The organism is Arthrobacter sp. SRS-W-1-2016 (assembly GCF_002009585.1).
Lineage (GTDB): Bacteria > Actinomycetota > Actinomycetes > Actinomycetales > Micrococcaceae > Arthrobacter > Arthrobacter bambusae_A.
In genome coordinates, this window is sequence record NZ_MTPV01000075.1 from 1 (window position 1) to 42,520 (window position 42,520).

The 42,520-nt window shown below is 64.7% G+C and carries 41 protein-coding genes and 1 pseudogene; 21 read left to right on the forward strand and 21 right to left on the reverse strand.

Features of this window, described 5'->3' with window-relative positions; genetic code table 11:
- The first annotated feature begins 187 nt into the window (after positions 1-187).
- Together BMF89_RS20200 and BMF89_RS20205 are read left to right on the forward strand one after the other, a co-directional pair.
- Positions 188-1,594 (forward strand): AMP-binding protein, encoded by a 1,407-nt coding sequence (locus BMF89_RS20200; RefSeq protein ID WP_078108866.1) that lies wholly within the window; start codon positions 188-190, stop codon positions 1,592-1,594.
- Positions 1,595-1,634: 40 nt separating this feature from the next.
- Positions 1,635-2,804 (forward strand): thiolase family protein, encoded by a 1,170-nt coding sequence (locus BMF89_RS20205; RefSeq protein ID WP_078108833.1) that lies wholly within the window; start codon positions 1,635-1,637, stop codon positions 2,802-2,804.
- Here BMF89_RS20205 and BMF89_RS20210 read toward each other — a convergent pair.
- The 4 genes from BMF89_RS20210 to BMF89_RS20225 all read right to left on the reverse strand — a co-directional run bounded on the left by BMF89_RS20210 (position 2,801) and on the right by BMF89_RS20225 (position 5,701).
- The gene (locus BMF89_RS20210; RefSeq protein ID WP_078108834.1) at positions 2,801-3,424 is read right to left on the reverse strand and encodes an energy-coupling factor transporter transmembrane component T; all 624 of its coding nucleotides are present in this window, start codon (positions 3,422-3,424) and stop codon (positions 2,801-2,803) included. The genes BMF89_RS20205 and BMF89_RS20210 overlap by 4 nt on opposite strands.
- Positions 3,421-4,152, reverse strand: a complete 732-nt coding sequence (locus BMF89_RS20215) for an ABC transporter ATP-binding protein (protein WP_078108835.1) — start codon at positions 4,150-4,152, stop codon at positions 3,421-3,423. The genes BMF89_RS20210 and BMF89_RS20215 overlap by 4 nt, the downstream gene beginning before the upstream one ends.
- An 18-nt stretch (positions 4,153-4,170) precedes the next feature.
- Complete coding sequence (locus tag BMF89_RS20220; protein ID WP_078108836.1) at positions 4,171-4,785, reverse strand: biotin transporter BioY; 615 nt, start codon at positions 4,783-4,785, stop codon at positions 4,171-4,173.
- A 154-nt stretch (positions 4,786-4,939) separates the two neighbouring features.
- The gene (locus BMF89_RS20225; RefSeq protein ID WP_216353860.1) at positions 4,940-5,701 is read right to left on the reverse strand and encodes a hypothetical protein; all 762 of its coding nucleotides are present in this window, start codon (positions 5,699-5,701) and stop codon (positions 4,940-4,942) included.
- A gap of 224 nt (positions 5,702-5,925) precedes the next feature.
- On the opposite strand from BMF89_RS20225, the gene abc-f reads away from it, so the two are divergent.
- Positions 5,926-7,524, forward strand: coding sequence for a ribosomal protection-like ABC-F family protein (abc-f, locus tag BMF89_RS20230; RefSeq protein WP_078108837.1), 1,599 nt, complete (start codon positions 5,926-5,928; stop codon positions 7,522-7,524).
- A gap of 9 nt (positions 7,525-7,533) precedes the next feature.
- On the opposite strand, the gene BMF89_RS20235 is transcribed toward abc-f, so the two are convergent.
- From BMF89_RS20235 to BMF89_RS20255, 5 genes are read right to left on the reverse strand one after another with little or no spacing between them, the layout of a single operon-like run.
- A complete protein-coding gene (locus tag BMF89_RS20235; protein WP_078108838.1) occupies positions 7,534-7,977 on the reverse strand; it encodes an SRPBCC domain-containing protein in 444 nt (147 codons plus the stop codon).
- Between the two features lie 39 nt (positions 7,978-8,016).
- The gene (locus BMF89_RS20240; protein WP_078108839.1) at positions 8,017-8,502 is read right to left on the reverse strand and encodes a YbaK/EbsC family protein; all 486 of its coding nucleotides are present in this window, start codon (positions 8,500-8,502) and stop codon (positions 8,017-8,019) included.
- Entirely contained in the window at positions 8,486-9,349 is an 864-nt protein-coding gene (locus tag BMF89_RS20245; RefSeq protein WP_078108840.1) for an SURF1 family protein, read from the reverse strand. Before BMF89_RS20245 ends, BMF89_RS20240 begins: the two co-directional genes overlap by 17 nt.
- On the reverse strand, positions 9,350-9,628 hold the full coding sequence (locus BMF89_RS20250; RefSeq protein ID WP_078108841.1) for a hypothetical protein: 279 nt from the start codon (positions 9,626-9,628) through the stop codon (positions 9,350-9,352).
- Positions 9,625-10,140: a DUF3099 domain-containing protein gene (locus BMF89_RS20255; protein ID WP_078108842.1), complete on the reverse strand. Its 516-nt coding sequence runs from the start codon at positions 10,138-10,140 to the stop codon at positions 9,625-9,627. The genes BMF89_RS20250 and BMF89_RS20255 overlap by 4 nt, the downstream gene beginning before the upstream one ends.
- A gap of 153 nt (positions 10,141-10,293) precedes the next feature.
- Here BMF89_RS20255 and BMF89_RS20260 point away from each other — a divergent pair, with 153 nt between their 5' ends.
- Complete coding sequence (locus BMF89_RS20260; RefSeq protein ID WP_078108843.1) at positions 10,294-11,019, forward strand: beta-ketoacyl-ACP reductase; 726 nt, start codon at positions 10,294-10,296, stop codon at positions 11,017-11,019.
- 106 nt (positions 11,020-11,125) lie between these two features.
- A complete protein-coding gene (locus tag BMF89_RS20265; protein ID WP_078108844.1) occupies positions 11,126-11,878 on the forward strand; it encodes an SDR family oxidoreductase in 753 nt (250 codons plus the stop codon).
- 81 nt (positions 11,879-11,959) lie between these two features.
- On the opposite strand, the gene serB is transcribed toward BMF89_RS20265, so the two are convergent.
- Complete coding sequence (gene serB, locus BMF89_RS20270; RefSeq protein ID WP_078108845.1) at positions 11,960-12,853, reverse strand: phosphoserine phosphatase SerB; 894 nt, start codon at positions 12,851-12,853, stop codon at positions 11,960-11,962.
- A gap of 125 nt (positions 12,854-12,978) precedes the next feature.
- On the opposite strand from serB, the gene BMF89_RS20275 reads away from it, so the two are divergent.
- The 5 genes from BMF89_RS20275 to BMF89_RS20295 all read left to right on the forward strand — a co-directional run bounded on the left by BMF89_RS20275 (position 12,979) and on the right by BMF89_RS20295 (position 16,961).
- Positions 12,979-13,764, forward strand: a complete 786-nt coding sequence (locus BMF89_RS20275) for an ABC transporter ATP-binding protein (protein ID WP_059389255.1) — start codon at positions 12,979-12,981, stop codon at positions 13,762-13,764.
- Between the two features lie 18 nt (positions 13,765-13,782).
- Positions 13,783-14,568 (forward strand): sulfite exporter TauE/SafE family protein, encoded by a 786-nt coding sequence (locus BMF89_RS20280; protein WP_078108846.1) that lies wholly within the window; start codon positions 13,783-13,785, stop codon positions 14,566-14,568.
- A 6-nt stretch (positions 14,569-14,574) separates the two neighbouring features.
- Positions 14,575-15,384 carry an RNA methyltransferase gene (locus BMF89_RS20285; protein ID WP_078108847.1) on the forward strand — a complete coding sequence of 270 codons (810 nt, stop codon included), beginning with the start codon at positions 14,575-14,577 and terminating at the stop codon, positions 15,382-15,384.
- A gap of 140 nt (positions 15,385-15,524) precedes the next feature.
- Positions 15,525-15,782 (forward strand): type B 50S ribosomal protein L31, encoded by a 258-nt coding sequence (locus BMF89_RS20290; protein WP_009358283.1) that lies wholly within the window; start codon positions 15,525-15,527, stop codon positions 15,780-15,782.
- A gap of 90 nt (positions 15,783-15,872) precedes the next feature.
- A complete protein-coding gene (locus BMF89_RS20295; protein WP_171983570.1) occupies positions 15,873-16,961 on the forward strand; it encodes a biotin/lipoate A/B protein ligase family protein in 1,089 nt (362 codons plus the stop codon).
- A gap of 195 nt (positions 16,962-17,156) precedes the next feature.
- Here the strand turns inward: BMF89_RS20295 and BMF89_RS22215 are convergent, their stop codons facing one another.
- The 3 genes and pseudogenes from BMF89_RS22215 to BMF89_RS20305 form a co-directional block, all read right to left on the reverse strand.
- A complete protein-coding gene (locus tag BMF89_RS22215; RefSeq protein ID WP_216353861.1) occupies positions 17,157-17,495 on the reverse strand; it encodes a hypothetical protein in 339 nt (112 codons plus the stop codon).
- A 108-nt stretch (positions 17,496-17,603) separates the two neighbouring features.
- On the reverse strand, positions 17,604-20,243 hold the full coding sequence (pepN, locus tag BMF89_RS20300) for an aminopeptidase N (RefSeq protein ID WP_078108849.1): 2,640 nt from the start codon (positions 20,241-20,243) through the stop codon (positions 17,604-17,606).
- A gap of 4 nt (positions 20,244-20,247) precedes the next feature.
- Positions 20,248-20,900: pseudogene (locus BMF89_RS20305) on the reverse strand (putative sulfate exporter family transporter).
- Between the two features lie 167 nt (positions 20,901-21,067).
- On the opposite strand from BMF89_RS20305, the gene BMF89_RS20310 reads away from it, so the two are divergent.
- The 3 genes from BMF89_RS20310 (at position 21,068) to BMF89_RS20320 (ending at position 24,471) form a co-directional block, all read left to right on the forward strand.
- On the forward strand, positions 21,068-22,624 hold the full coding sequence (locus BMF89_RS20310) for a circularly permuted type 2 ATP-grasp protein (RefSeq protein ID WP_078108850.1): 1,557 nt from the start codon (positions 21,068-21,070) through the stop codon (positions 22,622-22,624).
- Positions 22,625-22,696: 72 nt separating this feature from the next.
- Positions 22,697-23,623, forward strand: coding sequence for an alpha-E domain-containing protein (locus tag BMF89_RS20315; RefSeq protein WP_078108851.1), 927 nt, complete (start codon positions 22,697-22,699; stop codon positions 23,621-23,623).
- On the forward strand, positions 23,620-24,471 hold the full coding sequence (locus BMF89_RS20320; RefSeq protein ID WP_078108852.1) for a transglutaminase family protein: 852 nt from the start codon (positions 23,620-23,622) through the stop codon (positions 24,469-24,471). Before BMF89_RS20315 ends, BMF89_RS20320 begins: the two co-directional genes overlap by 4 nt.
- A 25-nt stretch (positions 24,472-24,496) precedes the next feature.
- Here the strand turns inward: BMF89_RS20320 and BMF89_RS20325 are convergent, their stop codons facing one another.
- Positions 24,497-25,948 carry an SDR family oxidoreductase gene (locus BMF89_RS20325; protein ID WP_078108853.1) on the reverse strand — a complete coding sequence of 484 codons (1,452 nt, stop codon included), beginning with the start codon at positions 25,946-25,948 and terminating at the stop codon, positions 24,497-24,499.
- Between the two features lie 108 nt (positions 25,949-26,056).
- Entirely contained in the window at positions 26,057-27,439 is a 1,383-nt protein-coding gene (gene glgC, locus BMF89_RS20330) for a glucose-1-phosphate adenylyltransferase (RefSeq protein ID WP_078108854.1), read from the reverse strand.
- 104 nt (positions 27,440-27,543) lie between these two features.
- On the opposite strand from glgC, the gene glgA reads away from it, so the two are divergent.
- Positions 27,544-28,743 carry a glycogen synthase gene (glgA, locus tag BMF89_RS20335; RefSeq protein WP_078108855.1) on the forward strand — a complete coding sequence of 400 codons (1,200 nt, stop codon included), beginning with the start codon at positions 27,544-27,546 and terminating at the stop codon, positions 28,741-28,743.
- Between the two features lie 173 nt (positions 28,744-28,916).
- Here the strand turns inward: glgA and BMF89_RS20340 are convergent, their stop codons facing one another.
- Both BMF89_RS20340 and BMF89_RS20345 read right to left on the reverse strand, forming a co-directional pair.
- Complete coding sequence (locus BMF89_RS20340; RefSeq protein ID WP_078108868.1) at positions 28,917-31,022, reverse strand: acyl-CoA dehydrogenase; 2,106 nt, start codon at positions 31,020-31,022, stop codon at positions 28,917-28,919.
- Between the two features lie 34 nt (positions 31,023-31,056).
- Positions 31,057-31,779 carry a TetR/AcrR family transcriptional regulator gene (locus BMF89_RS20345; RefSeq protein WP_078108869.1) on the reverse strand — a complete coding sequence of 241 codons (723 nt, stop codon included), beginning with the start codon at positions 31,777-31,779 and terminating at the stop codon, positions 31,057-31,059.
- 68 nt (positions 31,780-31,847) lie between these two features.
- On the opposite strand from BMF89_RS20345, the gene BMF89_RS20350 reads away from it, so the two are divergent.
- The 7 genes from BMF89_RS20350 (at position 31,848) to BMF89_RS22050 (ending at position 38,579) form a co-directional block, all read left to right on the forward strand.
- Entirely contained in the window at positions 31,848-33,218 is a 1,371-nt protein-coding gene (locus BMF89_RS20350) for an acetyl-CoA C-acetyltransferase (protein WP_078108856.1), read from the forward strand.
- A gap of 5 nt (positions 33,219-33,223) precedes the next feature.
- A complete protein-coding gene (locus BMF89_RS20355; RefSeq protein ID WP_078108857.1) occupies positions 33,224-34,576 on the forward strand; it encodes a 3-oxoacyl-ACP reductase in 1,353 nt (450 codons plus the stop codon).
- On the forward strand, positions 34,573-35,484 hold the full coding sequence (locus BMF89_RS20360) for a MaoC/PaaZ C-terminal domain-containing protein (RefSeq protein WP_078108858.1): 912 nt from the start codon (positions 34,573-34,575) through the stop codon (positions 35,482-35,484). The genes BMF89_RS20355 and BMF89_RS20360 overlap by 4 nt, the downstream gene beginning before the upstream one ends.
- Positions 35,485-36,021: 537 nt before the next feature.
- Entirely contained in the window at positions 36,022-36,264 is a 243-nt protein-coding gene (locus BMF89_RS20365) for a hypothetical protein (RefSeq protein ID WP_139359759.1), read from the forward strand.
- 439 nt (positions 36,265-36,703) lie between these two features.
- Positions 36,704-37,651 carry an HNH endonuclease gene (locus BMF89_RS20370; protein ID WP_253190923.1) on the forward strand — a complete coding sequence of 316 codons (948 nt, stop codon included), beginning with the start codon at positions 36,704-36,706 and terminating at the stop codon, positions 37,649-37,651.
- 373 nt (positions 37,652-38,024) lie between these two features.
- The gene (locus tag BMF89_RS21765; RefSeq protein ID WP_139359760.1) at positions 38,025-38,384 is read left to right on the forward strand and encodes a hypothetical protein; all 360 of its coding nucleotides are present in this window, start codon (positions 38,025-38,027) and stop codon (positions 38,382-38,384) included.
- 39 nt (positions 38,385-38,423) lie between these two features.
- The gene (locus BMF89_RS22050; protein ID WP_171983571.1) at positions 38,424-38,579 is read left to right on the forward strand and encodes a hypothetical protein; all 156 of its coding nucleotides are present in this window, start codon (positions 38,424-38,426) and stop codon (positions 38,577-38,579) included.
- A 36-nt stretch (positions 38,580-38,615) separates the two neighbouring features.
- Here the strand turns inward: BMF89_RS22050 and BMF89_RS20380 are convergent, their stop codons facing one another.
- From BMF89_RS20380 to BMF89_RS20395, 4 genes are all read right to left on the reverse strand, one after another.
- Positions 38,616-39,245 (reverse strand): RES family NAD+ phosphorylase, encoded by a 630-nt coding sequence (locus BMF89_RS20380; protein WP_078108862.1) that lies wholly within the window; start codon positions 39,243-39,245, stop codon positions 38,616-38,618.
- Positions 39,245-39,856, reverse strand: a complete 612-nt coding sequence (locus BMF89_RS20385; protein WP_078108863.1) for a hypothetical protein — start codon at positions 39,854-39,856, stop codon at positions 39,245-39,247. The genes BMF89_RS20380 and BMF89_RS20385 overlap by 1 nt, the downstream gene beginning before the upstream one ends.
- A gap of 977 nt (positions 39,857-40,833) precedes the next feature.
- The gene (locus BMF89_RS20390; RefSeq protein ID WP_139359761.1) at positions 40,834-41,319 is read right to left on the reverse strand and encodes a hypothetical protein; all 486 of its coding nucleotides are present in this window, start codon (positions 41,317-41,319) and stop codon (positions 40,834-40,836) included.
- Between the two features lie 402 nt (positions 41,320-41,721).
- Positions 41,722-41,901, reverse strand: coding sequence for a hypothetical protein (locus tag BMF89_RS20395; protein ID WP_078108865.1), 180 nt, complete (start codon positions 41,899-41,901; stop codon positions 41,722-41,724).
- Between the last annotated feature and the right edge of the window lie 619 nt (positions 41,902-42,520).

Here is a 42,520-nt window from a genome sequence, read left to right on the forward strand (position 1 = left end):
CCGCGCCCCGGGTGGCCCCGCGGCTTCCCCGCCGGCCCCACCCCCCCGCGGGGGCCCGGGGCGCCCCCCCCCCACCCCCCCCAACCCCCCCGGGGCGCCCCCCCCCGGGGCGGGGGCCCCGCCCGTCGTCGTTCCCGCACAGCGTCATAGAACGGCGCGTACCCGCGGCAGGGGCTAAAATTCGATGATGCCTTTCCTGGACAAACTTCAGCTCTGGGCCGGTGAGCGCCCCGACGACACCGCCGTCGTCGTCGGCGGCAAGCGGCTCAGCTGGGCTGACCTTCGGGACGCCGCAGCCTTGCGCCTGGGCGGGACGCCCGCGACGGCGGTACTCGCCGAAGCGAATTCGCTGGACTTCGTGGTGTCCTACACGGCCGCGGTCGCCGGCGAGCGTTGCTGCGCCGTGCTGGACCCGTTGTGGCCGCGCGCCATGATCGATGAGGTCACCGAGAGGATCGGACAAGGCAGGCCCGCCACCGGCCCGACCGCCACAGGCGACAAGCTGTCAGACGGCGGTCCGGACTCCACGTTCCTGATCGGCCTGACGTCCGGAACGACGTCCGTTCCCAAAGCCTTCACCCGTTCACGGCGATCATGGCAGGTCTCGTTTGACGCCTCCATCGAGTTCTTCGGGCTGACCCCCGAGGACAGGACGCTCGCGCCGGGGCCGCTGTCCGCGAGCTTGAACCTGTATGCTCTGTCGGAATGCCTTTATGCCGGGGCGCCTTTCTACACCTTGGAGACCTTCGACGTCGGCGATGCCCATGCAGCCATCGGCTACGACGGCGTCACCCGACTGGTCCTCGTGCCTACGATGCTGCGCCTCCTGAGCGAACGCGGCCTGGCTGGAGGAGTGGACGCATCCGGCGTGCGCAGCATTATCTGCGCGGGCTCAAAGCTGGACGCCCGCACCCTGGATGCGGCGAGGCGGTGGGCACCGAACGCGGCAATCTTCGAGTACTACGGTGCGTCAGAGCTCAGCTTCGTTTCCGGAACGCGGCTTGCTGCCGGGGAGCCGCTCGACGCCGGTGGCACCGGAATCGGCGGACCGTTTCCCGGCGTCGAACTCAGAATCATGGACGACGGCGGCGCGGAGCTGCCCGACGGGACCGACGGGAACATCTGCGTCCGCTCCGGCATGGTCAGCAACGGGTATTTGTGGGGCGACGACGGCCAGGCGCTGCGCTGCCTTGACGGTTGGTACACGGTGGGGGACCAAGGCTACGTGGACTCCGGTGTCTTGCATATCCTCGGCCGCCGGTCCGACATGATCATCACCTCCGGGAGGAACGTCTATCCCCACGAGGTGGAACTTGCCTTGGCATCGGTCCCGGGAGTCTCGGCGGCCGTCGCGGCCGGAATGCTCGATGATGTCCGTGGCCAGAAAGTCGTGGCCGGAATCGTTCCAGCGTACGGTTCGGTAACGGCAACACAGGTCAAGACAGGCCTGGACGGCCTGCTCGCCCGGGACAAGCGGCCCCAGCGGTATTTCGCGCTGTCGGAATTGCCGGTGACGGACCGCGGGAAGGTCAGCCGCCGGATGTTGCTCGACTGGATTGAGAACAACGATCCGCGGGCGAAGCCCCTTGCCTAGCCGTGATCCGCTCACAGGGCCGGACCCTTCGCGCCAACCCGTGATCATCGCTGCCCTGCGTACACCCGTTTGCCGGGCCAACGGACAACTGAAGGCGCTGCGCGCCGAAGAACTCCTCTCCCCGGTCCTGCGCTCACTGCTGACAGCAACGGGTATTGCCGGCTCGGACGTGAACGACGTCGTGATCGGCAATGCTGTGGGTGGCGGCGGAAACCTGGCCCGGTATGCCGCCTTGGACGCCGGACTGCCGGTGGAAGTTCCCGGACTGACCGTGGACCGACAGTGCGGCTCTGGACTCGACGCCATCGCGCTGGCGTCCCGTCTCGTGGTCGCCGGCGGTAATGGCGTCTTCCTCGCCGGGGGAGTGGAGAGCATCAGTACCGCTCCCTTACGTGCCAGGCGGAACCAAGACCCCGACGGCGAGCCGGACTTCTACACCCGCGCCACCTTCGTGCCGCCCGGGTTCGGGGACCCGGACATGGGGGTGGCCGCTGAAAACGTAGCGCGGGAGTGTGGCGTCAGCCGCGGACAACAAGACGAGTTCGCGTTGCGGAGTCACCAGCGCGCCGTCGCTGCCGGTGCCGCCGGCGCATTTGCCCCCGAAATTGTCCCCGTGCAAGCAGGAGACGCCGTGGTGCAAGCGGATGACGGACCGCGGGCTTCACTCAAGGCCGTACTCATGGCCCGCTTCCCGCCGGCATTCGTACCGGGCGGCACTGTGACGGCCGGAAACTCGTGCTTCGACGCCGACGCGGCCTCCGCCGTCGTGATCACCTCACTGGAGCGGGCACGTCAACTGGGCGCCGCCGACGGACTGCTGGTCCTGGGCTGTGACACCGCGGGCGTGGACCCGGAACTGCTGGGCATCGGGGCGTCAGTGGCGGCCAAGCGCTTGCTGGCGGAGCTTGGTCTTGAACCCGGGGAACTGGACCTCGTGGAATTCAACGAGGCTTTTGCTTCGCAGACCCTCGCGTGCCTTGGCGCGCTGGGAGTGGAACCGGCACGGGCGAACCTCGACGGCGGCGCGTTGGCCCTGGGACACGCTTACGGTGCGTCCGGGGCTGTACTGGTGACGCGGCTGCTGGCCCAGGCGCGCAGGATGGCCGGAGCGCAACCGGGCCGGGAGAGCCTGGCGCTGGCGATGATCAGCATCGCAGGCGGAATGGGCACCGCGGCGATGTTCCGCTACGCGCAGTTGCAGGGCGATTAGTCTTCGGCGTCGCCAAGGCCGCGCGCGGCCAGGGCATCGCCGGTCTGCCGGGCATAGGCAACCGTGGTGATGAATACCGGCAACACCAGGGCGCGGGGATTGCGTTCAAGGCCGCGCGCCCGGGCTGAGTCGCGGACATCGGAAAATGCGCCGGCGATGAATGGAAGGCTGCGCAGCATGATAGCGATGGTCAGCGCGAAGCGCTCAGGGTCCGCTCCGAAACGCTTGAACGGCTTGGACAGGGCCACCACTCCGTCCAGCAATGCTTGCACGGGAGTCGTGACCGTCAGTACCGACGCCGCCACGACGCAGACAAGCACATTGAGCACAATCCGCGCGGCGACAGGGCCGCCCAGTTGCCACCACTGGAAAGCGCCGATCGCAAGGAGGATGGGCGTTACGAGCCACACGGAGCGCCCGAGCCGTTTGAAGCCCGCCCCGCTCAGCAGGAAAAGCCCGCACATCACTGCGAGGACCACTGCCGAGACAAGCCAATCGACAATGAGGAACGACGCGAGGCCGCAGCCGGCAACCAGCAGGAACTTGAGCCATAGGGGAGTGCGGTGCACGATCGAGTCGCCCCGCACATAGTTGGGGATCAGGACCCCGTGGCCCCTCACGTCGCCTCCACCTTGTCCTGCGGGGATTCAGCCGCGCACAGCGCGCGGTAGTGTTCGACGGCGGCGGTTGCTCCGCCGTCGAACACTATCCGTCCGCAATCCACCACGAGGGCGCGATCCGCTTCGAGGGCAAGGTCGAGATCGTGGGTGGACATGATGATCTGTTGCTCCAGGCCCGCAAGGGTCCGCCTGAGCAGCTCCCGGTTGCGCAAGTCCAGCAGGGTCGAAGGTTCGTCGAGGACCAGCACGGCAGGGTCCACCGCGAGGACGGCCGCGAGGGCGAGCAGTTGGCGTTCTCCGCCGGAGAGCTCATAAATACTCTGATCGGCGAGGTCCAGGATCCCGAACCGTTCCAGCACGGCTTCCGCACGGGCAGCACGTTCTGTCGAGTTCTTGATGGAGCGCCGCAGGGAGAGTTCCACGTCTTCCCGGCCGGTCGGCATGACCAACTGCGACAAGGGATCGGTGAAGACGAAGCCCACCTGGCTGCGGACCTGGCGAACGTCCCGAACGCTGTCTGCGCCGTTGACGCTGACGGTGCCTTCGCTGGGAGCCACCAGGCCGTTGAGCAAGCGCAGCAAGGTGGATTTTCCCGAGCCGTTGGCCCCGATGACCGCGATGCGTTGCTCGGTGAGTTCCAAGGAGACGTCCCGCAGCAAAGTCTTGGGCGCCGGACTGCCATCAACGGCTACATGCACAGAGACTTCGCTGAGAATGATGGTGTTCATCTACTGATTGTGCCCGCTCTATTTGACGCGGCGGACCAGGATGTCCGGGAACGCCTTGTGTAGCGAGACCGCAATGATCGCCGCCAGGACGTTCTTGATGATGTCCCCGGGGTAGTAAGGCAGGTCGGCCAGGAACGCCTTGGCGAAGTCGAACTTGCCGTTGACCATGAAGCCAAGCACTCCGAGGCCGTGGATGAGGACGATGGTGCTGGCCATCGCCGCGGCAAACAGGAAAACGGTGCGGTACTTGACGGTCTTGCGGATCACGATGGCCGCCAACCAGCCGGTTGCGGCCGCCGCCAGCGGAAACGCAATGATGTATCCGGCCGACGGTGTCGCCAGGATACCAAGCCCGCTGCGACCCCCGCTGAAGATCGGCAGTCCCGCGAAACCGAGCAGGGTGTAAAGGCCGACGGCGGCAAAACCGCGCCCGCCGCCGAGCACGAGGCCGGTCAGGATGACGGTGAGGGTCTGCAGGGTGATCGGCACGCCGAGTGCGCCGACCGGAATACCCGGAATCAGCGTTGAGGCGGCCACGAGGGCCGCGAATACCGCGATGAGGCCGATGTCCGTGGACGTCCAGCGGGTGCGGGGGGAGGTTCGTCGCGTGGATGCGGTTTCGGTGCTGCTCATGGTGTGTCCTGTCTCTGCCTTGGGGGCGGGTGAATCCCTGAAACCGACACTACAGAGCAGCCTGACACGGAATTTTGTAGGGTGTCCACGAGCAGCACCACAAGGCCTTGGGCCCTAGGTACAAAGGCGGTGCTGCTCGCGGGCGGAGTCCTGGCTAAGCTTCGACATCCTCGGCAGCCGGGGTGAAGCCCGCGCGGTCCACCTTGCGGTGGTAATGCATACCGGCGAGTCCTCCCAATGCCGCGGCGATGAGGGTCACTGCTGCCACCACGATGGCGGCGACGATGCCGATGGTGCTGAGCTGTCCCTCATTCACCGGAATCCTCGGGAAGCTGTTCACGCTGGCGAGGATATTGAACCGCGGTCCGGCGAACAAGCCCAGCAAGGCCACCAGCACGGCGACGATAACCGCCCAAAACCAGACCATGAATCCTTGCCTGACGCCGTTGAACCGGGCCATGCGTCCGGCAACGTAGCCGCCGCAATAATAGGAGAGGAACAGGATCACCAAGAGCGCGATGATCCCCGCGATGCCCACGGGCTGCGATGACGCGAGGTTCGCCGCATCACTGACGTTCGCGTTGTTGGCGAGTCCGACGGCGATCCCCGCGGCTGCGAGGAGGGCGACCAAAAGCACTGCCATTCCGGTGGCGGTCAGCCAGCCGAAAAAGGCGGAGCCGATCTTGATTCCGCCGAACTGCTCCTTTTCGCGGGCGATGACGGTCTCGCGGGTGGCTGCGGCGGGGTCGGTAGCGGCTGGAACTACCGGATAGCTGCTCGTTTCGTCCACGTAACCGGAGCCGCTTCCACGCACATCACCTACCCGCTCGTTCCGTGGTTCAGCGGCGTATGGGACTTCATCGTGGGCGCGCTCGGCCCGGACGTGCTTGCCATCGGATCCTGCTGTACTGCTCATCGAGAGCCTCCCTCGCAATTGTCCTACCTTCACCTAACCACGCGCCGAAAATAGTAGCAAGGGTACTTACTATTTCCTGATCGTCCGCGCCCGCCCTCGCCGCTGGCGAGTGTGGGACCTTGCGGGCGGTAGAATCGTAAAGGCCGTTTGTTCGGCCCTTCCACTTCAGCCGCGCCGTGACCTCCGGTGCTGCGGGTGTTCCCCATTGAAAGGCATCCCCCGAATTGATTACCGTCCAGGAACTCGAACTGCGCGCCGGCGCCCGCCTGCTCATGGACCAGGTGAGCTTCCGCGTGGACAAGGGGGACAAAATCGGTCTGGTGGGACGGAACGGTGCGGGCAAAACGACCCTCACCCGAGTCCTTGCCGGCGAGGGACTGCCCGCTGCGGGCAAAGTCGCCCGCAGCGGTGAAATCGGCTACTTGCCCCAGGATCCGAGGACTCCGGACATGGAGCAGCTGGCGCGCGACCGCATCCTTTCCGCCCGCGGGCTCGACGTGGTGGTGGGAAAGCTGAAGCAGGCGCAGACGGACATGTCCAGCGAGGACGCCACCGTTCAGCGCAAAGCCATGAACCGCTACGACCGTCTCGAGGCCGAGTTCCTCGCAGGAGGCGGTTACGCGGCCGAGGCCGAGGCTGCTGCTATTTCCTCCAACCTGGCTCTTCCCGAGCGGCTCCTGAACCAGCCGCTCAAGACCCTCTCCGGCGGCCAGCGCCGCCGCGTGGAACTGGCCCGGATCCTTTACTCGGACGCCGAGACCCTTCTCCTGGACGAACCCACCAACCACCTTGACGCAGACTCCATCACCTGGCTCCGCGACTTCCTCAAGGGCCACCAGGGCGGGCTGATTGTGATCAGCCACGACGTGGAGCTCCTCGAGGCGACGGTCAACAAGGTTTACCACCTGGACGCCAACAGGGCGCAGATCGACTTCTACAACATGGGTTGGAAGCGCTACCTGCAACAGCGCGAAACCGATGAACGCGCCCGCAAGCGCGAACGCGCCAATGCCGAGAAGAAGGCCCAGGTCCTCATGGACCAGGCCAACAAGATGCGTGCCAAGGCCACCAAGGCCGTCGCGGCGCAAAACATGGCGAAGCGTGCCGAGCGGCTGCTCGGGGGCCTCGAAGCAGTCCGCGAGAATGACCGCGTGGCAGCCTTGCGTTTCCCGGATCCAGCTCCGTGCGGCAAGACTCCGCTCACGGCAGAAGGGCTGAGCAAGTCCTACGGCTCCCTGGAAATCTTCACCGACGTGGACCTGGCAATCGACCGCGGCTCCAAGGTGGTCATCCTGGGGCTCAACGGTGCAGGCAAGACCACCCTCCTGCGGATGCTCGCCGGGGTGGACAAGCCCGACACCGGCGACATCGTCCCGGGCCACGGGCTCAAAGTGGGCTACTACGCCCAGGAACACGAAACCCTGGACCACGACCGCACCGTGCTGGAGAACATGCGTTCATCCGCTCCGGACATGAAGGACGCGGAGGTCCGCGGGATCCTCGGTTCCTTCCTGTTCTCGGGCGACGACGTCGACAAGCCGGCTGGCGTGCTTTCCGGCGGTGAGAAGACGCGACTGGCCCTCGCCACGATCGTGGCCTCGAGCGCCAACGTGCTGCTCCTGGACGAGCCCACCAACAACCTCGACCCCGCCAGCCGCGCCGAGATCCTCGGTGCCCTGCGGAACTATTCCGGTGCCGTCGTCCTCGTCAGCCACGATGAAGGCGCCGTGGCGGCGCTGAACCCGGAACGCGTCGTCTTGCTTCCGGACGGCGTCGAGGACCACTGGAACGAAGACTACCTGGACCTCATCACCCTCGCTTAGGGGAGCGGGTCAGGGCATTTCCCACGGCACGGAGGCAAGCGGGCGGCCTAGTTCGATGTAGCTTTTCAGATTCGACAGGACCGCCGACCAGCCGCGGCTCGCAATGGCGAGCTGTTCGTCGTCGGCAATGTTCCTGTGATGGACGGTGAGCCGGGCAATGCCGTCATGTGATTCGATGGTGAAAGTGACCACATCGGGCTTCACCACCTCCGGAACCGAGGGATCCTCCCACGTGTTCACGAGGCGCGCCGGCGGCGTCGCTTCGAGGATGGTTCCCACGACGTCGGCAGTTCCCGAGCCATCCGTGCGCTGGTGCTCCCAGCGTGAACCTGCCTTCCAGTCCGAGACATTGGCATGGCCCCAGTACTCGGCGCTTTGGGCTGCATCCGTCAGGGCCGTCCAAATCTGGTCCGGGGTTCCTTCGATGTACGTGACGTAGGTGTATTCAGCCATGCTCACCAGCCTAGCCGCAGGGCGGGCCGGATCAACGCCTCAGCGGACCTTCAGGGGCTGGGCGGCCGTAATCCGTTGGAGTTCGCCGTAGCTGATGGAGAACATCGAGTTATGGTCACCCGCGCCGGCCCAAAGTAGTGGGTGCTCCTGGAGCGAGATGTCGAGGATCGTTCGTATGGGCTGCGGGTGTCCAAGGGGGGCTACGCCGCCCACGGCTTGGCCGGTGTGCTCCAGCACGAACTCAGGGCTGGCACGGCGGATCCTGGCTGTTCCCAGGGAGGCTGCCACGAGGGCGGTGTCCACCTTCGCGGCCCCGCTCGCGAGGATCAGCAGGGGTGCACCGTCAAGTTCGAAGACCAGGCTGTTGGCGATGGCCGCAACATCGCAACCGAGCAAGGATGCTGCCGCAGCCGCGGTGGGGACTTCGTCGTCGAAAGTCCGCACCGTGTCTTGCGCGCCGGCGGCGGTCAGCGCCGACTTCACATTCAGGACGGGGGCGGGGGCCGCTTCAGTACCCTTGTGCATCCAGGATCGCGTCTTCCTCTTCTTCGGCCGTCGGCCGCTTCGATTTCCGGGGTGCGGGTGCCTTGCGACGAGGCATCGCGCTGAGTTCTTCCTCTTCCTCTTCTTCGTCCTGGGCGTCGATCAGCGCGTTCCGCGCCTGTTGCCTCGCCGCGTAGCCGAAACCCACGAACATCAGCACGCCGAAGGCGAACCATTGCAAGGAGTAGGAGAGGTGGGTGCCCTCGTCCGTGGCCGGTTTGGCGAACGGCGCGGGCATCACCTGGGCAGCCGGCGATTCCGAGGCCAACTGCCCGTAGGCGCCGGTCAAGATGGGGTAATGAAGTTCCGCGGCGTAGGCAGGAAGATCGATCGATTGCAACTGGCCGTCTACCGCGCCGCGGCCCAGGTCGGCTTCCGAAGCCTGCAAACGTACGACGACGGTGACGTCGCCGGCCGGCGGGGCCGGGATGCTGTCCGGGTGGCCGGGAGTTTTGTTTCCGATGGGCAGCCACCCGCGGTCCACCACTACGGCGTCGCCGCTCGACAAGCGGAACGGGACCACTACCTCGTATCCGGGTTGGCCATTGAGGGGACGGTTACGGACAACGCGTTGGCCCGAAACGTCATAGCTCCCATGGAGTTCCACCTGCGCCCATTCCCGTTCAGGGTCCAATGATTGGAACTGTGCCTTGGCAGCCGAAAAGGGAAGGGGGGTGGCCGAGTAGTTGTTGACGACTCGATTGATTTCCGCCAAGGTCTCTGCCCTGCGGTCCATCTGCCAGCGGCCCAGCAAAACGCAGCCGGTGGCAAAGACCAGGGCCAGGACGAAGTAGCCCAGCCACTTGCTGGAAAAAAGAAAACGATACATTCAGCGGGCCTCGCCTGTGTCAGTGGTCTTGTCGAAAGGTACTGTCTCTTTCCACAGGCCTCGGGTCTGCAAGTAGTCCTCCAACCATTCCCGGTGCTCATCGCAGGACAACCACACCTTGCGGCGCTCCGGAGTATGGATACGGGGATTGTTCCACAGGAGCTGCCACGTGGCAGCCGCGCGGCATGCCTTGCGCGAACATACAGCCGCAGGCGAGCCATCGGGCCCGGCGTGCTGTTCATTCTCCAGCCCCAGCCCGCCCAAAGTGAAGATGTTCATGAAGCCGCCTGTTCTTCCCCGCTGAACGGATACGTGCGTTTTACGCCGCCGGTGTAGTCATCGGGTTCCGGGGCGGTAGCGTCCTCGCCGCCAGTGTCGTCGTCGATGAGTTCGCCCTGCAAAACGGTGACGGGCGCCGCGGGCGGTTCCCCTTCTTCTGCAGGCGACGCTTCCAGCTCCACGGCCGGGACATAGTCCAACAAGGCATCGCTGTGGACTTCGGCTTTGTCGCTGCCGTTGGCGATCACCACGGCAATCCAGGGCAGGAACACGGCACCGGCAACGGCGATGATCTTGAACCAGCCGTCGACCACGAAAATGAGGATGAGGCACACCAAGCGGATACCCATCGCCACGGCGTACTTGATCATCCGTTCGCGCATGTCGTCCGAGTGGGCGGCAGCGGCGTCGGTAATGCTGTGCACCACGGGGTCACCCGAAACGGCGTCCGGATCCCCTGGCGCCTGCAGGGGACTGCTATCTCTTGTCACGGCTGATTCATCACGCTCCAACGGCTCCCCTCAATTCTCTCACCCCGGAACGGGCCTCCCAAACCGCGCCGGGCGCAGCTACCCGCGGCCACGGTCTCGCGGCGGCTAAGATCGATGCAGGAAATCACCCACTTTCAAGCGGCATATTGCTGCCGCGGAACTCTGGAGACCAGCATGTCTGAAGCAGTATCAAACGCCCGCAGTGTCCTGATCACGGGCGGAAACCGCGGCATCGGCCTGGCTATCGCAGAGGCATTCCTCGCCAACGGCGACAAAGTTGCCGTGACCTACCGCAGCGAAACACCCCTTCCCGAGGGCATCCTCGGCGTCAAGGCAGATGTGACCGACGAGGCCTCCCTCGATGCCGCGTTCAAGGAAGTCGAGGCGGCCCACGGGCCTGTCGAGGTTTTGGTAGCCAACGCCGGAATCACCAAGGACACGCTTCTCCTGCGCATGAGCGAGGACGATTTCACATCCGTCATCGACACCAACCTCACGGGTGCCTTCCGGGTCATCAAGCGTGCATCGAAGGGCATGATCCGTTTGCGCAAGGGGCGGGTTGTGTTGATCTCTTCCGTGTCGGGGCTCTACGGTGCCCCGGGACAGATCAATTACTCGGCCTCGAAGGCGGGCATGGTGGGCATCGCCCGTTCCCTCACCCGGGAGCTTGGCAGCCGGGGGATCACCGCGAACGTGGTGGCACCGGGTTTCATCAACACGGACATGACCGCGGAGCTTCCCGAGGACACCCAGAAAGCCTATTTGGCGAGTGTTCCGGCAGGCCGCTTCGCCGAGGCATCCGAGGTCGCCAACGTGGTCCGGTGGATCGCCAGCGATGAAGCCGCATACATCTCCGGTGCTGTCATCCCCGTGGATGGCGGCCTGGGCATGGGGCACTAGATCACCAATCCCGCTGGCATGATTGACTCGGGACTTATGGAACGTGGATGTTTTGCACAAGTCGGATGTTTTGAACAAGTTGGACGCTTTGAATAAAGGAGCACGAATGGGACTGCTGGACAACAAGACGGCAATCGTCACCGGTTCTTCGCGCGGCATCGGCGCTGAAGTAGCCAAGATCCTGGCCGGCGAGGGCGCTGCCGTCGTCGTCAACTACCGCCAGAAGGCCCCCCGGGCCAACAAGGTAGTGGGCGAGATCCAAGCGGCCGGTGGCCGTGCTGTCGCCGTCGGCGCGGACCTGACCACCCAGGAAGGCGTCCAGGCGCTGGCCAGCGCGGCCATGGAGGAATTCGGTTCGCTGAACGTCCTCGTGCTCAACGCTTCCGGCGGCATGGAATCCGGCATGGAAGAGGACTACGCCCTCAAGCTGAACCGCGACGCCCAGATCAACATGCTCAACGCCGCTGTTCCGCTGATGCCGGAGGGTTCCCGCGTGGTGTTCGTCACGAGCCACCAGGCGCACTTCGTCGAGACCGTTCCCACGATGCCCGAGTACGAGCCCGTAGCCCGCAGCAAGCGCGCCGGCGAAGACGCACTGCGTGAACTGCTTCCGCACCTTGCCGACAAGGGCATCTCGCTCGTGGTGGTTTCCGGTGACATGATCGAAGGCACCGTGACTGCGACCCTGCTGGACCGCTCCAACCCGGGCGCCATTGAGGCCCGCCGGGCCGAGGCAGGCAAGCTGTACTCGGTGGAGGAATTCGCCGCCGAGGTGGCGAAGATGGCCACGGCCGACGTTGAGAGCGGCCACACCGAATACGTCGGCGGCGCCGACTACTTCGGCAGGAGCGCTTTTTAGGTTGCAAACACGAAAGAGCGGCCGGGACTGTCTCTGAAATACCCGGTCCCGGCCGCTCTTTCGTTGCGTGTGAAATGCCGCCTAAACGCCGGCGATATGGCGGACCGCGTCCAGGTACGGCATGTTGATGGCGGCATCGGCTACCGCCCGGACGGCAGGCTTGGCGTTGAACGCCACACCGATGCCCGCCGTGCCCAGCATGTCGAGGTCATTGGCGCCGTCGCCCACCGCGATGGTGTGCTCCAAGTCGATTCCCTCGGCCGCTGCCCACTCGCGAAGGTACTTCTCCTTCGCGGCGCGGTCGATCACGTCGCCAAGCACCTTGCCCGTCAGGAAGCCGTCAACGATCTCAAGTTCATTGGCGATCCAGTAGTCCAGGCCGAGTTCCTCAGCGATGGGCCGCAGGATCTGGTTGAAGCCGCCGGACACCACCGCCACCGTATGGCCGGCTGCCTTGAAAGCGGCCACGAGTTCCGCGGCACCCTCGCTCAGGCGGACCTCGGCGCGGACGGCGTCGACGACGGCGGACGGCAGGCCTGCAAGGACCGCCACCCGGGCATGGAGGCTTTGTGCGAAGTCCAGTTCGCCGCGCATCGCGGCCTCCGTCACGGCCGCTACTTCTTCGCGTTTCCCGGCGTGTGCGGCCAGCAGTTCGATCACTTCCTGCTGGATCAGGGTGGAGTCCACATCCATGATCAGGAGCTTGCGCGAAGCGTCACGCAGTGCGTCGGTGACGATCGCGGTGTCCATGCCCGGTGCCGCGGCCTCGGAGACCCTGCGCCGGATGCCTGACAAGTCTGCGACAGTAGCCCCGTCAACGGCCAGGCCCATGGTGTAGACCCCGAAGCGTTCGTCGCCGGATTGCGACTCCGACGTGAGGGAAGCCCCCGAACCGGACAGCACCTCGCGCAGGTGTTCAAGCTCCGGAAGGGACAGATTCACGCCATAGCTGACGGCGGTCAAGTTCGAACTCATGGCTGCAATCTTAGCGAGCGGGGAACCGCCGCCCGAACTCGTGTTTCATTCACGCCATCGCGCAAACCATGTGACCGGAGTTCCAGTTATCTATCGCCCCTGTTTTTGTCCTAGTGTCTACTCCTATGAGTGATGTTCTGGAATTGGCTTCCGTCAGTGTTGTCCGAGGTACCAAGACCCTGTTGGACAAGGTTGACTGGCAGGTCAATGAAGGCGAGCGCTGGGTCATCCTCGGTCCCAACGGTGCCGGCAAGACCACTCTTCTCCAGATCGCTGCCGCCCGGATGCACCCCACGAGCGGGAAAGCCGGGATCCTTGACGAGACACTGGGCCGCGTGGACGTCTTCGAGCTCCGCCCGCGCATCGGCCTTTCCTCCGCAGCCTTGGCCACCCAGATCCCGGAGCAGGAAAACGTGCTGAACGTTGTGGTCACCGCCGCTTATGGCGTAACCGGCCGCTGGCGCGAAGGATACGAGCGCGACGACGAGCGCCGCGCCTTCGGCCTTCTCAACGAGTGGGGGATGGGCCCGCTGTTGAACCGCTCCTTCTCCTCGCTTTCCGAAGGTGAGCGCAAGCGGGTTCAGATCGCCAGGGCGCTCATGACCGATCCTGAGCTGCTCCTGCTCGACGAGCCGGCCGCGGGCCTGGACCTTGGCGGACGCGAAGAGCTCGTCCACAAGCTGGGTGAGCTCGCCCGCGACGAGGACGCTCCCGCCATGGTCCTCGTGACCCACCACCTTGAAGAAGTTCCTCCGGGATTCACCCACGCGATGCTGCTTCGCGACGGCGGCGTGGTTGCCGCGGGACCCATCGAGGAAGTCCTGACAGCAGAACACCTCAGCAACACCTTCGGCCTGCCCCTGGACGTGACCGAGAACTCAGGCCGCTACACGGCCACCGCCCGCCGCTAGGCCGGGCAGCGAGAATCAGTGGAGATCCTTAGCGGCATCCTGGTCTTTTTCGCGGGCTTGTGGGCCGGAACCATCAACAGCGTTGTCGGCTCCGGCACGCTCGTGACGTTCCCGGTCCTCATTGCCCTCGGCTACGCACCCGTCACGGCGACCATCAGCAACGCCATGGGGCTTGTCGCAGGCAACGTGACAGGAGCCTGGGGCTACCGCCACGAACTCAAGGGCAGGGGCAGGCAACTGCTGCGCCTCTTGCCGGCGTCGCTCCTTGGCGGGATCACGGGTGCCTGGCTGCTGCTGCACCTCCCGGAGAAGGTCTTTTACTACGCCGCCCCCATCCTGATCGTCGTCGCGCTGCTCATGGTGCTCTTCCAGCCCAGACTCCAACGGTGGGTTCAGGACCGGGCAGGCAACCCCGAGCACGCCATCCACGACAAGCGCCACACCGTGGTCCTGGTGGTCCTGGTGTACCTCGCCGGGGTCTATGGCGGCTATTTCGTGGCGGCCCAGGGCATCCTGCTGGTCGGCATTCTGGGTGTCTTCATGACGGGCACCATCCAAAACGCCAACGCCATGAAGAACATCCTTGTGTTGGCCGTCAACGTGGTGGCAGCCTGCTCCTACCTCCTGTTTGCCTTTGGCCGGATCGAATGGCCTGTCGTGGCCGTCATCGCGGTCAGTTCATTGATCGGCGGACTGGTGGGCTCCAAAGTGGGACGGCGTTTGAAGCCCCTCGCGCTGCGCATCGTAATCTTCGCGCTCGGCATCGTGGCCCTCGGCTTCATGATCGCCAACCTGCTGAAATAGGAACCCGTGACCTTCCACTACCTCGAAACCGCTGACGACCCGCGTGTTGCCGACTACACCCAACTGACGGATGTCCACCTCCGCAAGCTCCGCGAGCCCGTCGAAGGCATGTACATCGCAGAGTCGTCACGGGTGCTGAGACGCGCCCTCGCGGCCGGGCACCAGCCCCGTTCCTTCTTCCTGGCGGAGAAATGGCTGGAAGACCTCGACGACGTTTTCCAGCAGTTCCCCGAGGTACCGGTCTATATCGGCAAGGCTTCCCTGCTCGAGGAAATCACGGGATTCCATCTGCACCGCGGTGCCATGGCTGCCATGCATCGGCCCGCGCCGGTGCCCCTTGAGGAACTCCTGGCCGGGGCACAGCGCGTGGCGGTCCTCGAGGACGTCGTCGACCACACGAATGTCGGCGCCATCTTCCGTTCCGCGGCCGCGCTCGGAGTGGACGCCGTGCTCGTGTCCCCGCGCTGCGGGGATCCCCTGTACCGCCGCAGCGTCCGGGTGAGCATGGGCACTGTGTTCCAGGTTCCCTGGGCGCGGCTCGAGTCCTGGCCGGGTGACCTTGAACGGCTCAAAGAGCAGGGCTTCACCGTCGCCGCCATGGAGCTGACTGACGACGCAGTGGACCTCGACGATCTTGCCGCCAGCAATCCCGGAAAGCTCGCCCTCGTCCTCGGCACCGAAGGCGCGGGCATGAGCCCGGAGACGCTCGCCGCCGTCGACCTCGCCGTAAGGATTCCCATGCGCGCGGGCGTCGACTCGCTCAACGTCGCTGCCGCCTCGGCCGTGGCCTTCTGGGAACTGCGCCCGCGCGACTGACGCGGTTGGTTCAAGCAAGGTGCGGTTTCCGCTATGATTGATTGTTGGCCCGGCACTGGGTATCTGTTTCAGTGCGCGGACCGAATCCATTCATACCTGGCAGCTGGCAAAATCCAGCTGCGTGAACAAAAGGTCCCATTATGAAGTCTGATATCCACCCGAAGTACGAAGCTGTTGTATTCAACGACCTGGCTTCCGGCGTCAAGTTCCTGACCAAGTCCACCGTGTCTTCTTCCAAGACCATCGAGTGGGAAGACGGCAACACCTACCCGGTCATCGACGTCGAAATCTCCTCGGAGTCCCACCCGTTCTACACGGGCAAGCAGCGCATCATGGACTCTGCAGGCCGCGTCGAGCGCTTCAACGCTCGCTTCAAGGGCTTCGGCGGCAAGAAGTAATCAACTTCACCTCCAAGCTTCTGTGAAAGCCCGCACCCGCCGGACCTCCGGTGGCTGCGGGCTTTTGCGTTTTCCGGCAGGATGGAAGCCATGACTTCCAGCATGGCATTCCAACATGCCGAACCCCGGCTCCATGGCGAGTACAAGGTCCCCGGCGGCAAGCTCGTGGTGATCGACCTCGACGTCGTGGACGGGCGGTTCGCGCATGTTTCGCTCAGCGGGGACTTCTTCCTGGAACCGGACGAGGCTCTCCTGGACATCAACCGGGCGCTCACGGGCCTTCCGGAAAGTTCGACGCCGGTGGAGATCTCCGCAGCCGTCTCCGCCGCATTGCGCGCGGACACTGTCCTGTTCGGCTTCTCAGCCGACGCGGTCGCCGTCGCTGTCCGCAGGGCGCTGTCCAAGGCCAGCGGGTGGGCGGACCACCAATGGGAGGTCATCCCGCCGTCGGTCCTTCCCACGCACCTCAACGTCGCGTTGGACGAGGTCCTCACCGAGCAGGTCGGGGCCGGACTCCGCAGCCCCACCTTGCGCTTCTGGGACTGGGAAGAGCCGTCAGTGGTGATCGGCAGCTTCCAGTCCTACCGCAACGAGGTGGATCCCGACGGCGTGGCGCGCCACGGAATCACGGTGGTCCGTCGCATCAGCGGCGGGGGAGCCATGTTCATGGAAGCCGGGAACTGCATCACCTATTCGCTTTATGTGCCGCAGAGCCTGGCGGATGGCATCAGTTTTGCCGATTCCTATGCCTTCCTGGATGCGTGGGTCATGGCCGCTTTGGAAAAACTGGGCATTTCGGCGTTCTACGTCCCGCTCAATGACATCGCCACCGAGCAAGGCAAGATCGGCGGCGCCGCGCAAAAGCGCCTCGCCAACGGCGGAATGCTGCACCACGTCACCATGAGCTATGACATCGACGCCGACAAGATGGTCGAGGTCCTGCGCATCGGCAAGGAAAAGCTCTCCGACAAAGGAACCCGCAGCGCAAAGAAGCGCGTCGATCCGCTCCGGCGGCAAACCGGACTGGCGCGGACGGACATCATCGAAGCCATGCAGGAGGTTTTCACCGAGCGCTACGGCGCCACGGAGTCCAGCATCACCGACGCCGAACTGGCAATAGCCCGGGAACGGGTGCAGTCAAAGTTCGGTACCGAAGAATGGCTGCACCGTGTTCCTTAGTCACTTGGCTTGATACGCGTCCACTGCCTGTTCCAGGACCGGACCGTGGAGCGGCCATGAGTCGGCCGAAGCAGCCACGAGGTAGACCCGCAGGTCTGCCGTTGACGACGACACAGTCGCGGATACGCTGCCGGGTCGCGTTCGGCAGGACTCGCATCGGCCAGACTGAAAGGACCCCGGTGCCGGCCCGGTGCGCTACCGGTTTCCATCGCCGTCGTCCGGTCCGCTGTGGTCGTCGCCGTCGCGGTCGCCTCCATTGGGGTGCTGCGGGGGCGGCGGAACCATCCGGGGTGGCGCCTGTGCTGGAGGCGGAACGACGGTTGGCGGCGCTGGGGGTGGAACGACGGCGGGCGGGGTAGCAGGGGGCGCGACCGGCGTCGCCGTCGGTGCAGGAGACGGCGCGCTTGGGGCGGGCGTTGTGCTCGCCGGCGGGCTTGCAGGTGCCGGAGCGGCGGGTTGTCCGCCGAAGCAGCCTCCGAGCAAAAGGCTGGTGCCCAGCGCCGCGCCGGCGAGCAGGGGGCGAGGAATCTTCATAGTGACCGTCCTCAAGCAAGGCCCATGCGGGGCGCCGGGCTTTGCATCTAAAGACGACGCCCGCGATCTCCTTGGTTCAAGGCTGGCTCGTCAACGCCGGCACCCGGCTCAGCCCTCTTGCGGCGCTTCGGTTTCTTGTTGCGAAGCTCCTGCGGCTTGGGCCGTCAGGGCCCGGAACAAGTGGCTTCGCTGCTCGATGACGATGCGCCGGAGCCCGCGCGGAGCCGCCGTGTGGGCGCTCAGCCACTCGTCCGTGCGCCGGAGCACCGGATGATCTGCCGGAGCCATGCCGTCCCGCAGGTCCTGGGTTGCGGGGAACAAGCCCCGCACAATCCGGCTTGCGATCTCGATGCTCCGGGACTGCCAGACATCCTCCAAGCAGGTGAAGTACGGTTCCGTGAAGCCATCCAGGAGCCCGGACGGTGCAAGTGCGAAGCCTGCGATGGTCGCGCTCAGAATCTCATTGGAGAGCCCGGTGTCGTTGACGGCGGCATTCCATGCGGCCGTCTTGACGTCGGCATTCGGACGGGCAGCGGCGGCCAGGGCATGGCCTTCGCGTCCCGACGCGGTGCGGTCCACGGCTAGCTCGGCATCCAGTTCCGAGAGCGTGGCCGCTCCGTTGGCTGCCAATGCTTGCCACAGGCTCCACCGGAGATCCGCATCCACCGTGAGGCCGTCCACTGTCACGCTTCCGGAGAGAATGCCGCGGAAGTACTCAACATACGCGCCGTCATGGCGCGACAACTCCGCCAGGGTCCTGGCCCACGCGAGTTGCTGGTCGGAACCCGGCTGGGAGGTCCGCAGCTGCATCGCGCTAGCCGCCATCAGGCCCTTCCGGACCTCATCGCGCTGCGGAGCAGGGACGTAACGCTCGACGGCGGTCACCGCGTTGCCCAGGACGTTGAGGAGGACGCCGATTCCCGGTTCGGCCGGGGCGAAGCGTTCGACGGCGGTGACGTACAGCGCCGCCGGAGTGACGGCGTCGCGCGCCGAATCCCACAAAGCAGTCCAGCACAAGGCCCGGGCCATGGGGTCGCTGAGGCGGTCCAGGGAGGAACGTACCGTTGCTTCGGACTCCGCATCCAGGCGGACCTTGGCATAGCTGAGGTCCTCGTCGTTGACGAGAAGGAGGGCCGGGCGCGGTTTGCCCGCGAGTTCCGCGACGGGGGTGTCGGCACCGTCGGCGTCGAGCTCGATGCCCTCCGTGCGGAGCAACCGGCCGTCGTCGTCAAAGTTGTAAAGGCCGATCCTGAGCCTATGCGGCCGGTGTTCCTGCTTGCCCGTGACGGGATCCACGGAGTCCTGCCGCAGGGTGACCGCCGCCATGGCATCGCCATTCCCCGAGATCTCCGCCGCAAGGGTGGAGATGCCCGAGGTCTGCAGCCATTGCCGGGCCCAGGTTCCAAGGTCTCGGCCGGATGCCGCGCCCAGGGCTTCGAGGAGGTCGGCGAGCGAGGTGTTGCCGTACTCATGATCCTTGAAGTAGCGCCGCGAGCCGGCAATGAACGCCTCGAAACCAACGTAGGCCACCAATTGCTTGAGCACGGATGCGCCCTTGGCATAAGTAATGCCGTCGAAGTTCTGCTTGGCGGCTTCCAGGTCCGGAATGTCCGCGACGATCGGGTGGGTGGTGGGCAACTGGTCCTGCAGGTACGCCCAGGACTTGCGCTTGTTCGCGAAATTCACCCACGCGCTGTCCCAGTCCGTGGCCTTGTCCACGCCGAGTGTGCCCATGTAGTCGGCGAAGGATTCCTTGAGCCAAAGGTCGTCCCACCAAGTCATGGTCACGAGGTCGCCGAACCACATGTGGGCCATCTCGTGCATGAGGGTGTTGGCGCGGGCCTGGTACTGGGCATCGGTGGCCCGCGAGGTGAAGACGTACTTCTCCGTGAAGGTGACGAGCCCGGGATTTTCCATCGCGCCGAGGTTGTACTCCGGCACGAACGCCTGATCGTACTTGCCCCACGGGTACGGGTAGTCGAAGAGATCGTTGAAGAAGTCCAAGCCGTTCTTCGTCAGCCGGAAAAGTTCCGCGGCGTCGAAGGACTCCTGCATGGATGCGCGGCAATAGAGCGCCAGCGGAACCTCAAGGTTCGTCCCGTCGTCGAGCGTCGTGCTCCAGTGGTCCTCGGCGCGGAAATAGGGACCGGCGAGAACGGTGGTGATGTAGGTGGACATCCGCTTGGTGGTGGCGAAGTCCCAGCGGCTCGTGGCCGGATCGCTCGTCAATTGCGTCCGGGAGACCTCGGCGCCGTTCGAAGCCACCTGCCAGGCGGAGGGTGCCATGACGTGGAAGGTGAATTCGGCCTTCAGGTCCGGCTGCTCGAAGTTCGCGAAGACGCGGCGGGCGTCCGCCGGTTCGTATTGCGTGTAGAGGTAGCACTGCCCGTCGGCGGGGTCGACGAAGCGGTGCATGCCCTCGCCGGATCTGCTGTACAGGGCGGTTCCGGTGACCGTGACCTGGTTTTCGGCCTGGAGATTGTTGAGGTGGATCCTGTCGCCGTCCACCACCTCGGCGACGTCGAGTCCTTTTCCGTTGAGGAAGACGCTGTGCACGCCGCCGTGGATGAAATCCAGGAACGTGGAGGAGCCGGGCTCCGCGGAGAAGTTGATGACGCTGCGGCTCGTGTACCCTGGCACGGCGGCATCGGCGGCTCCGCGGACGTCAAGGGAGACGTCGTAGCTGTGGGTGCTGATCAGGGCTGAACGGGTGGCGGCTTCGGCGCGCGCCAAGTTGTGATTCGACACCCCGCTATCTAATCATGAGCAATACCGCACCCAAGCCCAGGAGGGCGATAAGGAACCAGGAGCCAAGCGCTACGAGCACGGCACGGCCGCCAGTGTGCAACAGGGTGCGGACGCGGACCGCGGAACCCAGCCCGAACAAGGCCGAGGCGGGCAGGATGTCCTGGAGCCCTCCCGCGGCGTCCAGCACGCCAGGGCCCGGCCAGCCCACGGAACGCACGGTCACCAGGGCAACGGGCAGGACCGTGTCCTGGTGTTTGATGCGGCGCACCGCGGCCATCGCTCCGATCGCCGAGGCCCCGCAATGGAGAAGCCGGTGGCTATCAGGAGGGCGCCATCGCGCGGAAGCTTTACCAGCCGGGCCAGCCCGTAGGTGCCCGCGAAACTGAGGAGCACGACGGCGGCGATCAGGACGAGCGCAAACCAGCCGAGGTTGAGGACATCCACAACGCTGACCTTCAGTCCCAGCAACACGATGCCTGCCCGCATGTGGCGCTTGGCGGCGAAGTCGAGGCCCGGGCGGGCGCGTCCGGCAGCCCAGGTTGCTGTGCCCGGTATATTTGCAGCTAACAAACCCAGCGCTACAGCGGCTGTCATGGCAGGGATGGGGGGAAGCAGGGCATGGACACTGAAGGCAAGTCCGGTGGCTGCCACCGCCATGACGATCCCGGCTCCCCATCGGGAGACGGGGATCGGAAAACGCTTGGGCTGCATGCGTCAACCTTGATGCATGCAGGCGCTGAAATGCGAACCGGGTTCACACCTGGTGTCGCAACATGCAGAACGCGAAATGCGTTCGTAATCGAAAAGGTGATTGTCTGAATCCCATGTCAGAGCTATTCCGGGATTACTCCGAGGCCGCCGTCCGTTCCGGCGCCTACGACGAAATGTTCGCCCCAGGCACCGTTGCCCGAAAATCGTACGGCCAGGTGGACGGCGCGCTCCGCGAGCTTTCGCTTGCCGATGTGAGCGCCCGCGCTGAGTCGATGGCGCGGACCTTCCTGGACCGGGGCGTGACCTTCGATTATGCGGGGGAGGAGAGACCCTTCCCGCTGGATATCGTGCCGAGGGTGATTCCGGCTGATGAGTGGGATGTGCTTGAACGGGGGGTAAAGCAGCGCGTCCGCGCGTTGGAGGCGTTCCTGGATGATGTCTACGGTCGCATGACGGTGGTCGCGGACGGCGTCGTGCCGCGGGCATTGGTCACCACGAGTGCCCATTTCCATCGGGCGGTGCATGGTTTCGAGCCGGCGGGAGGCGTGCGTGTGCATGTCTCCGGTATCGACGTGGTCCGCGATGCGGCCGGCACGTTCCGGGTGCTGGAGGACAACGTCCGCGTGCCTTCGGGCGTGTCCTACGTGTTGGAGAACCGCCGGGCGATGGCAAAGGGGTTGCCGGAAGCGTTCGGTCAGCAGCACATCCGTCCGGTCGAGGAATACCCTCGCCGTTTGCTCTCGGCATTGCGCAAGACGGCTCCCTCCGGGGTGGACGACCCGACCGTGGTGGTTTTGACCCCCGGGGTCTTCAACAGTGCCTACTTCGAACACACCCTGCTGGCCGGGTTGATGGGCGTCGAACTGGTCGAGGGCAGGGACCTCATCTGCCGCGGAAACCGGGTCTACATGCGCACCACCGCCGGTGAGCAGCGCGTCGACGTGATTTACAAGCGGATCGACGACGAGTTCCTGGATCCGCTGCAGTTCCGTTCCGATTCCATGCTCGGTTGTCCGGGACTCGTGAACGCGGCCCGGGCAGGCGGAGTGACCATCGCGAACGCCGTTGGAAACGGGGTGGCCGATGACAAGCTGGTCTATTCCTACGTGCCTGACCTGATCCGGTACTACCTGCACGAAGAGCCGGTGATCGCCAACGTGGAGACTTTCCGGCTTGAAGAGAAGGAAGCCCGCGAGCAGGTCCTCGACCGGCTGGAGGAACTCGTGGTCAAGCCGGTCGACGGGTCCGGGGGCAAGGGCCTGGTGATCGGTCCGGATGCTTCACGGGACGAGCTGGATGCTTTGCGGAAGCGGGTGCTGGCGGATCCGCGAGGTTGGATCGCGCAGCCCGTGCTGCAGCTTTCCACCGTGCCCACCCTCTCGGGAGACCGCTTCGGGCCCCGCCACGTGGACCTGCGTCCATTCGCGGTGAACGACGGCGACGACGTCTGGGTGCTGCCGGGCGGACTGACCCGGGTGGCACTGAAGGAGGGCTCGCTGATCGTGAACTCTTCCCAGGGTGGTGGTTCCAAGGACACGTGGGTACTCTCGGACTCCCCGCAATTGCCCGCGGCAGAGCTGCCCCGTTCGGCCATCACGGTCCGTGAACAGGTCTCGGTCTGGCCGGTCGAAAGCAACTGGCGGGACCGCCAATCGGACCAGCAGCAGTGATCGGTCACGCCATGGTGCCGGAGCAGGACACATCCATCGTTACAACGCAGGACCCGAAGGAGGCACAGCCCCATGCTGAGCCGTATTGCTGAATCCCTTTTCTGGATCGGCCGTTATGTGGAGCGGGCCGACGGAACGGCCAGAATCCTGGACGTCCATCTCGAACGCCTGAACCACCTTCCGCTCGAGGAACAGCGCAGCGTGGCGAGGGAACTCCTGGCTGTCATGGGAGCCCGGCCGCAGAGCGAGGAATTCGGCTTGCCGGAACTGCTTCACGCCCTCGCTTATGACAAGACGAGTGCCACCTCCATTGCCGGGTCCCTGGGCGCTGCGCGGGAGAATGCGCGGCGTGCGCGCGAGACCGTGTCCTCCTCATTGTGGGAGAGCCTCAACACCACGTACTACGGGCTGAACCAGCATCGCAAGGACGTCGTGGGGACGTACCGTTTCTGCAACTGGGTACTGGAACGCACCGCCATGGTCAGGGGCCTCGCGGACACCACGGTGAGCCACGACGAAAGCTGGCTCTTCCTGGTCCTCGGCCGCTCTCTCGAACGGGCCGACATGACCGCGCGGATGCTGTCCACCAGGGATGTCCTCTCCGCGGGAATGTCCTGGGTGAACATGTTGCGTTGCGCCGGGGCCTACGAGTCATTCCTGCGGACCCGCCGTGCGGCCTTCGGAGACCAACACGCTGCCGAGTTCCTTCTGCTGGACCGTTTGTTCCCGCGCTCCATCGTCTTCGCCCTGCGCGACGCCGACGAGTGCCTCGCGAAGTTGGATCCCTCGGCGCAGCGGGTGGGCTTTATCAATGACGCCCGCCGGATCGTCGGCCAGGCCCGTACCTTCCTTGAGTTCCACCGCACGGACGATCTCATGTCCGAGCTGCCCGAGCATATGGACCGGGTGCAGAAGGCCGTCACACAGGCGTCCGACGCGATTTCCCGTAAGTACTTCAATCAGGCGGATGAACTGGCCTGGGTGGGAGAAGTTTCATGACCCGGCTGAGCATCGTCCACAAGACGGCCTACAAATACAACCGCCGCGTGACCCTGTCGTACAACGAGGCGCGCATGACCCCGCTGACCGATCCGCAACAAGTGGTGCTTGAGTCCTCGCTGAAGATCACCCCGTCGCAGGCTGCGGTGAGCACCTACCGTGACTATTGGGGCACCCGCGTCACCGCCTTCGATATGCAGATGCCGCACGAGCGCCTCGAAGTGGTGGCCACCACCACCGTTGAGGTCCACCGGGTGGAACGGATGGCCCTGGATGAAGAGATCGTCGGCTGGGATGTGATGGCTTCCGACGAGATCCGGGACCAGTTCAGCGACTGGTTGCCCCAGTCGCAGCTCACCGGTCCGGGGGAGGAAGTCCTCGGGATCATTCCAGCCGTCGTGGCCGGCAAGAATCCGCACGAGACGGCCATGGCCATCTTCGAATGGATGCGCGGCGAAATGAGCTATGTGAAGGGCACCACCGGCGTTACCACCAACGCCGAGGAAGCCTGGAACCAGCGTCAGGGAGTCTGCCAGGACCTGGCGCACTTGGCCATCGGCTCCCTCCGCAGTTGCGGCATCCCTGCCCGGTACGTGTCCGGTTACATCCATCCGCGGCCCACGGCCGAGATCGGTGAAACAGTCGCGGGCCAATCCCACGCGTGGCTGGAATGGTGGGACGGCGAATGGCGCAGCTGGGATCCCACCAACCACAAGCCTGCCGGAGACCTCCACGTCACCGTGGCGCGCGGCCGGGACTACCGGGACGTGCCTCCCCTGAAGGGCATCCTGTCCGGGGGCGGCGGCTCGGGTCTCACCGTGACCGTCGAGATCACCCGGCTCACCTAGGAGGCCCGCGGCCCTCCGCCTGGTCTTACCAGGGGGAGGGCTTGTAGTCCTTCAGGAAGACGCCGTACTGGTCTTCGCCGTTTTCGCCCATCACGATCGGATCGTAGACACGCGCCGCACCATCGACCAGGTCGAGCGGAGCATGGAAGCCTTCCTCCATGAGCCGCACCTTGGTGTAATGCGGGCGTTCATCAGTGATCCATCCGGTGTCGACGGCGGTCATCAGGATCCCGTCGCTGTCCAGCATCTCTTGTGCGCTGGTCCGGGTCATCATGTTCAAAGCGGCTTTTGCCATGTTGGTATGCGGATGCCCTGGGCCTTTGTAGGCGCGGGAGAACTGCCCTTCCATGGCAGAGACGTTTACGATGTACTTTCGGTGTGCCGTGGAGCGCTTCATGGCGCCCCGGAGCCGGCTGACCAGCAGGAACGGCGCCGTGACGTTGCAGAGCTGAACCTCGAGCATCTCGAGCGGATCGACCTCGTCCACCACTTGGGTCCAGCTGTTGATGGCCGCAAGGTCGGGAACCAGGCCGCCGGCGTCGATCGCGGTACCTGTCGCGATCCGCGCCAACGACGCGGAGCCCGTGGACAATGCGAGCGAGGTAATCGCATCACCTGCCAGCACGGGATGATCGGTGACGCTTTGGGTGATGGCCAAGGGGTGCTTGTCGTGGGCATGGCCGAAGGTGACCAGCTCCGGACCGCCGTTGGCTGCCTGCAGGGCCTCGGGCAGTGGCTCATCCTCGGCATCCACCAGGGGCTTGTACGCATTCCCCGAACGCCGGACTGTCTGGGCGGCGTTGTTGATGATGATATCGAGCGGGCCGGCTTCGTTGAGGGAGTCCGTGAGCGCCATGACCTGTGAGGGATCCCGGAGGTCGATGCCCACAATCCTGAGCCGGTGCAACCAGTCCGCGCTGTCTTCCATGGCGGCGAAACGTCGTGCCGCGTCCTTGGGGAAGCGGGTGGTGATGGTGGTGTGCGCGCCGTCGCGGAGCAAGCGGAGGGCGATGTACATGCCGATCTTGGCCCGCCCGCCCGTCAGGAGGGCACGGCGTCCGCTGAGGTCCGTGCGGGCATCGCGTTTACTGTGGCTGAAGGCCGCACATTCCGGGCACAACTGGTGGTAGAACGCGTCTACTTGCGTGTAGTGCTGCTTGCAGATGTAGCAGGGCCTGGACCGGATGAGGTGGCCCGCGATTTCGCCCGTGGCCGAGGTAGCCAGCTTGTTCCCGCGGGTCTCGTCGTCGATCCTGTCCGGGGCTGCGGTGGCAGTCAACGCAATGACAGCACGATCGGCTTCCGCGATTTCGTCCCGCTTGGTGACCCGGCGGTGGCGCTTGACGGCCTTGAACATCTTTCCCGTGGCACGACGGATGGCGACGTAGTCCGGGTGCTCCTCGTCGTAGGCGTGGATGGTGTTCAAGACCTTGAGGCAGGCCTGGATCTCTTCAGGCGTCAAATCGGCGGGGCTCATTGGGTCAATTTTACAGGGTCGGGCACAGCAAAGCCTCCCGGGCGGCAGTGGCGGGAGGCCTGCTGTCGCCCGGGAGGCCGGGGGCTGTCCTGGTTCCGGGGTTCCTGGTCAGACCTCTACCGAGGAAGCCTGGATTTTCGTGACCTGTTCCGCTGAGTCCCTGATGTCGGGGAACTTCTCGGTGGCAGCCTTGATCGCCTCCGGCACCGAGCGGCGGTATTCAGCCGCCAGCGCGAGCTCGGAGGCCTCCGGCTCTGGTACCACCTGGTCCTTTGCGAGCACGGTGATTCCGGATTCGGTGACCTTGAAGCCGCGGGCCCGGTCGAGGTCGGGATCCAAGCCAATGGCAGCCCCTGCGGGCACTTTCACGTTTTTGTCGATGATGGCCCGCTTGACCACGGCACCTGCACCGATGCGCACTTTGTCCATCAGCACCGAGTCCTGGACCCTGGTGGCCGGTCCTACGTAAACATCGTTGGACAACACGGACCCTTCCACGATTCCGCCGGAGATTACCGAGCCGCTGGCCACGATGGAGTCCAGCGCGGTGCCCACGGTGCTGTTCTCGCCCCGGACGAACTTAGCCGGCGGTGAAATACTCTGCCGCGTGTAGATGGGCCATTCCGAGTTGTACAGGTTGAATATCGGAACGGGTGAAATCAGGTCCATATGGGCGTCATAGAACGAATCGATGGTTCCAACGTCGCGCCAGTACGTGCGGTCGCGCTCGGTGGAACCGGGAATATCGTTGAGCGTGAAGTCGTAGACGCCCGCCTCACCCTGGGACACGAAGTAGGGGATGATGTCGCCACCCATGTCGTGTTTGGTGTCCAGGCGCTCCGCATCGATGCGAAGTGCTTCCACCAGGGCGTCGGCGTCGAAGACATAGTTGCCCATGGAGGCAAGGAACTGCGAGGGATCAGCGGCGAGGCCTTCCGTTTCGGCAGGCTTCTCCACGAACGCCGAAATCTTCTGCGGATCGTTCTTGTCGACCTCGATCACGCCGAACTGGTTGGCCATGTTCAGCGGCTGGCGGACGGCCGCAACTGTGGCCTTGGCGCCGCTGGCCACGTGCTGTTGGACCATCTGCTGGAAGTCCATGCGGTAAACGTGGTCCGCACCGACAACGACAACAATGTCGGGGTTGGCGTCGTGAATGAGGTTCAGGGACTGGTAGATGGCATTCGCGCTGCCGAGGAACCAGCTCTTGCCCACGCGCTGCTGGGCGGGAACCGAGGCCACGTATCTTCCCAGCTGGGTGGACATCCGCCAGGTCTCGGAAATGTGGCGGTCAAGACTGTGCGATTTGTACTGGGTCAACACCACGATCTGGAGGTACCCGGAATTGACCAGATTCGAGAGAGCGAAATCGATCAATCGATAGCCCCCCGCAAACGGCACCGCAGGTTTTGCCCTGTCTGCCGTCAATGGCATAAGGCGGTTTCCTTCGCCGCCAGCCAACACAATTGACAATACTTTCTTCAACGCCATGGTGTTTGCTCTCCCTGTACGTCTTTGTAGCCCCCGAAAAAAGCCCGGGTTGCCGGACCCTTTCACACTAGAACACATACTCCGGAAGGACTACGTTAGGTAGCGTGCGCGTAGACATTGTGACTAAAGAGTTTCCACCCGAAATCTATGGCGGGGCCGGTGTGCATGTTGCCGAGCTCAGCCGCGTCTTGGCGAAGCATGTGGATCTGCAGGTGCGTGCCTTCGGTGCGCCCCGTGATGCGGACTTCCACGGTGCAACGGTGACGTCGTATTCCACTCCGGATGATCTGGGGGCTGCGAACGCCGCCGTCCAGACCCTCGGGGTGGATTTGCGCATCGTGCCGGACATCGCCGGAGCGGACCTGGTCCACTCCCATACCTGGTACGCCAACATGGCCGGCCACCTGGCGTCGCTGTTGCATGGGATACCCCATGTGCTCAGCGCCCATAGCCTGGAACCGTTGCGGCCGTGGAAAGCGGAGCAGCTCGGTGGTGGCTACGCGCTGTCCTCATGGGTTGAAAAGACCGCCTATGAGGCCGCTGCGGCCATCATCGCCGTCTCGGAAGGCATGCGGAAAGACATCCTGCGCAGCTATCCGAACGTGGACCCGGCCAAGGTGCGAGTGGTACACAACGGCATCGACGTCGAGATGTGGCAGCCGGACCACGGCGAAGACGCTATTCGCGCCCTCGGCATCGACCCCGCGAAGCCCAGTGTGGTCTTCGTGGGACGCAACACCCGCCAGAAGGGTGTTCCGTACCTCTTGAAGGCGGCCGCGAGCCTCCCCGACGATGTGCAGCTTGTGCTTTGCCTGGGTGCGGCGGACACCCCGGAACTCGCAGCCGAAACGGCCCGGCTCATCGGCGACCTGCAGAGCAAGCGCGACGGGGTCCTGGTGATCGAACGCATGCTTCCGCGGCATGAGCTCATCCAGGTGCTAAGCCATGCCACGGCCTTCGCCTGCCCGTCGATCTACGAGCCCCTCGGCATCGTCAACCTCGAGGCCATGGCCTGTGGCGCAGCCGTGGTGGCGAGCGCAACGGGCGGCATCCCCGAGGTGGTGCAGCACGGGGAAACGGGACTGCTGGTGGAGCTGGAGCAGGTCACGGACGGTACCGGCACCCCGCTGGATCCCGAGAAGTTCGTCGCCGATTTCGCCGCTGCCCTCAACGAAGTGGTGTCCGATCCCGCACGGGCCAAGGTCATGGGCGCCGCGGGCCGCGTCCGGGCGGAGGAGCACTTCTCCTGGGAGTCGATCACCGAAACAACCCTCGAGGTGTACCGCTCAGTCCTCACCCCCTGACCCACCAGCCCAACTAACTCGCAGTTAATGTCGTTTTGAGGGCTCATAACGACACCTAATGCGAGCTAGTTGGGAAAGAACGACGACGGCGCCGGGCCCCTCAGCGGGGGTGCGGCGCCGTCGTCGTCGTTAAAGGATTCGGCAACTGTTCACCGGCCGGTCACGGCAGGATGCTAGCTGGCTTTCCTCCCCTTCAAGGCGAGGAGGCTCTTCTCCTCCGCGGGGGCGTTGCCGCCTGCCCGTTGCGCCTGGAAGTAGCCGCGGGCCTCGTCCTGTCGGACCATCTCGGCCCCCGAGGCGATGGGCGCCCGCAAGTGCTCCGGACCGTAGCCGAAGGAATCGACCAGGTCGAGGGCGTGGGGACGGATCTTGACGAGCAACCGGTTGATGTAGGCACCCACGGTGCGTCCGCGCTGCATGGAAAGGCGGCCGTTCATGAGGTACCAGGAGAGGTGCTTTTCGATGAGCGAGAGGCCGAACAGGTCGCGGAGCCAGGTCAGCACTTTCAAGGTATCCGGATCGCCGACCTTGCCGATGGCTTCCGTGAACGCTTCCCATTGCAGCAGTTCGGCGTGGGCCTGGGCGGCTTCAATCAAATCGTCCTGATGGTGGTTGAACAATGCGGCGCCCTGATGCTGCGGAAGCTTGTTCGCGCCCTTGAGGGCAGAGCCCACCTCAGCCACCATGGACTGCACCCGGTCTGTCAGGAGCGTGCGTTGGCCTTCTTCGTCGCGCAGCGCCAGAGCGGCTTTCTGGACCGATCCGGTGTCTGCCACGAACTGTGCCACTTGCCGCAGGCCGGTCCGGTTGATGGCGACATCGGCAGCCTGGGCAGCCACGAAGCGGGCCAGCACGCCAAAGTCGACGTTGCGGAACTCCTTGGCGTAGTCGGCCAGGAGGCGCTTGGCGACGAGCTGGAGAAGCACGGTGTTGTCACCCTCAAAAGTGGCGTAGACGTCCAGGTCCGCACGTAGCGAGGCGAAACGGTTCTCGATGAGGAATCCGGCCCCGCCGCAGGCCTCGCGGCACTCTTGCAGCGTGTCGAGGGCGTGCCAGGTGCTCATGGGCTTGAGGGCCGCCGCGAGGGTCTCGAGGTCCTGGCGGTCGGCGTCGGTGTCGTGACGGCCGGAGAAGACGTCGTCGAATTTTTCGAGCAGCTGCTCGTGCGCGAAGCTCGCCGCAAAGGTGGTGGCAAGCCGGGTGAACAAGCGGCGCTGGTGCCGCTGGTAGTCCAGCAGGACCTCCTCGTCGGTAGGGGAAGAAGCGTTGAACTGGCGCCGTTCGGCCGCGTACCGGATCGCGGTGGTCAAGGCCACCTTGCTGGCGGCGACGGCGGCTCCGTCGAGGGAGACCCGGCCTTGTACCAGGGTGCCGAGCATCGTGAAGAATCGCCGTCCGGGGCTCGCGATGGGCGAGGTGTACTCGCCTTCGGGGGAGACGTTGCCGTAGCGGTTGAGCAGGTTGGTGCGCGGGACACGCACATCGCTGAAGTGCAGGCGGCCGTTGTCGATCCCGTTCAGGCCGCCCTTGACGCCGTCGTCCTCGCCGCCGATTCCGGGCAGGAACTCCTTGGTGTCCGGGTCCCTCAGCTCGACATAGAACGCGTGGACGCCATGGTTCACGTTGCGGGTCACCAGTTGGGCGAACACGACGGCGGCCAGGCCGTCCTCGGCTGCGTTGCCGATGTAGTCCTTCCATGCGGCGCGGAACGGGGTGTTGATGACGAAGTCCTGGGTGGCCTCGTCATACGTGGCCGTGGTGGCGATGCTCGCCACATCGGAGCCGTGTCCGGTTTCGGTCATGGCGAAGCAGCCGGGGATCTCCAGGCTCATGATCCCGGGCAGCCAGGCGTTCTGGTGCTCCTCCGTGCCGAGGTGCATCACCGCTGAACCGAAGAGACCCCACTGGACGCCGGCCTTGATCTGAAGTGAGGGATCCGCAGTGACGAGCTCCTCGAAGCCGGCGATGTTGCCGCCGTGGTCATCCGACCCGCCGAGGCTGGCGGGGAAAGCCCGGTGCACGGCATTGTTGTCCACGAGGTACTTCAGCTGCCCGAAGACGCGCTTGCGGTGTTCGGTATGCGTCAAGCCTTCGATCTTGTGCACCTCGGGGCGGCCCGCGAGGTCACGCGCCGTGTGGCGAATGTGGGCCCACTTGCCGAGCAGCAGTTCGCCAAGGGCCGCGACGTCCACGGTGGGGTCGGCCGCAACGGGCTGCGGGGTTGACGGCGTTCCGGCGGACGCCCGGCTGGAGGAGGTACGGTCCACTACTTCAGTCATGGTGATTCCTTCTTTGGTTCCGAACAACGTGGAGTCATTGCTGATATTCAGGGGAGTTGATCTTGAGTTCCGGGGCGATTCCCACGCACAGCCAGTCAGTGATCCGGGCCGCCATCGTTTCCTGGTCGGGTTTTGCGGCGGAGGCGGGGCTGCCGAGCCACCTTTCGCCGGCGTTGCGGACCAACCCGATGGCCGCGGTGGGCCAGTAGTCGATCAACGCTTCCTTTTCCGCCCCCAGGTGTTCCCGCATCGGCCGGGCGATCATGGCACTGATCGACTCGAAGAAGTGGCCGAGAGCTCCCGAGGCGGCAATGGCGTCTTGCGCCGAGGGTTCCCCTTGGGAGAGCCGCGTGATGAACGCGTAGACGGCGGGGCTGGACTCCGCCATCTGCAGGTATGCGGAGACCATGGCGAACAAGCCTTCGCGGGGAGTCTGGGCGCTTTCGGCCGCTTCCTTCATCCGCCGTTGCATTTGTCCCAGCACTACTTCGCCCATTGCCTGCTGGAGGCCGGCTTTGTCCCCGAAGTACCGGTAGTACACCGACTTGGAGGTGCTTGCCGCGGTCGCGATGTCTTCCATGGAGGCGTCGCTGCCCAGCGCATGGACGGCCTTCCGGGCGGCCTTGATCAGGTCGCGTCGGCGTTCTTCGCGGTGGGCCTGCCAGCGGGCGGCGCGGCCGTCGACGGCGGGAGCCTCGCCGTCCGCGGGGAGCGGAGTGCCGGCGTCGTTTTCGGCAGGAAGTCCTAGGCTGGGGATGTTCACGATACTCAGCGTATCAGGTACGCTGGGTATCAGTAACCCGATGTGATCATAAGGAGAAACGCATGCCTGCAGCAGCACATTCCGCGAGCGCACCACACGAATCCCCCGCAACCCAGGGCACGCTCCGCAGGGCCGTGGTGGTTGGCGGGAACAGGATTCCCTTTGCCCGGACCGGGGGCGCCTACACCAAATCATCGAACCAGGACATGCTGACGGCGGCCCTCGACGGACTGATCGCACGTTTCGGACTTCAAGAGGAGCGGATCGGTGAGGTAGCCGCCGGAGCCGTCCTGAAGCACTCCCGCGACTTCAACCTGACACGCGAAGCGGTCCTCGGTTCGGCCCTTTCCCCGGAGACGCCCGCCTACGATCTCCAGCAGGCGTGCGCCACCGGTCTTGAGACAGTCCTGGGCCTCGCCAACAAGATCAAGCTGGGCCAGATCGACTCGGCCATCGCGGGCGGCGTCGACTCTGCCTCGGATGCCCCCATTGCCGTGAGCGAAGGCCTCCGCGAAATCCTGCTCGACCTCAATCGCGCCAAATCCCTGCCCGATCGGCTCAAGGTCCTCTCGCGGCTGCGTCCCAAGGACCTCGCGCCGGATGCTCCGAACACCGGGGAACCCAGGACCGGCCTGTCCATGGGGGAGCACCAGGCGCTGACCACGGCCCAGTGGAAGATCAGCCGCGAGGCGCAGGACGAGATCGCGTTCAATAGCCACCACAATCTTGCCGCGGCCTACGAACGTGGCTTCTTCGATGACCTCGTGACTCCGTACCGGGGGCTGAGCCGTGATTCGAACCTCCGGCCCGACACGTCCATGGAGAAGCTGGCCACCCTCAAGCCCGTCTTCGGCAAGAGCCTCGGCGCGGAGGCGACCATGACGGCCGGCAACTCCACCCCTCTCACGGACGGTGCCTCCACGGTGCTCCTCGGCAGCGAGGAATGGGCGGACGCCCGGGGCCTGCCCAAGCTGGCCGTCGTCGTCGACGGCGAGGCTGCCGCCGTCGATTTCGTCCACGGCAAAGACGGACTCCTCATGGCTCCTGCCTTTGCAGTGCCGCGGCTCCTGGCCCGCAACGGGCTGTCCTTCGAAGACATCGACTTCTTCGAAATCCACGAAGCCTTTGCGGGAACCGTCCTGAGTACGCTCGCCGCGTGGGAAGACGAGGAATTCGGCCGCACCCGGCTGGGATTGGACGGTTCACTCGGCAAGATCGACCGTGCCAAGCTCAACGTCAACGGCTCTTCCCTCGCCGCCGGCCATCCCTTTGCCGCCACTGGCGGACGCATCGTCGCTTCGTTGGCGAAGATGCTCCACGAGAACGGTCCGGTGAACGGTCGTCCGGCCCGCGGACTGATCTCCATCTGCGCTGCCGGAGGGCAGGGAGTCGTGGCGATCCTTGAGGCGTACTCCGCTCCGGAAGGTCGGTAACCGGCGTGACCGACAAGTACACACAGTTTGTGAGCCACGGGATCGGCAAGGACCTGGCGAAAAAACTCGGCCTGCCCCAACCTGCCGTACTCCGGAGGTACCAGCCGGGAGAGCCGCTGGTTCCGGGACCCGTCCTGGTGCTCGGGAGCAGCAACGGCAAGACCGCGGGCTCCGACGAATTGGCTGCCGCCCTGGTGGGCTGGGGCCTCGACGTCCGGCGTTCGGCCTTGCCCAAGGAAAGGCTGGGGGCGATCATCCTGGTGCTCGACGGCGTCGAACATCCCGATGAGCTTGCCGGACCCGTTCTCACCGCGGCCCCGTCGATCCGGGATTTGGATCGCAGCGCAAGGGTCGTCACGATCTCCCGTACCTCCGCCTCCGCGGCCAATCCGGCCGTTGCTGCCGGCCGGCAAGGAGTCGACGGACTGCTGCGGTCGCTGGCCAAGGAACTCCGGGCAGGTGCCACGGCCAACGGCATTCTCCTCGGGGACGGCGCCGGCACCACGAGCCCCAGCACGCTCGGGGCGCTGCGCTTTTTCCTGTCCGGTCGGTCCGCATTCGTGGATGGTCAATTCCTGACGGTCACATCGGGCACGGGCCAGCTTCCCACCGACGCCGACAAGCCCCTGGCGGGTAAGATCGCCGTCGTCACGGGGGCCGCCCGCGGCATCGGAGCGGCGATCGCGCGGACCCTGCACCGGGACGGTGCCCGGCTCGTGGTGGTGGATATTCCGGCTGCGGGGGACCACCTCGCCGAGGTCGCCAACGAGGTCCATGGCACTGCACTGCAATTGGACATCACGGCTGAGGACGCCGGGAAGCGCATCATCGACCACGCCGTGGAACGCCATGGCGGACTCGATATCGTCATCCACAATGCCGGCATTACCCGGGACAAGCTCCTGGCCAACATGGATGAGGGCCGCTGGAATTCCGTCATCGGCGTGAACATCGCTTCGCAGTTGCGGATCAACGAGGCACTCCTGGGCTCGGACCTGCTGCACAAGACCCCCCGGATCGTGTCCGTGGCGTCCACGAGCGGAATCGCCGGCAACCGCGGGCAGACCAACTATGCGGCTTCCAAGGGGGGAGTGATCGGCATGGTCAGGGCCACGGCGCCCTTGCTCGCAGAACGCGGCGGCTCCATCAACGCCGTCGCGCCCGGCTTCATCGAGACCGACATGACCGCCCGGATCCCCTTCGCCACCCGGGAGGTGGCCCGCAGGCTCAACTCGCTGCAGCAGGGCGGCCTGCCCGGAGACGTGGCGGAGGCAATTGCGTTCCTGGCATCGGATGCGGCCGCAGGTATCACGGGTGAAGTGCTCAGGGTCTGCGGACAGAACCTGGTGGGTGCATGAGCACGGAACAACCCCTCATCCTGGGGGATCTGCCGTCGCTCTCGAAGCTGTACGTGAATGCGGCGGCGACGGCGGCGCGGCGGAGGTTGCTGGGGTTCCCGGCTGCCACCGCCCTGCCCCAGGGGAGCCATGAGGTCCGCGGGGTGCGGGCCGACGTCGCGAACCTCACCGAGTACCAGCACCTGATCGGGGAGACCGCGAGTGACGCGCTGCCGGCCGGCTTCATCCACGCCCTCGCGTTTCCGGTCTCCATGAGCGTGCTGAACCGGGACGACTTCCCGCTTCCGTTGCTGGGGATGATCCATTTGAAGAACCAGGTGGAGCAGTTGCGGGCCGTTCAATTCAGTGAGCCGCTCGACGTCCGGTCCTGGGCCGATAACATGCGCGGCCACAGGGCTGGAACCCAGCTGGACGTCGTCGCCGAAGTCCGCTCAAGCAATGACGGGGCCCTGCTCTGGCGCGGCATCTCGACGTACCTCGCCAAGGGGGTCTTCCTTCCTGGAGTCGACAAGGCCGCCGAGGCCGCCGCGCCAGCGGAGTTCAGGGCGCCCGCACAAACCGCAGTCTGGCAGCTCGGCGTGGATACGGGCCGCCTTTACGCTGCGGTATCCGGAGATTTCAATCCGATTCACCTGAGCCTCCTCTCGGCCAAGGCGCTGGGCCTGCCGCGGTCAATCGCGCACGGCATGTACCTCGCCTCCAGGGCCTTGGCCGACGTTGGCTCGGTGAAGGCGGAAGCGTTCCGCTGGGACGTGAACTTCGAGGCACCCGTGTACCTCCCTGCGCGGGTGGCCTTGGAAATCGGTACGGTCCACTCCTCGTCAGGTTCGTGGGAGCGTTCGGACTACGTCGCCTGGAGTCCGCGAAGCGGCAGGAGGCACTTCAGCGGCTCCGTGACGGCCCTGTAAGGCTCCGGTCTCGGGTTTCAGGAACGGCTACGACGACGGCGGTCACCCACATGGGCGGCCGCCGTCGCCGTTCCCCGCGGAGCGACGTCGGCAGTCCTGATGACTGCCTCGAATGAATGAGCGGCAATGCAATTCAATAAATGTGATGAACGCCGCATTAGCGTCCGAAAAAGCAAATTCAAAGTTAAACAAACAAGGCCTGGAATTATCATAATTCCAGGCCTTGCAATTGTGCGCGGAGGGGGACTTGAACCCCCGCCGCGGCGTGTCGTCCTAGCTAGAAATGCCTAGATTCCGGGGTTTTTGTTACTCCTTGTAGCGCTGAACAGCCTTAATTTTGCGCCAGTTCGCCCACGCCACCCACGCGATAGGTTGGACAACGGAGCGGCAGCTGGTCCTGCCGCTCACTTCCTACTAGCGGAACTTTGCACCCGCCAGCCCAGTCGACGCATAGGGCCATTTGAAAGAGAGTTTCATTTGGATCACGGACTGATGGAGGGCGCTGCAGTGGTAAGCGCAGAGGGCAACAAAGAATTGATGACACCCGAGCAGTTGGCACAGCGCATGGGAATTTCGCTGCGCATGGTGCGGGCGATGTACTACACGAATACTTGGCCGCACCTGCGGATCAACCAGCGAACTGTTCGCTTCACGGAGGGTCACTACGAACAAATCCTCGAACTCAGCGAGCAGCGGCCCACCACGCTGGTCCGGAAGACGACTACAGGGACCAAAGTTGCGGAACTGGCAGAACTGCTTAGTCGGAAGCGGGCGTCATGATCGCCTGGGAGTCAGACTTCGCGGGACTGCGTGCACGCGAACTTGACCGGTGATGGCACGGGTATGAAAAAGCGTGCACCCGATCGACGTGGCCGCTGGCTGGGTGCAGGGACGTACTGAACCAGAAGTATCCAAGCGATGTACCGTGAACTGGAGATGTCAGACCTGTTCATTGCCATGGAAGAAAGTCCCCGGCCGCTCCGTCGGGATACGGCGGACGAACGTCCCTTGTGGCACCGTCTGATCTAGTCTGCCGGTGTCAGTCGTCATGCGCACCATGTGTACGGACGGACCGGCGGGACTTCCCAGCGCAGCTTTTATGGGGCACGTTGCGGGCCGCGCCAAGGTCGCGTGCAGCGCCTGCGGTTGTCTGGACCCTTGAGCATTCGAAACTTCCATCTTCGCGCGTTTAGTCCTCTTATCCGGTATGAATGAGGACATGACCAGCGCCTCCCACGAGACTTCCATAACGGTTCCCGTCCTTCCCGCCACGAATTTCTGGTGGGCTATCCAGTCAGAAAACTTCCACGAGGTCTTTCCCGATGGGACGCTGTGGGCTCCGCGGAGAGGCAGCAGGGGGCAGCGGGTTGCCTCTTGGGAGACGCTGCACGATGCCCGTCCAGGGGATGTTGTCCTGCACTTTTCCCGCCCGGAGATTCGCGGCATCAGCCGGGTGGCCACGATGCCGTTCCCGGCGTCTACGCCGGCCCGGGGATGGAGGGAGCCCCCGGACACGGAGGGCACTCTGGTCCTGACGGACCCGCTCTTCGAAGTGAGGATCCCAAAGGAGGGCGCTTACGGCTTTCTGCCGCCGGGTCAAGGCCCCATGACGGTAAATAGCACGTTGAATAACGGGTATTTCTTTCCCGTGGACCGCGAAGCCGCCCTGCAGTTGTTGCAGCACGCGGGCATAGCGATCAGCGATGGCCCGGATCAGGGCAGGGACGAGGCCGTGCCGGCCGAGCAATACCTTGGTGGCCCCAGCGATCGGTGGGCTTTAGGGGCTGTCCGGGCAGAGCAGGGCTTCCTGCGGAACCAGCAGCTGCAGCTTCGGGGCAGCTCCTGCTCGCTCTGCGGACAGAAGCTGCCGGATGAATTCCTGGTCGCCGCGCATATCAAGCCCCGTTTCGCCTGCACGGAGCAGGAGCGCCAGGACATCCGAAACGTGTCCATGCTCGCGTGCCTCTTTGGCTGCGACGCGCTGTTTGAACGCGGTTACCTCGTCGTCGGCGACTACGGGACCATCGAAGCAGGCAGGCCAGGTCCGGAACCGGTTGGGGAGCGCATCAAGGGACTCATCGGCCGCAAATGCCTCGCATACGACGAGCGCTCCCGTGGCTATTTCGGCTGGCACCGGCAGACCCATAACGCCAGACAAACCGAGTAGCCGTAGGGGGCAGCCGTCCCCCGCCACGGCATCACCGGAGTGGGCATCCTGCTCAAGCCCGTCATTGCTTGGCCACGCAATAGAAGACGGCGTCCCCGTCTCAAGGGACCTCAGGCCGCGCAATGGTCTTCGCCAGCTCGGGCACCACCCTGGCCGTCGCCCGGAAGATGGGCCGAACTAGACCGGCTTCAAACTCAGACAGGCCACGAGCCGGACTACATTGCGCCCCGGATCGATGGGATCCTTGACGGTCCCGACCCGCTGCCGCTGGACGGTTGCCCGCCCGGCGCAGACAGCTACATCGTCGCCGCCCCCGAATACCGTATTGCGGCCTGACCGCGGGCGGTGCCGTTGGGAGTGGCAGACTGTGACGATGGACGCGCTACATGACAATCCCGGAGACCCCCTCGATCCAGCAGGGACGTCAGCGTCACCGGGGCTGCCCGTTCCGCAGGCGCCACGGGACAGCCCGGGTTTCATCCGGACATACGACGCAGCCGAGCGCCGTCAAATACTGGACCGGATGTCGATACTCCTCGAGCGGGTGGAAAAGTGGCACGACCGGACGAGTCAACCATTCACTGTGCGTCGCGGATCGCTCTTGGACGCCGCCGATGGACTCTCGCTGCCGTTCCAGTCATCCCACAAGGTCAAACAGCACCTGACGAACGCCACCGACCATCTGCACGCGCTTAGAGCGCTTTTCGTCGACGCCGGTACTCAGCACATCTAAGCTCCGTTCACGCTGATCCGCCCGGCCCTGGAGAACGCCATGGCGGTGCTGTTCATCTTTCGTGACGCTACGCCACGGTCTTTAGCGCTTGAGACGCTGCGCGACGAATGGACCAACATCATCGAAATGCATAACGCAACTCTCACGATCGGGGTGCCTCAGCAGGTCGCTGACGCCGAGAAGCTGCGGCGGTGAATTTGGTGAATTTCAGTCCGTGCCGGGATTCCAGTGTCAGAGGATGACGTTGGTCGTGTACCTGATTTTCGCCGCCTCGGACACAATGTCTGCGATGATGGCCGGCGAGCTCAATGGGTGGGAGAAATCGGGGGCGGCAGGAATTGCGTCATCGGTCCAAAGTGTCACCACCTTGTGTCTCAAAGCCAGGGCCGACAGGGAGTAGACGCCGTCGATGTCTGGCCACGCCTCGTGGATCGCTCGGGCCCACGCCCTGGTCCGAGCTTTCTCCCCGAAGGCGACCCGCGCGGACGCGCCGGCCTTCAATAGCCAGTCACCGGTGAGATCAACCAAGGTCAGGTCGCGGGTTGTGCGGAACGCCGTCACGTAAGGTGCGTCGCGGTCGATGTCGACGAACCGGGTCAGCTGGAAGACTTCCGCAAGGCATGTCAGCACGTCTTCGCCGAGGTATGCGGCGCCGAGCGGGGCAGCGTCCCCGGGCGGCAGCGGGTGGGGCTCCCAGCGGGAACCTGCCACCGGTCCCCAGGTTCGTAGACGGTTCCACGGTATGACGTGAGTTGAGGCGGTGTAGTGGATCCGCCAGAGCGCGGTGGAGGCTGGGATGGCCCCTTTTTCATAGCCCAGGGCCCGCAATACAGAAACGTCAGGCGGGTACTGGTCCGCCATCAGTAGCCTGCCGCCAGTCCCTCAGCGAGTTCGACGACGGGTTCCTCGCTGCCCCCGGCTTCCAGCCACGCTTTGGCCGACACCGGCGTGCCGCTGATAACAAGGTCCGGCTGGGGTGTCAGGAAGAAGCCGGCAACCGCCTGTGGGTGCAGATCCTCCGGCAGGGCACCCAGGGCGGCGTCCAGGGAGGGAATCGGTTTGTCTCCCGCCTCGTTGAACTGCCAGGCAGGGAACGCCAGCTTGCCGTCGACAAGATAGGAGTAGAGCTTCCGGGCCGCCTTGTAGTGCCGGACAGTGGAGGCGGTAAGCCCCAGATGCTCGGCGACTTCGGCGGCGGTGAACGCGGAGGCGTCGAGCACTATTCGGGCGGCGGCGTTCGCGGCAGACGCGACGGCGACGGAGGCAGGGGAGCTGTCTATGCCTGAGTACTCATTCCAGAAGGCGCGGTCGGGCGCGGACAATTCGACAGCAGTGGTGCCCCGGTTCATGTCCTCCAGTGCAGACAGCAGCTCCGCCTGCGAGAACGACGGGCGGGCGGTATTGATCCATTCAGCGAGGGTGTTGGCCTTGTGCTCATACTCCGTACGGGTGCGGCGGTCTTTGACGGCCATTGTGGGCTCCTATCGACCTCCACAGTCTATGCCATTGCTGGGAAGTGTGGTATCGGTAGAAACGCAAGAGCCAAGACGTCGCGATCAACCGGGCCAAGTGGCATCGAAAGGTCCGCAGTAACCAATACAGCTGCGAGGCGGGCAGGGCACCCCCGTCATAGCTTTCGCCGGGCATATCTCGGCTGTCGCTGGCCGAACCTCCACTTCCCGTGCTACGGACGGCACACAGACCGGATCCACGGGTCTTGCTGACTGACGGCCGCCTGACTGTGGACGCCTGGCCCACCTGGTCGAAGCTGTCACCGGGGGAGCTCTGGTCGTCACCACGATGGAGAGCTATCCGTATCCGCACTCGCGCCTAGTTGATCTGGTCCAGACCGCCCAAGACCGGACCGAGAACTTTCGGCTGGACTTCGACGCGTCGCTGTACGCAGTCTTTCCCACGCCTGGGCCGGCGGCGGAAGCGCTCCCTGGGATACCCGTACCGGTGGCAGCCATAAGCAACTGGAGGTCCGTTTCCTCACAAGGCCGGAAGGCGTGAGGCGAGGGTTTTTGGCCCGGAGATGCCGTACGTAGGACGCAGCCGGTATGGCCTGGCATCTGAGGCGGACTCAATTGTCCAGATCAACGCTTCGGCCGCCCCCCAAGCGTCTTTGAGCCGTCATCTGACCCGCTGATCGCGCCCTGGCCTTCCACCCGATTTTCCTCGTGCCTGGTCAGGAAGGCTCCCGATTTCACAAAAGTATGCAGTACGGAAGGTGTGCGGGGTCTGGTCAGACGGAGGCGGTCATGGACTGCAAGACGCGCGGTGAGCGGATTCCCTTGGCCATCACGGTTTACACCCCCGCAACCACGCGTCGTCCATACGTCGACAGGAAGTTGCCTAGATTCTCCTCAGATGCAGTCGTCGCAGACGCCAGTGGCAGGCAACTGGATCCCATGCACCAGGCAAACCGGCTTCGGCTGCGGCGTGGCTTTCACCACCGGATCACCTGCGCCTCGTATTTGGGGGTCAGCATCGGCTCGGCATCCGCCGGCACGTCGCCGTAGGCCCGGTAGCACGCTAGGCGTTCCACGGCCGCGGCCCGCTCGCGCTCCAGACTGGTCGCCGGGATTTTCTGTCCGGAGGCGCGCAGCACCTCGTCGAAGCCGGCACCCACGGTCCCGTCTGTTGCCGTGACGACCAGAGATGACAATGCCGGCCGGTTCTGTTCCAGGCACAGATGGATCACCCGGTTCAGCAGACGTGCGCTCATGTTCTGGACCAGCATGCGGGTATGGATTCCGGTTGTGTCAAAGAGTCGGGTGGCCAGTTCCTTGTAGGTAATGTGGGCGCCGTAAGTGGTGGCCACTTCTTCCAGGGCCAGAACTGCAGCGTCGGCCCATTCATCGATGGCCTGTGGGAAGGGGATCTCGACGTTGCGGTGCGGTTCCCGCCATGTGCCCGGCAGAGTAGTCGTCACGGTCCTGCTTTCATCGTCGGTCGCTGGTGACTCGATGAGTCCTAGCCTCGCTTTGCCGTCGGAGAGCTCCGTGCCGACCTCCCCACACATCGGTGGGTTCTCTAATGTGGTCAGGAAACCGTGTCTGTCAGCCAATGGTGGTCAAGTTCAGCCAGATCCTGAGAGGCGTCGGAGGGCTCTTCGGCCTTGACTGAACCGACAGCCGTCGCCGGCCCATGTGCGCCCTGATGGCTTCACTCCAGACCCTCGGCTATCGGTTGGCAGGTCTTTGCGCCCCGGTCGGCATTTCCTTGTTTCAAGGTTGGCGACGCGTTGGGCGATACCACTTCCGGCCCGGAGGGTCCTCGGGCACCGTGTCAGCCACCTCTTCAACACCGCGATCTCATCGTCACGCTGGCGGAGCTACCGACGGATGATGGCTGCCTGCTCGGTGTACAAGGGCGCCGGAATGGCGTCGCCGGCATCGCCTTCGGCACCGTCGATAGCCTTGTAGCAAAGGACCAGTGCCTCTTCGAGCCGGCCTTCACGTTTCAACTGATTGATTGGCTCAACGAGCTCCAGGTAGTGGACACCGTCGACCATACCCAGCCGGAACTGCGCCGCCGCGCGCCACCGCCCTCCAGTGCTTCCCGGACCATCTCAGACCGGCCGCTACGGGCGTTGTCGAGCCGTTCCCTAGAGGTCAGCGCGGGCGGATTCTCCCTCGTATGCAGCCATTCGGCTTCCCCGTCACCAAGCCACACGTACGCCTCGGCCGGGAGCTTCTGCTCTCGCAGGATGTGGAGCTGGTAGGCGCTGGCTGGCTGACACCCACCGGCAGGTGCACGTCCTCAGAAGCGTAGGACGGGAGGCCTCCGGCTAGGCAGGCTCCAAGCGGCAGGTCGCAGTTTGCATCGAGTTCGGCGTGCTGGGTAACGCTCGGAGGCCGAGTGGGCTGCGGGGTGGTGCTGGAGACCCAGAAGGGGCTGCACAGGCCCGCGTCGGGTTCAGTCAGTGTCGAACCCTCAACGGGGAGGTCGGCGCCACCACGGTGCCGGGAGAGGCCCAGGAGGGCTGCAGAGGCCCGCGTCGGGTTCAGTCAGTGTCGAACCCTCAACGGGGAGGTCGGCGCCACCACGGTGCCGTGTCAACGGCAACTTAGAAATGACCGGGCGCGGTATGTTGGGTTGCCCGTTGGCGGCAAGTGATTGACCGGGCGCGG

Excerpts from the sequence above, each read along its gene's own strand:
- glgC (WP_078108854.1), bottom strand. The coding sequence starts at position 27,439 with ATGGCGTTGAAGAAAGTATTGTCAATTGTGTTGGCTGGCGGCGAAGGA.
- BMF89_RS20365 (WP_139359759.1), top strand. The coding sequence starts at position 36,022 with ATGACACCCGAGCAGTTGGCACAGCGCATGGGAATTTCGCTGCGCATG.
- BMF89_RS20380 (WP_078108862.1), bottom strand. The coding sequence starts at position 39,245 with ATGGCGGACCAGTACCCGCCTGACGTTTCTGTATTGCGGGCCCTGGGC.
- BMF89_RS20310 (WP_078108850.1), top strand. The coding sequence starts at position 21,068 with ATGTCAGAGCTATTCCGGGATTACTCCGAGGCCGCCGTCCGTTCCGGC.
- BMF89_RS20360 (WP_078108858.1), top strand. The coding sequence starts at position 34,573 with ATGAGCACGGAACAACCCCTCATCCTGGGGGATCTGCCGTCGCTCTCG.
- BMF89_RS20315 (WP_078108851.1), top strand. The coding sequence starts at position 22,697 with ATGCTGAGCCGTATTGCTGAATCCCTTTTCTGGATCGGCCGTTATGTG.
- BMF89_RS20250 (WP_078108841.1), bottom strand. The coding sequence starts at position 9,628 with ATGAACATCTTCACTTTGGGCGGGCTGGGGCTGGAGAATGAACAGCAC.
- BMF89_RS20350 (WP_078108856.1), top strand. The coding sequence starts at position 31,848 with ATGCCTGCAGCAGCACATTCCGCGAGCGCACCACACGAATCCCCCGCA.
- BMF89_RS20245 (WP_078108840.1), bottom strand. The coding sequence starts at position 9,349 with ATGTATCGTTTTCTTTTTTCCAGCAAGTGGCTGGGCTACTTCGTCCTG.
- BMF89_RS20200 (WP_078108866.1), top strand. The coding sequence starts at position 188 with ATGCCTTTCCTGGACAAACTTCAGCTCTGGGCCGGTGAGCGCCCCGAC.
- BMF89_RS20260 (WP_078108843.1), top strand. The coding sequence starts at position 10,294 with ATGTCTGAAGCAGTATCAAACGCCCGCAGTGTCCTGATCACGGGCGGA.
- BMF89_RS20320 (WP_078108852.1), top strand. The coding sequence starts at position 23,620 with ATGACCCGGCTGAGCATCGTCCACAAGACGGCCTACAAATACAACCGC.
- BMF89_RS22050 (WP_171983571.1), top strand. The coding sequence starts at position 38,424 with ATGGCGGTGCTGTTCATCTTTCGTGACGCTACGCCACGGTCTTTAGCG.
- BMF89_RS20215 (WP_078108835.1), bottom strand. The coding sequence starts at position 4,152 with ATGAACACCATCATTCTCAGCGAAGTCTCTGTGCATGTAGCCGTTGAT.
- BMF89_RS20220 (WP_078108836.1), bottom strand. The coding sequence starts at position 4,785 with ATGAGCAGCACCGAAACCGCATCCACGCGACGAACCTCCCCCCGCACC.
- BMF89_RS20225 (WP_216353860.1), bottom strand. The coding sequence starts at position 5,701 with ATGAGCAGTACAGCAGGATCCGATGGCAAGCACGTCCGGGCCGAGCGC.
- BMF89_RS20395 (WP_078108865.1), bottom strand. The coding sequence starts at position 41,901 with ATGGTCGACGGTGTCCACTACCTGGAGCTCGTTGAGCCAATCAATCAG.
- BMF89_RS20240 (WP_078108839.1), bottom strand. The coding sequence starts at position 8,502 with ATGCACAAGGGTACTGAAGCGGCCCCCGCCCCCGTCCTGAATGTGAAG.
- BMF89_RS21765 (WP_139359760.1), top strand. The coding sequence starts at position 38,025 with ATGGACGCGCTACATGACAATCCCGGAGACCCCCTCGATCCAGCAGGG.
- BMF89_RS20385 (WP_078108863.1), bottom strand. The coding sequence starts at position 39,856 with ATGGCCGTCAAAGACCGCCGCACCCGTACGGAGTATGAGCACAAGGCC.
- BMF89_RS20370 (WP_253190923.1), top strand. The coding sequence starts at position 36,704 with ATGACCAGCGCCTCCCACGAGACTTCCATAACGGTTCCCGTCCTTCCC.
- BMF89_RS20295 (WP_171983570.1), top strand. The coding sequence starts at position 15,873 with ATGACTTCCAGCATGGCATTCCAACATGCCGAACCCCGGCTCCATGGC.
- BMF89_RS20325 (WP_078108853.1), bottom strand. The coding sequence starts at position 25,948 with ATGAGCCCCGCCGATTTGACGCCTGAAGAGATCCAGGCCTGCCTCAAG.
- BMF89_RS20340 (WP_078108868.1), bottom strand. The coding sequence starts at position 31,022 with ATGACTGAAGTAGTGGACCGTACCTCCTCCAGCCGGGCGTCCGCCGGA.
- BMF89_RS20275 (WP_059389255.1), top strand. The coding sequence starts at position 12,979 with ATGAGTGATGTTCTGGAATTGGCTTCCGTCAGTGTTGTCCGAGGTACC.
- serB (WP_078108845.1), bottom strand. The coding sequence starts at position 12,853 with ATGAGTTCGAACTTGACCGCCGTCAGCTATGGCGTGAATCTGTCCCTT.
- BMF89_RS22215 (WP_216353861.1), bottom strand. The coding sequence starts at position 17,495 with ATGAAGATTCCTCGCCCCCTGCTCGCCGGCGCGGCGCTGGGCACCAGC.
- BMF89_RS20235 (WP_078108838.1), bottom strand. The coding sequence starts at position 7,977 with ATGGCTGAATACACCTACGTCACGTACATCGAAGGAACCCCGGACCAG.
- BMF89_RS20265 (WP_078108844.1), top strand. The coding sequence starts at position 11,126 with ATGGGACTGCTGGACAACAAGACGGCAATCGTCACCGGTTCTTCGCGC.
- BMF89_RS20290 (WP_009358283.1), top strand. The coding sequence starts at position 15,525 with ATGAAGTCTGATATCCACCCGAAGTACGAAGCTGTTGTATTCAACGAC.